The sequence below is a fragment of the Pseudomonas sp. GD03875 genome, from assembly GCF_029840585.1.
GTDB classification, from domain to species: Bacteria; Pseudomonadota; Gammaproteobacteria; order Pseudomonadales; family Pseudomonadaceae; genus Aquipseudomonas; species Aquipseudomonas paralcaligenes.
In genome coordinates this window covers 1-55563 of sequence record NZ_JAOCCV010000032.1, presented here as the reverse complement: position 1 = coordinate 55563, position 55563 = coordinate 1, and the positions used below count along the sequence as shown (strand labels likewise).

The window sequence follows — 55563 nt, the reverse complement described above, 5'->3', positions numbered from 1 at the left end:
TCGTCGCCGCGCTTGGCGAGGCGCTCCAGGCTGTGCTGCTGATAGGCAGTCTGCCCGAGGTCATGCACGGCGCCACGCAGGCGACCGAGCGGGCGGGTAATGGAGAGCGTCAGCAGCACGCTGATGGCGGTCAGCACCACCAGGGCGATGCCGAAGGCGCTGAACGGCCAGAACAGGCTAGCGCGGTGCCACTCCATCAGTTCGGGATGGGGGATGCGGTAGATGAACAGGTAGGTCTCGCCGTTCGGGCTGATGTATTCCTCGGTCAGGCGCCGCCAGGGCAGGCGCTTGTCGTTGCGCTGGCGTGCCTCGTAGGCGGCGGCGCGGGCCGGGAAGGTGCCGCTCACCAGGTTCTGGCCGTTGTCGTCCAGCACCTGGGTATCGATGTGGAAGCGCTTCTTGCGTTGCTCCAGGAAGCGCTGTGCGGCTTCGGCGCCCTGTTCCTCGAATTTCTGTGACCAGCGCTCGGCGAGATTGTCCAGCGCGGGGTGATGGGCCAGTACCCATGCGTCCTGGTTCAGGGCCCGGCTGAGCAGCAGGGACAAGCCCGACACCAGGGCGACGGCCAGCCAGAAGCTGGCGAAGATGCGCCAGAACATCGAACGCATGGGGACTCCTCGATAAAAGAAGAACCCGGCGGTTGGTCGGGTCCGTGGGCTGGTCGGATATTACTCGGCCTTCTTGGCTTTCTCCGCTTTCCAGGCCTCGAATTCCTGGCGCTCGGTCCGGCGCTTTTCCATCTCGGCCTTGTGCGCGTCGAAGGTCTTCTGCTGCTCGGGCGTCAGGATGGCGCGGATGGCCTTCTGATGTTCCAGGCGGCTGTTCTCCAGCTCCTTCTTCATGGCGTCCTGCTCGGCCTTGGGCAGCTTGTCCAGGTACTTGCGGGTGATCTCGCGCGGCGCATCGCGCTGTTCGCGCATCAGCTTGCCGATCTGCTGGCGCTGTTCGGCGCTGAGGTCGAGGTCCTTGAATGGACGCTTGCCGTGCTCGCGGTGTTCGCTGTGCATGCCTCTTTCACAGCCGCCGTGTTTGCCCGGAGCGCCGTCGGGCATGGCCAGGGCGATGGCCGGCAGGCTGGCAGCCAGCAGCAGGGCGGTAAGAGTCTTGCGCATGGGTATCTCCTTCTCTGGGCCGGTGGATTACCGGATGAGCTCAGTCTAGGGAGGGCAAGGTCAGGCGCGGTCAGCGGAGGGTAAAGGCTGGGTAAAGCCAGGGTTCAGGGGGCGTAGTAGTAGCCGCGGCTGCGCAGGGCCACGATGCGTGGGCGGCCGTCCGGGTGTGGGCCGAGCTTCTTGCGCAGGTTGCTGACGTGCATGTCCAGGCTGCGGTCGTACAGGGTCAGCTTGCGGCCCAGCGCCAGCCGGGCCAGGGTCTGCTTGTCCACCGGCTCGCCGGGTTGTTGCAGCAGGGCTTCGAGGATGCGGCCCTCGGACAGGGTCAGGCTGATCTCGTGCTCGCCGAGGCAGGCCACCCCGCGTTGCGGGCTGTAGCTGATGTCGCCCAGTTCCAGCCGCGACGGCGTGGCCACCGGCAGGCTGCGGCGCAGCACGGCGCGCAGGCGGGCGGTCAGTTCGCGGGGGTCGCAGGGCTTGGCCAGGTAGTCGTCGGCACCCAGCTCCAGCCCGAGGATGCGGTCCAGCGGTTCGCCGCGGGCCGAGAGCATCAGCACCGGCAGTTCGGCGTGGTCGCTGCGCAGTTGCTTGAGCAGTTCCAGGCCGCTGCCGTCGGGCAGCATCACGTCGAGGATCACCGCCGCCGGCGTCTGCTCGGCCAGCGCCACGCGGGCGCTGACGCCGTCGTGGCTGGCGCGCACGGCGAAGCCTTCCTGGTGCAGCCAGCTGGCCAGTAGCTCGCAGAGTTCGCGATCGTCGTCGATCAGCAGCAGGTCGGTCATGGCGGCGCTCACGTTCAGGCCCATTCGCTGCGGCGCCGGCCGCGTCCGGCGGCGCTCAGACGGCCGACGATGAAGGCGATCAGGGCGGTGCCGGCGCCGATGGCGAACCACAGCTGCTGCTCGCTGAGCAGGCGCGGTGGCTGTTCGGCTTGGGCCTGCTTGAGCTGCAGCTTGAGGCGCTGGTTGTCCTGGCGCAGGCGGCCGATCTGCGCGGTCTCGCGCTCGCCGGAGGCGGCCTGGGCTTCCACGAGCAGGCGCTGGCTCTCCGTCAGCTCCCGTTGCAGCGCGGCGATCTGTTCGGCGCCGTCGGCGGGTGTGGAAACTCCTGGCGCTGCCGGAAGTTGGGATTCTTCGGCATGCAGCGCGGGCGCCGCGCAGAGAACGACGAGCAGCAGATAGAACGTGCCTTGGCGCATGGGGAACTCCGGTTTCCGAAAGGTGCGAATGGACCCGCGTCGGCTCGTTGGATCAGGGCAGTACCCGCTTGAACGGCTTGACCACCACGCTGGCGTAGACGCCGGCTGCGCGGTAGGGGTCGGCGTCGGCCCAGCTCTGCGCCGCGCCCAGCGATTCGAACTCGGCGACGATCAGGCTGCCGGAGAAGCCGGCCGGGCCGGGATCGTTGCTGTCCACCGCCGGGTGGGGGCCGGCCAGCACCAGGCGGCCCTCGGCCTTCAGCTGCTCCAGGCGCGCCAGGTGGGCCGGACGGCTGGCCAGGCGTTTTTCCAGGGACTCGGGGGCATCGCTGGCAATGATGGCGTAGAGCATGTCAGTCCTTGCTTTGCTGCGGGGTTTCGTCGTGGATGTGGCGGGCCAGGTAGATGCCCTGGGCGATCAGGAAAATCACCGTCATGCCGAGGCTGCCGAAAACTTTGAAGTCGACCCAGATGTCATGAAAGGTGAAGGCCACGAACAGGTTGGCGCAGCCGCTGAAGACGAAGAAGGCGATCCAGGCGAGGTTGAGGCGGGTCCAGACCTGCTGCGGCAGGCTCACGGCGTGGCCCATGATGCGCTGGATCAGCACCTTGTCACCGATGAAGTGGCTGCCGGCGAAGCCGAGGGCGAACAGCCAGTTGACCACCGGCGCCTTCCACTTGAGGAAGGTCTCGCTGTGGAAGGCCAGGGTCAGGCTGCCGAACACCAGGCAGGCCAGCAGTGTCAGCCATTGGCTCTTCTCCAGTTTGCGCTGGAGGACGAACAGGGCGCTGTAGACCAGCAGGGAGCTGATGATCAGCACGGCGGTGGCGCTGAAGATGCCGCCCAGCTCGACGCTGTCGCCGGCCAGTTCGACGGTGCGGGGATCGAGCTTGTAGACGATGAAGAAGAGGATGAGCGGGATGAAATCGATGAATTGTTTCACGGCGGCAGCCAGAAGCGGGATGTGGCGGCATAATAACAAACAACCTCATTAACGAAAGACGCCGCATGAAGGTCGACCTGCACTGCCACAGCACCGCCTCGGACGGCGTACTCGCGCCGTCCGTGCTGGTCGAGCGCGCCCACGCCCGGGGCGTCGAGGTGCTGGCGCTGACCGACCACGACACCCTCGAGGGGCTGGCCGAGGCACGGCGCACGGCGGACGGGCTGGGCCTGCGCCTGATCAACGGTATCGAGCTGTCCTGCACCTGGGGCGGGGCGACCATCCATGTGCTCGGCTACGACTTCGCCGCCGATGCGCCGGCCCTGCGCCGGACCATCGAGGACCTGCACCAGGGCCGCTGGCTGCGCGCCGAGGAAATCTCCCACCGGCTGGCTGCCAAGGGCATGCCCGGCGCCCTCGAGGGTGCCCGCGAGGTGCAGCAGGGCCTGGGCGACAGCGGCAACGCGCCGGCTCGGCCGCACTTCGCCGAATTCCTGGTGCGTGCCGGCCATGTGCGCGACCACGCCGAGGCGTTCCGCAAGTGGCTGGGCTCGGGCAAGCTGGGCGACGTGAAGCAGCACTGGCCTAGCCTGGAGCAGACGGTGGGCACGCTCGCGGACTCGGGCGCCTGGATCAGCCTGGCGCACCCCTGGCAGTACGACTTCACCCGCAGCAAGCGGCGCCGCCTGGTGGCCGACTTCATCGCCGCCGGCGGCCACGCGCTGGAGGTGGTCAACGGTCTGCAGCCGGCCGAGCAGGTCGGCGGCCTGGCCATCCTGGCCCGCGAGTTCGGCATGCTGGCCTCCGTCGGCAGCGATTTCCACGCCCCTGGCGACTGGTCGGAGCTCGGCATGTACCGTCCGCTGCCGGAAGACCTGTCTCCTCTATGGGAGCGCTTCGATCATGCACGCGCTGTTACCGCCTGAGCAGGGAGAGTTCATGAGCCAGTTCTTCCAGGTCCACCCGGAAAACCCGCAACCGCGCCTGATCAAGCAGGCGGTGGAAATCCTCCGCGGCGGCGGGGTGATCGTGTACCCAACCGATTCCTCCTACGCCATCGGCTGCCTGATCGGCGACAAGGGCGCGGTGGAGCGCATCCGCCGCCTGCGCCAGCTGGACGACAAGCACAACTTCACCCTGGTGTGCAGCGACCTGTCGCAGATCGGCCTGTTCGCCAAGGTCGATACCGGCGCCTTCCGCATGCTCAAGGCCCACACGCCCGGGCCCTATACCTTCATCCTCAACGCTACCCGCGAGGTGCCGCGCATGCTGCTGCACCCCAAGCGCCGCACCATCGGCCTGCGGGTGCCGGCCCATCCCATCGCCCTGGCCCTGGCCGAACAGCTCGGCGAGCCGCTGATGAGCGTGAGCCTGATCCTGCCGGGCGAAGAGCTGCCGATGAGCGATCCCTACGAGATGCGCCAGATCCTCGAACACCAGGTCGACTTGGTGATCGACGGCGGCTACGGCGGCCTGGAAGCCTCCACCGTGGTCAACCTGGCCGATGGCGAGCCCGAGGTGTTCCGCGTCGGCTGTGGCGATCCGACGCCGTTCCAGAAGGATGAGGCGTGAGCGAGCAGGTCGACAGCCAGGCGAACGCCCAGCAGGAGCTGCCGTTCGCCCTCGTCTACGGCCAGGCCGTCACCGAGCTGCCGCTGGACCTGTACATCCCGCCGGACGCCCTGGAGGTCTTCCTCGAAGCCTTCGAAGGCCCGCTGGACCTGCTGCTGTACCTGATCCGCAAGCAGAACATCGACATCCTCGATATCCCGGTGGCCGAGATCACCAAGCAGTACATGGGCTATGTCGAGCTGATGAAGTCGGTGCGCCTGGAGCTGGCCGCCGAGTACCTGGTGATGGCCGCCATGCTGGCCGAGATCAAGTCGCGCATGCTCCTGCCGCGCTCGTCCGAGATCGAGGAAGAGGAAGACGACCCGCGCGCCGAGCTGATCCGCCGCCTGCAGGAATACGAGCGCTACAAGGCCGCCGCCGAGGGCCTGGACGAGTTGCCGCGGGTCGGTCGCGACATCAGCGTGCCGCGCCTCGACGCCCCCGAGGCACGGGCGCGCAAGCTGCTGCCGGACGTCAGCCTGGAAGAGGTGCTGCTGTCCATGGCCGAGGTGCTGCGCCGCGCCGACATGTTCGAGAGCCACCAGGTGACCCGCGAGGCCTTGTCCACCCGCGAGCGCATGAGCGAGGTGCTGGAGAAGCTCAAGGGCGCCGGTTTCGTGCCGTTCGTCGCGCTTTTCGCCGCGGAGGAGGGGCGCCTGGGCGTGGTGGTCACCTTCATGGCGGTGCTCGAACTGATCAAGGAACAACTGGTGGAACTGGTGCAGAATGAGCCCTTCGCACCCATCCACGTCCGCGCCCGAGCCGAATAGATGAACCTGAACGACCCCAAGGAACTCGCTTCCCTGCTGGAAGCCTGGCTGTTGGCCCAGGGCCGGCCGCTGTCGCTGGAGCGCCTGGGCGAGCTGTTCGAAGAGGGCGAGCGGCCGGAGCCCGCGCAGATCCGCGAGGCGCTGGACGTGCTGCGCAATTCCTGCGAGGGGCGGGCCTTCGAACTGAAGGAAGTGGCCTCCGGCTACCGCCTGCAGGTGCGCGAGAAGTTCGCCCCCTGGGTCGGCCGCCTGTGGGAGGAGCGCCCGCAGCGCTATTCCCGAGCGATGCTCGAGACCCTGGCGCTGATCGCCTACCGCCAGCCGATCACCCGCGGCGAGATCGAGGACATCCGTGGCGTGGCGGTCAACAGCCAGATCGTCAAGACCCTGCAGGAGCGCGACTGGATCCGCGTGGTCGGCTACCGCGACGTGCCGGGCAAGCCGGCCATGCTCGCCACCACCCGCGCCTTCCTCGACTACTTCAACCTGAAGAGCCTGGAAGAACTGCCGCCGCTGGCCGTCCTGCGCGAACTGGAACCCGAGCCTGTGCTGGCGCTGGATGACGACATGCCGGTGCCGGCTGCGCTGCAGGCCAGGGTGGATGCCGAGGGGGAAGAGCAGGAGGCGGCCGAGCCGCGCGAGGAAACCAGTTTCCGCAGCCTGCTGGTCGAACTGGACCAGATGGAACAGGGCCTGAAGATCGACTTCGACGACCTGCCGCGGACCGAGGAGCCGGAAGAGGATCAGGGCGAGACGCTGGATGCCGGCGACTCCCTGCATTGACCGGATTGAGACTTTCAATCCCGGCCCGACTTCGTTCCGTCCTATGCTGGCGACGCTTTTTCCCGACAGGTTGGCGCCATGAGCAAGAGTCCCTGCATCAAGGTCTGCGAGTTCGACGACGACATCTGCGTCGGCTGCGGCCGCAGCAAGCGCGAGATCAAGGCCTGGAAGAAGCTCGACAAGGCCGAGCGCTTCGCCCTGCTGGCCGAGGCCGACCTGCGCCTGCTGGCTTTCGAGGCCACCGGCCGGCGCAAGAGCCGCTGAGCGGGCTATAGTCAGTCGGCCGTGCGCGGTCGCGGCGTTCCGCGTATGATGCGCGGCCTTTTTCATCCTCAGTTACACCGGGAGGTGCCCAGATGAGTGAATCCGAATTCGAACCCCGTCCCAGCGGCGAGAAGCTGCAGAAGGTCCTGGCCCGCGCCGGCCTCGGCTCGCGCCGCGACATCGAGCAGTGGATCGCCGACGGCAGGGTCAAGGTCAACGGCGCCGTGGCGACCCTGGGCGCCCGGGTCGAGGCCCGTGACGCCATCAGCGTCGACGGCCAGCTGCTCAAGCGCGAAGACGCCCAGGTGACCCGCCGCGTGCTGATCTACAACAAGCCGGAAGGCGAGATCTGCACCCGCGACGATCCGGAAGGCCGGCCGACCGTGTTCGACCGCCTGCCTCGCCCGAAGGAGGGCCGCTGGATCAACATCGGCCGCCTCGACATCAACACCACCGGCCTGCTGCTGTTCACCACCGATGGCGAGCTGGCCAACCGCCTGATGCACCCCTCCTACGAAATGGACCGCGAATACGCCGTGCGCGTGCGTGGCGAGGTCACCGAGGAGATGATCGAGCAGCTCAAGGCCGGCGTGATGCTGGAAGACGGCCCGGCCAAGTTCACCGACATCCAGGAAGCGCCCGGCGGCGAAGGTTTCAACCACTGGTATCACTGCGTGGTGATGGAAGGTCGCAACCGTGAGGTGCGCCGCCTGTGGGAATCCCAGGGCGTGGTGGTCAGCCGCCTCAAGCGCGTGCGTTTCGGCCCGGTGTTCATGACCTCCGATCTGCCAATGGGGCGCTGGCGCGAAATGGGCCAGCGCGAGGTGGACATTCTCAGCGAGGAGGTCGGCCTCAAGCCGGTAGCCCTGCCGGCGATGAAGGAAAAGACGCGCGAGAAGCTCGATCGCCTGCAGCGCAAGGCGGCCAAGCCGCTGGGCCGCGGCGAGCGGACCAAGCGTGTGCTGCGTCCTTCCCATGAGGGCGCCGAGGCCGCCGGCCAGCCGCCGCGTCCCGCCCGTGCTCCGCGAGGCGAGGATCGCCCGCAGCGCGCTCCGCGCAAGCCGTCGGGCGAGCATGGCAGCCGTGGCACGCCGGTGGCCGAGCGTCCGTCCGAGGTGAACAAGAAGCGCGCGCCGCGTCCGGCCGTGGAACTGGCCGACCGGCCGGCCCGCAAGCCGCGCCCGGCCACGCCGAGCAAGCGTCCGCCAGCGGGCGACGGCCAGCGCCCGGGCTTTGGCCGCAAGCGCTAAGCGGCCGTAGGGTGCGCTGTGCGCACTGGGGCATGTGCGGGCTTGTTGGTGCGCATGGCGCACCCTACAGCAGCTCGCACTACGATGTGCATAGCCAACAAAAAGGGGCTCCGCGGAGCCCCTTTTTGTCGTCTGGCGTTTCTCAACCGGCCATGGACAGGCGGTTGCGGCCCTCGCGCTTGGATACGTACAGGGCGTTGTCGGCGCGGCGCTGCAGGCTTTCCGGGGACTCGCCCGCCAGCAGGGTGGCGCAACCCAGGCTGATGGAGATTTCCAGCGTGCGGCCTTCTTCGACGTATTGCAGGCCCATCACCGCCAGACGCAGGCGCTCGCCCACCAGTTGCGCCGCCTCGCGGCTGGTATTGGCCAGCAGCACCAGGAATTCCTCGCCGCCGTAGCGGAACACCATGTCGATGTTGCGCAGGCTGTTCTTCAGCGCGGCGGCCACGACCTTCAATACTTCGTCGCCGGTGGCATGGCCGAAGCGATCGTTGATGCTCTTGAAGTGGTCGATGTCCAGCATCAGCACGGATAGCGGCTGCATGCTGCGGCGGGCCAGGTCGACTTCGCGCTGCAGGGCCTGGTTCATGGCGATGCGGTTGCCGGTATCGGTCAGCGGGTCGCGCAGCGCGCTCTGCAGGGCCGCGCGATAGAGCAGGGCGTTGCGCAGGGGGAACAGCAGGCTGGCGAGCAGGGATTCCAGCTGGCCCAGTTCTTCGTCGCTGAAGCGCTGGTGACGGCGGAAGGTCAGCTCGCCCAGGTATTCACCCTGGTGGCTCAGGCGGTAGGCGGTCGAGTGGTTGGCGCGCTCGCCGAGTTCCAGGCGCAGGTCGCAGGCGGCCAGCTGGTAGCTCAGCGCGCTCAGCGGCACCAGGCGCTGCACCTGCTGGAAGAAGAGGCCGAGGATGCGATCGACTTCCAGCGAGGTCTGCAACTGCAGGCTGAGCTGCTGGCGCAGCTGGGCCAGGGTGACCGGCTTCAGCAGCGGCTGGTTGCGGCTGGCATAGCCCAGGCGTTGCAGCTTGGCGGCGTCGAAATCGATGGTGTTGGAAGGGATGGTGGAATTCATGCTGCTCGACCTCCGGCGCTTGAGCGCCTTGTTGGGAGAGCTAGAGCGAATTCTGTGCCACTTTAATAAAGTGCTTTTATTTCAAATGGTTATGATGTTTCTGGGCGGCTTTGCGGCAACCTTTCGCCGCTACCTTGACGCCGGTGCTGGCAATCTGATGCCGCTTCGCTGCCGACCGCCGGAAAACCGGCGGTGTGCGAGGTCACTGGGCGTCGAGTGCCTGGCCGTTGGTGCCCTTGCTGTCCGGGCCCAGCAGATACAGGTAGACCGGCATGATGTCTTCCGGCGCCGGGTTGTTCGCCGGGTTCTCGCCGGGATAGGCCTGGGCGCGCATGCTGGTGCGGGTGGCACCCGGGTTGACGCTGTTGGCGCGGACCTGGGTGATGCCTTCCACTTCGTCCGCCACGACCTGCATCAGGCCTTCGGTGGCGAACTTGGACACCGCATAGGCGCCCCAGTAGGCGCGACCCTTGCGGCCCACGCTGCTGGAGGTGAACACCACCGAGGCGTCGTCCGACAGCTTGAGCAGCGGCAGCAGGGTGCTGGTCAGCATGAACATGGCGTTGACGTTGACCTGCATGACGCGCATGAAGTTGTCGCCGGACAGCTGTTCCAGGGGCGTGCGCGGCCCGACGATGGCAGCGTTGTGCAGCAGGCCGTCGAGACGGCCGAACTCGTTCTCCACCGTGGCCGCCAGCTCGTCGTACTGGTGCGGCAGGGCGGTCTCCAGGTTGAAGGGGATCACCACCGGCTGCGGATGGCCGGCGGCCTCGATCTCGTCGTAGACCCGGTTGAGGTTTTCCTCGGTCTTGCCCAGCAGCAGCACCGTGGCGCCGTGGGCGGCGCAGGCCTTGGCGGCGGCCGCGCCGATGCCCCGGCCGGCGCCGGTGATCAGGATCACGCGTCCCTTGAGCAGGTCGGGACGGGCTTGGTAATCGAACATCTGAGGCTCCTTCGGAGAGCGGCAAGCTTCAAGTTGAAAAAACGAGAGACATCAGGCGGCGACTAGCAGCTGCACAGGGCGCGCTCGAGCACGGCGCGCAGCTCCAGCGGATGGTCCACCACCACGTCGGCGCCCCAGTGGCGCGGGTTGTCCTCGGGGTGGATGTAGCCGTAGGTGACGGCGGCGGTCCTGCAGCCGGCGGCGATGCCGGACTCGATGTCGCGCCGGTCGTCGCCGACGAAGAGGGTCTCGGCGGGGCTCACGCCGATCTTCTGGCAGGCCAGAAGGAGCATGTCCGGGGCCGGCTTGCTGCGCTCGACGTGGTCCGGGCAGACCAGCACGGCGCTGCGGTCGGCCAGTTCCAGCTGCTGCATGATCGGCTCGGCGAAGCACACCGGCTTGTTGGTGGCGACGCCCCAGACCAGTCGTGAGCGCTCGATGTCGGCGAGCAGCTCGGTCATGCCGTCGAACGGCTTGCTGTAGATGGCGCAGTGCTGCTGGTAGCGCTCGAGGAACTCCAGGCGCAGCGCCTCGAAGCCTTCGGCGCCGGGCGCGATGCCGAAGGTGGCGGCGACCATGGCGCGGGCGCCGCCGGACACCACGTCGCGGATCAGCTGGTCGTCCACCGGCTCCAGGCGGTGCGCGGCACGCATGCCCTGGCACACGGCGATGAAGTCCGGCGCGGTATCCAGCAGGGTACCGTCCATGTCGAAGAGAACCGCTCGCAGGGCCATGCGCCTCACTCCTCGCGCAGGGTCTGGATCATGTAGTTGACGTCGACGTCCGCTTCCAGCTTGTAGTGCTTGGTCAGCGGGTTGTAGGTCAGGCCGATGATGTCCCTGACCTGCAGGCCGGCGGCGCGGCTCCAGGCGCCCAGCTCGGAGGGGCGGATGAACTTCTTGAAGTCGTGGGTGCCGCGCGGCAGCAGGCGCAGCAGGTACTCGGCACCGACCACCGCGAACAGGTAGGCCTTGGGATTGCGGTTGATGGTGGAGAAGAACACCTGACCGCCTGGTTTGACCAGCTTGTGGCAGGCGCGGATCACCGAGGAGGGATCGGGCACGTGTTCGAGCATTTCCAGGCAGGTGACCACGTCGAACTGGCCGGGCATTTCCTCGGCCATTTCCTCGGCGGTGATCTGCCGGTATTCGACGTTCACCCCGGATTCGAGCTGGTGCAGCTGGGCCACGGCCAGCGGCGCCTCACCCATGTCGATGCCGGTGACGGTGGCGCCGCGCTGGGCCATGGCCTCGCTGAGGATGCCGCCGCCGCAGCCCACGTCCAGCACCTTCTTGCCGGTCAGGCCGACGCGCTCGTCGATCCAGTTGACCCGTAGCGGGTTGATGTCGTGCAGCGGCTTGAACTCGCTCTCGCGGTCCCACCAGCGGTGGGCGAGGGCCTCGAATTTGGCGATTTCGGCGTGGTCGACGTTGCTCATGGCATGACTCTCTTCAAAGCGAATTCTTGGCGGCGATGCGCTCGCCCCAGGCGCGGGCGTTGGCGATGATGCGCGACTCGTCCAGGCGGGTCAGGCGGCCGTCGTCCAGCAACTGCTTGCCGCCGACCCAGAGGTGCTTCACGCAGCCGCGGCTGCCGGCGTAGATCAGCTGCGAGACCGGGTCGTAGACCGGCTGCTGGGCCAGGCCGGACAGGTCGAAGGCGGCCAGGTCGGCCAGCTTGCCCGGCTCCAGCGAGCCGGTGCAGTCATCCAGGCCCAGGGCGCGGGCGCCGTTGAGGGTGGCCATGCGCAGGGCGGCGTGGGCGTTGAGGGCGGTGGCGCTACCGGCCACGGCCTTGGCCAGCAGGGCGGCGGTGCGGACCTCGCCGAGCAGGTCCAGGTCGTTGTTGCTGGCGGCGCCGTCGGTACCGATGGCGACGTTGACCCCGGCCTGCCAGAGCTTTTCCACCGGGCAGAAGCCGCTGGCCAGCTTGAGGTTGGATTCGGGGCAGTGGATCACGCTGCTGTTGCTTTCCACCAGCAGGGCCACGTCTTCGGCGCTGATCTGGGTCATGTGCACGGCCTGGAAGCGCGGGCCGAGCAGGCCGAGGCCGGCCAGCCGCTGCAGCGGGCGCACGCCGTGCAGTTCCAGGCTCTGCTGTACCTCGAAGGCGGTCTCGTGGACGTGCATGTGGATGCCGGCGTCCAGTTCCTCGGCCAGCATCAGCACCTGGCGTAGCTTGTCGTCGCTGACCGAGTAGGGCGCGTGGGGGCCGAAGGCCACCTTGATACGCGGGTGCTGCTTGAGGTCGTCGAACAGGCGCAGGCCCTTGCGCAGCGCCTCCTCGGCGTCGCGGGCACCGGGCGTGGGGAAGTCCAGCACGGGGATGGTCAGCTGGGCGCGGATGCCGCTCTTGTGCACCAGCTCGCTGGCCACTTCCGGGAAGAAGTACATGTCGGAGAAGCAGCTGACGCCGCCCTTGATCTGCTCGGCGATGGCCAGCTCGGTGCCGTCGCGGACGAACTCCTCGTCGACCCACTTGGCCTCGGCCGGCCAGATATGGTCCTGCAGCCAGCTCATCAGCGGCAGGTCGTCGGCCAGGCCGCGGAACAGGGTCATGGCGGCGTGGCCGTGGGCGTTGATCAGGCCGGGGGTGAGCAGGCAGTCGGGCAGTTCGCGGACTTCGCTGGCCGGGTGGCGCATGGCCTCCGCGCGCGGCGCGATCAGGGCGATGCGGCCGTCGCGGATGCCCAGGGCATGGTTCCTCAGCACGACGCCAGCGGGCTCGACGGGCACCAGCCAGGTAGGCAGGAGCAGCAGGTCGAGCGGCTGGCGCGGTTCGGGCATGGCGTGGTATCCAGGCTGAAGGAAACAGGGCGGCAGTATAACTGACCCATGTCGGCGGCGGCTCGCTATAATCCGCGGCTTTTCGTTTCACCGGGCGGGGATGTCATGCGCGACAAGCTGTTGGCGGCAGAGAAGGTAAAGGCCATCGAGTGGCGCGATGACACGCTGTTCCTGCTGGACCAGCGCCTGCTGCCGCGCGAGGAGGCCTGGCTGGCCTACGATTCGGCCGCCGGCGTGGCCGAGGCGATCCGCAGCATGGTGGTGCGCGGGGCTCCGGCCATCGGTATCGCCGCCGCCTTTGGCGTGGTCCTGGGCGCGCGGGCACGCCTGGCGGACGGCGGCGACTGGAAGCTTGCGCTGGAAGACGACTTCCGCGTGCTGGCCGAGTCCCGGCCGACCGCGGTCAACCTGTTCTGGGCCCTGGACCGCATGCGCGAGCGCCTGCAGCGCCTGAAGGCGGGCGAGGACGCCCGGGCGGCGCTGGCGGCCGAGGCGATCGGCATCTTCGACAGCGACCGCGAGGCCAACCTGACCATGGCCCAGCTCGGCATGGAGCTGATCCGCAAGCACCAGGACGGCCCGCAGAAACTGCTTACCCACTGCAATACCGGCGCCCTGGCCACCGGCGGCTTCGGCACCGCGCTGGGGGTGATCCGCGCCGCCCACCTGGGTGGGCTGGTCGAGCGGGTCTACGCCGACGAGACCCGGCCCTGGCTGCAGGGTTCGCGCCTGACCGCCTGGGAGTTGGCGGGCGAGGGGGTGCCGGTCAGTCTGAACGTGGACGCCGCCGCCGCCCACCTGATGAAGACCGAGAGCATCACCTGGGTCATCGTCGGCGCCGACCGCATCACCGCCAATGGCGACGTGGCCAACAAGATCGGCACCTATCAGCTGGCGGTCAACGCCATGCATCACGGCGTGCGCTTCATGGTGGTGGCGCCCAGCTCGACCATCGACATGAGCCTGGAGGATGGCGAGGACATTCTCATCGAGGAGCGCGATGGCCGCGAGCTGCTGGATGTCGGCGGGCAGCGCGTCGCCGCCGATGTGCATGCGGTGAACCCGGTGTTCGACGTTACGCCGGCCGACCTGATCGACGTGATCGTCACCGAAAAGGGCGTGGTCGAGCGGCCGGATGCGGCGAAAATGGCCCAGCTCATGTGCCGCAAGCGCCTGCATTGAGGCCATCGTCCGGGCGTCCGGCGGGGTAGGTCTGCACGGGTGACTGTGGTAAGCTCCGGCAGTTCTCGGGCGGCCCCGTGCGGGCCGCTCCAATACGACTTAACTCGTTGATTTGTCGTGAGTCGCCCCCGCTGTGGCGACAACGGCGGACTCCGGTCCGGCCCAGGAAGGGCGTGACGGGGTTTCACCTGAATAAGGAACCAGGCTTCTCATGGGCGAACTGGCCAAAGAAATCCTCCCGGTCAATATCGAAGACGAGCTGAAACAGTCCTATCTGGACTACGCCATGAGCGTGATCGTCGGGCGTGCTCTGCCGGATGCGCGCGACGGCCTGAAGCCGGTGCACCGGCGCGTGCTCTTCGCCATGAGCGAACTGGGCAACGACTGGAACAAGGCGTACAAGAAGTCCGCCCGTGTGGTCGGTGACGTGATCGGTAAGTACCACCCGCACGGCGACACGGCTGTCTACGACACCATCGTGCGCATGGCCCAGCCCTTCTCCCTGCGCTACATGCTGGTCGATGGCCAGGGCAACTTCGGTTCGGTGGACGGCGACAATGCCGCGGCCATGCGATACACCGAAGTGCGCATGGCCAAGCTGGCCCACGAGCTGCTGGCCGACCTGGACAAGGAAACCGTCGACTGGGTGCCCAACTACGACGGCACCGAACAGATCCCGGCGGTCATGCCGACCAAGATCCCCAACCTGCTGGTCAACGGCTCGTCCGGTATCGCCGTGGGCATGGCCACCAACATCCCGCCGCACAACCTCACCGAGGTGATCGACGGCTGCCTGGCGCTGATCGACAATCCCGAGCTGACCGTCGACGAGCTGATGCAGTACATCCCCGGCCCGGACTTCCCCACCGCCGGCATCATCAACGGTCGCGCGGGCATCATCGAGGCCTACCGCACCGGCCGTGGCCGCATCTACATGCGTGCCCGCGCGGTGATCGAGGACATGGAGAAGGGCGGCAACCGCCAGCAGATCATCGTCACCGAGCTGCCGTACCAGCTGAACAAGGCGCGTCTGATCGAGAAGATCGCCGAGCTGGTCAAAGAGAAGAAGATCGAAGGCATCACCGAGCTGCGCGACGAGTCCGACAAGGACGGCATGCGCGTGGTCATCGAGCTGCGCCGTGGCGAAGTCGGCGAGGTGGTGCTGAACAACCTCTACGCGCAGACCCAGATGCAGAGCGTGTTCGGCATCAACGTGGTGGCCCTGGTAGACGGCCAGCCGCGCATGCTGAACCTCAAGGACATGCTCGAGGTGTTCGTCCGCCACCGCCGCGAAGTGGTGACCCGGCGGACCGTCTACGAGCTGCGCAAGGCCCGCGAGCGCGGCCACATCCTCGAAGGCCAGGCCGTCGCCCTGTCCAACATCGACCCGGTGATCGAGCTGATCAAGAACTCGCCGACCCCGGCCGAGGCCAAGGAGCGCCTGATCGCTACCGCCTGGGCCTCCAGCGCGGTGGAAGCGATGGTCGAGCGCGCCGGCGCCGACTCCTGCCGTCCGGAAGACCTGGACCCGCAGTACGGCCTGCGCGACGGCAAGTACTACCTGTCGCCCGAGCAGGCCCAGGCCATTCTCGAGCTGCGCCTGCACCGCCTGACCGGCCTGGAGCACGAGAAGCTGCTGGCCGAGTACCAGGAAATCCTGGTCCAGATCGGCGAGCTGATCCGCATCCTGACCAGCCCCGAGCGCCTGATGGAAGTCATCCGCGAGGAGCTGGAGAAGGTCAAGGCCGAGTTTGGCGACGCCCGCCGCACCGAGATCATGGCCTCGCAGATGGACCTGACCATCGCCGACCTGATCACCGAGGAAGAGCGTGTCGTCACCATCTCCCACGGCGGCTACGCCAAGTCCCAGCCGCTGGCCGCCTACCAGGCCCAGCGCCGCGGCGGCAAGGGCAAGTCGGCCACCGGGGTGAAGGACGAGGACTACGTCGAGCACCTGCTGGTCGCCAACAGCCATGCCACCCTGCTGCTGTTCTCCAGCAAGGGCAAGGTCTACTGGCTGCGCACCTTCGAGATTCCGGAAGCCTCGCGCACCGCGCGCGGCCGTCCGCTGGTCAACCTGCTGCCGCTGGACGAGGGTGAGCGCATCACCGCCATGCTGCAGATCGACCTGGAAGCCCTGCAGCGCGAGGCCGGCGACGAGGAAGAACTCGACGAGGCCGAGGGCGCCGTGCTCGAAGGCGAGGTGGTTGAGCCGGAAGTCGAGGAAGTCGAAGGCGATACCCCGGAACTGGTGGCCGAGCCCACCGGCGCCTACATCTTCATGGCCACCGCCTTCGGCACCGTGAAGAAGACTCCGCTTGTGCAGTTCAGCAAGCCGCGCTCCAGCGGCCTGATCGCCCTGCGCCTGGACGAGGGAGACACCCTGATCGCCGCCGCCATCACCGACGGCGCCAAGGAAGTCATGCTGTTCTCCAGCGCCGGCAAGGTGATCCGCTTCGCCGAGAGCATGGTGCGCACCATGGGCCGTACCGCCCGCGGCGTGCGCGGCATGCGTCTGGGCAAGGAACAGCAGCTGATCTCCATGCTGATCCCCGAATCCGGCGCACAGATCCTCACCGCCTCGGAGCGTGGCTTCGGCAAGCGCACTGGTCTGGGCAAGTTCCCGCGTCGTGGTCGTGGCGGCCAGGGCGTGATCGCCATGGTGATCAACGAGCGCAACGGCAAGCTGGTCGGCGCCGTGCAGGTGCAGGGCGGCGAGGAGATCATGCTGATCTCCGACCAGGGCACCCTGGTGCGTACCCGCGTCGACGAAGTGTCGTTCTCCTCGCGCAACACCCAGGGCGTGACCCTGATCAAGCTGGCCAAGGACGAGACCCTGGTCGGCCTCGAGCGGGTGCAGGAACCGTCCGGCGGCGACGAGGATGAGCTGGAGGCGCTGGAAGGCGAGGCCGGCGAGCAGAACGAAGATGCGGTGACCGACGCCGAAGAGGGCGCGGATACCGGCAACAGCGAAGAGTGAGAGTCGAAGTGAGCAAACGAGCCCATAACTTCTGCGCCGGCCCGGCCGCGCTGCCCACCGCCGTTCTGCAGCGCGCCCAGGCCGAGATGCTCGACTGGCAGGGGCGCGGCCTCTCCGTGATGGAGATGAGCCACCGCAGCGACGAGTACGTGGCCATCGCCGAGAAGGCCGAGCAGGACCTGCGCGACCTGCTGAGCATTCCCAACGACTACAAGGTGCTGTTCCTGCAGGGCGGCGCCAGCCAGCAGTTCGCCGAAATTCCGCTGAACCTGCTGCCGGAAGATGGCACTGCCGACTACATCGAGACCGGTATCTGGTCGAAGAAGGCCATCGAGGAAGCGCGTCGCTACGGCAACATCAACGTCGCCGCCAGCGCCAAGGGCTACGACTACTTCGCCATTCCCGGGCAGAACGAGTGGCAGTTGTCGAAGGACGCCGCCTACGTGCACTACGCCAGCAACGAGACCATCGGCGGCCTGCAGTTCGACTGGATTCCCGAGGTGGGCGACACCCCGCTGGTGGTGGACATGTCCTCGGACATCCTCTCCCGCGAGATCGACGTGTCCAGGTTCGGCCTGATCTACGCCGGCGCGCAGAAGAACATCGGCCCGAGCGGCCTGGTCGTCGCCATCGTCCGCGAAGACCTGCTGGGCCGCGCCCGCAGCGTCTGCCCGACCATGCTCAACTACAAGATCGCCGCCGACAACGGCTCCATGTACAACACCCCGGCGACCTACTCCTGGTACCTCTCCGGCCTGGTCTTCGAGTGGCTGAAGGAGCAGGGCGGCGTCGCCGCGATGGAGCAGCGCAACAAGGCCAAGAAGGACCTGCTGTACAAGGCCATCGATGCCAGCGACTTCTACAGCAACCCGATCCAGCCGGGTGCCCGCTCCTGGATGAACGTGCCGTTCCGCCTGGCCGACGAGAAGCTGGACAAGGCCTTCCTCGCCGGCGCCGACGCCCGTGGCCTGCTCAACCTCAAGGGCCACCGCTCGGTGGGCGGCATGCGTGCCTCCATCTATAACGCCACCGGCCTGGATGCCGTGGAGGCCCTGGTGGCCTACATGGCCGAGTTCGAGAAGGAGCACGGCTGATGAGCGACGCCGATCAGCTCAAGGCGCTGCGGGTTCGCATCGACAGCCTCGACGAGAAGATTCTCGAGCTGATCAGCGAGCGCGCGCGCTGCGCCCAGGACGTGGCGCGGGTCAAGATGGCCTCCCTGCCGGAAGGCGAGAAGCCGGTGTTCTACCGCCCCGAGCGTGAGGCCTGGGTGCTCAAGCACATCATGGAGCTGAACAAGGGGCCGCTGGACAACGAGGAGATCGCGCGGCTGTTCCGCGAGATCATGTCCTCCTGCCTGGCCCTGGAGCAGCCGCTCAAGGTCGCCTACCTCGGCCCGGAAGGCACTTTCAGCCAGGCGGCGGCGATGAAGCATTTCGGCCACTCGGTGATCAGCGTGCCGATGGCCGCCATCGACGAAGTGTTCCGCGAAGTGGCCGCCGGGGCGGTCAACTTCGGCGTGGTGCCGGTGGAAAACTCCACCGAGGGTGCGATCAACCACACCCTGGACAGCTTCCTCGAGCACGACATGGTCATCTGTGGCGAGGTGGAGCTGCGCATCCACCACCACCTGCTGGTCGGCGAGACCACCAAGACCGACAAGATCACCCGCATCTATTCTCACGCCCAGTCCCTGGCCCAGTGCCGCAAGTGGCTGGATGCGCACTACCCGAACGTCGAGCGCGTGGCAGTTTCCAGTAACGCCGATGCGGCCAAGCGGGTGAAGAGCGAGTGGAACTCGGCGGCGATCGCCGGCGATATGGCGGCCAACCTCTACGGCCTGACCAAGCTGCAGGAAAAGATCGAGGATCGTCCGGACAACTCCACGCGCTTCCTCATCATCGGCAGCCAGGAAGTGCCGCCGACTGGCGACGACAAGACTTCGGTCATCGTCTCCATGCGCAACAAGCCGGGTGCTCTGCACGAGCTGCTGGTGCCGTTCCACACCAACGGCATCGACCTGACCCGCATCGAGACCCGCCCGTCGCGCAGCGGCAAGTGGACCTACGTGTTCTTCATCGACTTCGTCGGCCACCACAAAGACCCGCTGATCAAAGACGTGCTGGAAAAGATCAACGGCGAAGCCGTCGCCCTGAAGGTGCTGGGTTCCTACCCGAAAGCGGTTCTCTGAGCCGCGTGATTGTCTGAGGAGAGCTCAATGAGCTGCGACTTCCTCGCCCTGGCCGTGCCGGGCGTGCAGAAACTCTCGCCCTACGTGCCGGGCAAGCCGGTCGACGAACTGGCCCGCGAGCTGGATCTCGATCCTGCCGGCATCGTCAAGCTGGCCAGCAACGAGAATCCGCTGGGTCCGTCGCCCAAGGCGCTGGAGGCGATCCGCGTCGAACTGGCCGAGCTGACCCGCTATCCCGACGGTAACGGCTTCGAGCTGAAGCAGAAGCTGGCAGCCCGCTGTGGCGTCAGCCCGGCCCAGGTGACTCTGGGCAACGGCTCCAACGATATTCTCGACCTGGTCGCCCGCGCCTGGCTGGCGCCGGGCCTGAACGCGGTGTTCAGCCAGTACGCTTTCGCCGTGTATCCGATTGCCACCCAGGCGGTCGGTGCCCAGAGCAAGGTGGTGCCGGCCAGGGACCATGGTCATGACCTGGAGGCCATTCTGGCGGCCATCGACGCCAATACCCGCGTGGTGTTCGTCGCCAACCCGAACAACCCGACCGGCACTTGGTTCGGCCCGGACGCGCTGGAGCGCTTCCTCGCCCGCGTGCCGGAGAACGTGCTGGTGGTGTTGGACGAGGCCTATATCGAGTACGCCGAGGGCGACGAGCTGCCGGATGGCCTCGACTACCTGGCGCGCTACCCGAACCTCCTCGTTTCGCGCACCTTCTCCAAGGCCTACGGCCTGGCCTCGCTGCGGGTCGGCTATGCGCTTTCCTCGCCTCAGGTGGCGGACGTGCTCAACCGCGTGCGTGCGCCGTTCAACGTCAACAGCCTGGCCCTGACCGCGGCCTGCGCCGCGCTGGACGATGCCGACTACCTGGCCGCCAGCCGCCGCACCAACGATGCCGGCATGGCGCAGCTGGAGGCCGGCTTCCGCGGCCTGGGCCTGAGCTGGATTCCCAGCAAGGGCAACTTCATCGCCGTCGACTTCGCTCGCGACGCCGCGCCGATCAACCAGGCTCTGCTGCAGGCCGGGGTGATCGTGCGTCCGGTGGCCGGCTACGGCATGCCGACCTTCCTGCGCGTGTCCATCGGCACCGAACAGGAGAACGCCCGCTTCCTCGAAGCGCTGGAGCGGATTCTCCGTGGCTGACCTCATGCCGGCCGGCAGGCTCGGCCGCCTGGTGGTGGTGGGGCTCGGCCTGATCGGCGGCTCCTTCGCCAAGGGCATCCGCGAGAAACGGCTGTTCGACGAAGTGGTGGGCGTGGACCTGGACGCCAAGTCGCGCCGCCTGGCGGTGGAGTTGGGCGTGGTCGACCGCTGCGAGACCGAACTGGCCGCCGCCTGTCAGGGCGCTACGGTGATCCAGCTGGCGGTGCCTATCCTGGCCATGGAAAAGGTCCTGGCGCAGCTGGCGCGACTCGACCTGGGCGAAGCGGTGCTCACCGACGTGGGCAGCGCCAAGGGCAACGTGGTGCGCGCGGCGCGCCTGGCCTTCGATGGCAGGGTAGAGCGCTTCGTCCCGGGTCATCCCATCGCCGGCTCTGAGGAGAGCGGGGTGGAGGCCTCCAACGCCGAGCTGTTCCGCCGGCATAAGGTGATCCTCACTCCGCACGCAAGCACCGATGCCGCTGCGCTGGCGCTGGTCGACGGCCTGTGGCGCGTCCTGGGTGCCGATGTGGAGCACATGGAGGTGGAGCATCACGACCAGGTGCTGGCCGCTACCAGCCACCTGCCGCATCTGCTGGCCTTCACCCTGGTCGACTCGCTGGCCAAGCGCAGCGAGAACCTGGAGATTTTCCGCTACGCCGCCGGTGGCTTCCGCGACTTCACGCGGATCGCCGGCAGCGACCCGGTGATGTGGCACGACATCTTCCTCGCCAACCGCGAGGCTGTGCTGCGCACCCTCGACGCATTTCGCGACGACCTCGACGCTCTGCGCGGCGCGGTCGACGCTGGGGACGGGCATCAGTTGCTGGGCGTGTTCACCCGCGCCCGTCACGCCCGCGAGCATTTCAGCAAAATCCTGGCCCGCAGGGCCTATGTGGACGCCATGCACTCGAACGACCTGATCTACCTCGCCAATCCCGGTGGCTCCCTCTCCGGCCGCATCCGCGTGCCCGGCGACAAGTCCATCTCGCACCGCTCGATCATGCTCGGCTCGCTGGCCGAAGGCACCACCCAGGTGGAGGGCTTCCTCGAGGGCGAGGACGCCCTGGCCACCCTGCAGGCCTTCCGCGACATGGGCGTGGTGATCGAAGGCCCGCATCACGGCAAGGTGACCATCCACGGCGTCGGCCTGAACGGCCTCAAGCCGCCGCCCGGCCCGCTCTACCTGGGCAACTCCGGCACCTCCATGCGCCTGCTCTCCGGCCTGCTCGCCGCGCAGCCGTTCGACACCGTGCTGAGTGGCGACGCCTCGCTGTCCAAGCGTCCGATGAACCGCGTAGCCAAGCCGCTGCGCGAGATGGGCGCGGTGATCGAGACCGGTCCGGAAGGCCGTCCGCCACTGACCATCCGTGGCGGCCAGCGCCTGACCGGCATGAGCTACGACATGCCGATGGCCAGCGCCCAGGTCAAATCCTGCCTGCTGCTGGCCGGCCTGTACGCCGCTGGCGAAACCAGCGTGACCGAGCCGGCGCCGACCCGCGACCACACCGAGCGCATGCTGTGCGGCTTCGGCTATCCGGTGACGGTCGACGGCAACGTCGCCACTGTCGAGTCTGGCCACAAGCTCAGCGCTACCCATATCGAAGTGCCGGCGGACATTTCCTCGGCCGCCTTCTTCCTGGTCGCCGCGAGCATCGCCGAGGGCTCCGAGCTGGTGCTGGAGCACGTCGGCATCAACCCGACCCGTACCGGCGTGATCGACATCCTCAAGCTGATGGGCGCCGACCTGACCCTGGAAAACCAGCGCGAAGTCGGCGGCGAGCCGGTGGCGGACATCCGCGTGCGTGCCGCCAGGCTCAAGGGCATCGATATCCCCGAGGACCTGGTGCCGCTGGCTATCGACGAATTCCCGGTGCTGTTCGTCGCCGCCGCCTGCGCCGAAGGGCGCACCGTGCTGCGTGGCGCCGAGGAGCTGCGGGTCAAGGAGTCCGACCGCATCCAGGTGATGGCCGATGGGCTGATCGCCCTGGGTGTGAAGGCCGAGCCGACCCCGGACGGCATCATCATCGAGGGTGGTTCGATCGGTGGCGGCGAAGTGTGGAGCCATGGCGATCACCGCATCGCCATGTCCTTCAGCGTCGCTTCGTTGCGTGCCACGGCGCCGATCCGCATCCACGATTGCGCCAACGTCGCCACCTCCTTCCCCAACTTCCTCGGTCTGGCAGCACAGACCGGCATCCGCGTGGCGGAAGAGAGCAAGGCATGAACGCCGCCGTCATCACCATCGATGGGCCGAGCGGCTCGGGCAAGGGTACCATCGCCGGCCTGCTGGCCAACCAGCTGGGCTGGAAACTACTGGACTCCGGCGCCCTGTACCGCCTGCTGGCCTTCGCCGCCGGCAACCATGGTATCGACCTGACCAACGAGGAAGCGCTGAAGACCCTGGCCGCCCACCTGGACGTGCAGTTCGTCGGCAAGCGCATCATCCTCGAGGGCGAGGAGGTCACCGATGCCATCCGCAACGAGCAGATCGGCGCCGGCGCTTCCATGGTCGCGTCCCTGCCGGCGGTGCGCGAGGCACTGCTGCAGCGCCAGCGCGCCTTCCGCGAGGCGCCGGGCCTGGTGGCCGACGGTCGCGACATGGGCACCGTGGTGTTTCCGGACGCGCCGTTGAAGATCTACCTGACCGCCAGTGCCGAGGAGCGCGCGCGCCGCCGCTACCTGCAGTTGAAAGACAAGGTCGAAGGTGTTAGCCTGCCGAGTCTGCTAGACGAGATTCGTGCTCGCGACGAGCGCGACATGCAGCGCGCGGTGGCTCCGCTGAAGCCGGCGGTCGACGCCATCCAGCTGGATTCCACCGAGCTGACCATCGAGCAGGTAATGGAAAGAATTCTCAGCGAGGTCGCCAGTCGCGATCTTGCAGGGCAATGAGCCACGGCTGCCTTAAGTCGAAAGGCTCGCAAGGAGGCATGCGGGAGACCAGTCATAGTCCCGCAGGCCTCTTTTTACATGAACGAACCCACATTGTCTGGAGTGTGGTTTGGGCGAATCCCCGCCCTTGATCAACAGGAATCAACATGAGCGAAAGCTTTGCAGAACTTTTTGAAGAAAGCCTGAAGTCCCTCGACATGCAGCCGGGTGCCATCATCACCGGCATCGTGGTCGACATCGACGGTGACTGGGTTACCGTGCATGCCGGTCTGAAGTCCGAGGGCGTCATCCCGCTCGACCAGTTCTTCAACGAACAAGGCGAGCTGACCATCAAGGTCGGTGACGAAGTCCACGTTGCGCTGGACGCTGTGGAAGACGGCTTCGGTGAAACCAAGCTGTCCCGCGAGAAAGCCAAGCGTGCCGAGTCCTGGCTGGTTCTGGAAGCCGCTTTCAATGCTGAGGAAGTGGTCAAGGGCGTCATCAACGGCAAGGTCAAAGGCGGCTTCACCGTTGACGTCAACGGCATCCGCGCGTTCCTGCCGGGCTCCCTGGTCGATGTCCGTCCGGTGCGTGATACCACTCACCTGGAAGGCAAAGAGCTGGAGTTCAAGGTCATCAAGCTGGACCAGAAGCGCAACAACGTTGTCGTTTCCCGTCGCAGCGTGCTGGAAGCCGAGAACAGCGCCGAGCGCGAAGCTCTGCTGGAATCCCTGCAGGAAGGCCAGCAGGTCAAGGGTATCGTCAAGAACCTCACCGACTACGGTGCGTTCGTTGACCTGGGCGGCGTAGATGGTCTGCTGCACATCACCGACATGGCCTGGAAGCGCATCAAGCACCCGTCCGAGATCGTCAACGTCGGCGACGAGATCGACGTCAAGGTCCTGAAGTACGACCGCGAGCGCAACCGCGTCTCCCTGGGTCTGAAGCAGCTGGGCGAAGATCCGTGGGTCGCCATCAAGGCGCGCTACCCGGAAGGCACCCGTGTCACCGCCAAGGTCACCAATCTCACCGACTACGGCTGCTTCGCCGAGCTGGAAGAGGGCGTGGAAGGCCTGGTGCACGTGTCCGAGATGGATTGGACCAACAAGAACATCCACCCGTCCAAGGTCGTTCAGGTCGGCGACGAAGTGGAAGTTCAGGTTCTGGACATCGACGAAGAGCGTCGTCGTATCTCCCTGGGCATCAAGCAGTGCAAGTCGAACCCGTGGGAAGACTTCTCCGGCCAGTTCAACAAGGGCGACAAGATCTCTGGCACCATCAAGTCGATCACCGATTTCGGTATCTTCATCGGCCTGGACGGCGGCATCGACGGTCTGGTTCACCTGTCCGACATCTCCTGGAACGAAGTGGGCGAAGAAGCCGTACGTCGCTTCAAGAAGGGCGACGAGCTGGAAACCGTCATCCTGTCCGTTGATCCGGAGCGTGAGCGCATCTCCCTGGGCATCAAGCAGCTGGAAGACGATCCGTTCTCCAACTACGCCTCCCTGAACGAGAAAGGCACCATCGTGCGCGGTACCGTCAAGGAAGTGGACGCCAAGGGCGCCGTGATCAGCCTGGGCGGCGACATCGAAGGCATCCTGAAAGCCTCCGAAATCAGCCGTGACCGCGTTGAAGATGCGCGCAACGTGCTGAAAGAAGGCGACGAAGTCGAAGCCAAGATCATCAGCATCGACCGCAAGTCCCGCGTTATCAGCCTGTCCGTCAAGTCCAAAGACGTCGAAGACGAAAAGGATGCGATGAAAGAGCTGCGTAACAAGCAGGAAACCGAAACCACTGGTCCGACCACTATCGGTGATCTGATCCGTGCGCAGATGAACCAGAACTAAGTTCCGGTGCTTCTGGAAAAAGGGCGACTTCGGTCGCCCTTTTTCATTTCCGGGCGATTCGTATTTTTCCTCTTGACATTTGGGCTATCCAAACATTGGAAGGCGTGCTAAAACACCCTATCAGTTGATCTAGCCGCTTGAAAAAGAAGGGAAAACCATGACCAAGTCGGAGTTGATCGAGCGCATTGTCACTCACCAGGGACTGCTGTCCTCCAAGGATGTGGAGCTCGCGATCAAGACCATGCTGGAGCAGATGTCCCAGGCTCTGGCGACTGGCGACCGGATCGAGATTCGCGGCTTTGGCAGCTTTTCTCTGCACTATCGTGCTCCCCGGGTCGGAAGAAACCCGAAGACCGGCGAGTCGGTTCGACTGGATGGCAAGTACGTGCCGCACTTCAAACCTGGCAAAGAGCTGCGCGATCGCGTCAATGACGAGTAAGATCACGGTTTTTCCGTCGCCCTGGGAAGCTGAACATGCTCAGCGGAATTAAGCGCTTCATCGTCGTTTCGGGTTTGCTGCTCGTCGGCGCCCTGGTTCTGGTGTTCGTCCTGCAGAACAGCCAGCAGTCGCAATTCCAGTTCCTGCTCTGGGCGACCCCGGAGCTGCCGTTCTCCGTGGTGCTGGTCGCCGCCTTCCTGCTGGGTGTCCTCTCCAGCCTCTTTTTCAGCCTGATCCTCGCCTGGCGGATGGCTGGACGCTCGGCGCGCGCGAGGCGCGAAACACAAGTCGCTTCCTCCGTGGCGAAGAGCAACTAAACCTTTGCAGATGTTGTCGAACACTGCCTGCAATCTGGATCAACCCTCGATGAACTATCTGCCCATGAAACGGGTGCTTGTAACAGGAGCCACCGGTTTCGTCGGCGGTGCGTTGGTGCGCAGGCTCGGCGCGGAGCCTGGCATGGTGCCTGTCGCGGGTGTGCGTCGTGTACCCGCTCCAGCAGAAGCTTCTGTCGAATATCTGGCACTGGGTGATCTCGAGGATTGCCGGGTGAGCCCGCAGGACCTGCAAGGCTTCTCCGCAGTGGTGCATGCTGCCGCTCGCGTGCATGTGATGCACGATCATGCCGCCGATCCCTTGGCCGAGTTCCGCAGGGTCAATGTCCAGGGCACGCTGGCGCTGGCTACGGCGGCTGCGGCGGCGGGCGTGCGCCGTTTCGTGTTCCTCAGTTCGGTCAAGGTCAATGGCGAGGCGAGCCGGCCCGGAGAGCCCATCCGCGCCGATGACGCGCCTGTACCGCCGAGCGATCCCTATGGCCTCTCCAAGTACGAAGCCGAGCAGGGCCTGCGCAGGATCGCCGACGAGACCGGCATGGAACTGGTCATCGTTCGTCCCCCGCTGGTCTACGGGCCGGGTGTGCGTGCCAATTTCCTCAGCCTGATGCGCTGGTTGCGCCTCGGCATACCGCTGCCGCTTAGCGGCGTGGATAACCGCCGTAGTTTTGTCGCGCTGGATAATCTGGTCGATTTGCTGGTGTGCTGCGTCCGCCACCCAGCCGCGGCCAACCAGACGCTACTGGTCAGCGATGGTGACGATATCTCCACCTCCGAACTACTGCGTCGCCTGGGCGCCGCCATGGGCCGCCCGGCGCGCCTGTGGGGTTCCCGGCTGGTGAAGCGCCTGCTGATTGCGACGGGCAGGGATTCCCTGGTCCAGCGCCTGTACGGCTCGCTGCAACTGGATATAGACAAGACGCGAGAGCTTCTGGGCTGGACTCCGCCCGTGCGCAGCGAGCAGGCGCTACGGGAAACCGCTGAGCATTTCCTGCGGAGACGCGCATGCTGACGGTCGGCTGGCTGCTTGCGGCTGCGCTGTGCGTTGCCTGGGTGGGGACCTGGCTGGTGCGTGCGTATGCGCTTCATCACAGCATTATGGATGTTCCCAACCAGCGGAGTTCGCATGTGGTGCCCACGCCGCGCGGTGGCGGCGTGGCCATTGTCCTGAGCTTCATCGCGGCCCTGCCGGTGGTCGTCCAGGGCGGATGGCTCGAAGTTCACCACGCCGTCGCCCTCGGTGGCGCGGGAAGTCTCGTCGCTTTGGTCGGCTTTCTCGACGATCATCGACCCATTTCCGCCCGCTGGCGGCTTCTGGTGCATTTTGTGGCGGCGGCCTGGGGGCTATACTGGCTGGGCGGCATGCCGCCCCTGCAGTTCGGCGAAGTATCTATCCCGTGGGGTGTCTGGGGAGTTCCGGTCGGGCTTCTGTATCTGGTATGGATGCTCAATCTCTATAACTTCATGGATGGCATCGACGGTATCGCCGGGGTCGAGGCGGTTACCACCTGTGCCGCCGTGGTACTGATCTGCGGATTGACGGGGGATTGGCAGGCTGCGGTGCTTCCCGCTCTCCTGGCTGTTTCGGTGGGTGGCTTCCTCTACTGGAATCTTCCTCCGGCCAGGATCTTCATGGGGGACGCCGGCAGCGGTTTTCTCGGGTTGATCCTGGGGTTGCTGTCGTTGCAGATGGCCTGGGCCAACCCTGATCTGTTCTGGGCCTGGCTGATATTGCTGGCCGTGTTTCTGGTGGATGCCACCATCACCCTGTTGCGCCGTCTATGGCGGGGCGTGCGCGTATACGAAGCTCATCGGGAGCACGCCTATCAGCACGCCGCGCGTCGTTTGCGGGCACATGGGCCAGTGACCGCGGCGGTTGCCGCGATCAATCTGTTCTGGCTGCTGCCGCTGGCCTGCTGGGTGGTGCTGAAGGGTGATGCCTGGTTCGTTGTTCCGTTGGCCTATGGGCCATTGATCTGGTTGGTGTTGAAATACCGTGCGGGTTTGGCTGAGTAGTACCACTTTTTTATTTCGTTGCGAGGCATGGAGCCCATGAATTTGCGCGCATGGTTGTTGAAATGGCCGCGCCGATACAAACGACTTCTGCAGGTCAGCGTCGATGTGCTGATCTGTTGGGCCGCCCTGTGGCTGGCATTCTGGGTCAGGCTGGGGTCCGACAAGCTCGTCGATCCCTTCGATGACCATCTCTGGCTGTTCCTGGCCGCCCCCGCCATCGCGATTCCCATCTACATCCGCTCCGGCATGTACCGGGCCGTGTTGCGCTATCTGGGCAACGACGCACTGATCAGCATCTTCAAGGCGGTGACGATTTCGGCTCTGGTGCTGGCGCTGGTGGTCTACTGGAACCGGGATTCCCAGGCGCTGGTGCCACGCTCGCTGGTGTTCAACTACTGGTGGCTGAGCCTGCTGATGGCGGGGGGCGTGCGCCTGCTGATGCGCCAGTACTTCATGGGCAACTGGCTCGATGTCCGCGCCGCCATGAGCCTCATGGGCAAGGACGACGACCTGCCGCGCGTGGCGATCTACGGCGCCGGCACCGCCGGCAACCAGCTGGTCGCCGCGTTGCGCATGGGGCGGGCCATGCGCCCCGTGGCGTTCATCGACGATGACGACAGCATCGCCACCCGGGTCATCGCCGGGCTCAAGGTGTACAAGCCCAAGCACATCGACCAGATGATCAACGAGACCGCGGCCCAGGAAATCCTGCTGGCCATCCCTTCCGCGACCCGGGCGCGGCGGAAGGAAATCCTGCAGCATCTCGAGACCTTCCCCCTGCATATCCGCTCGGTGCCCGCGATCATGGACCTGGCCAGCGGCCGGGTGCGGGTCGACGACATCCAGGAAGTCGACATCGCCGACCTGCTGGGCCGCGATGCCGTGCCGCCCCAGGTGGAGCTGTTCGAGCGCTGCATCCGCGACAAGGTGGTGATGGTGACCGGCGCCGGTGGTTCCATCGGCTCGGAGCTGTGCCGGCAGCTGATCGGCAGCCGTCCGCGCACGGTCGTGCTGATCGACCACGCCGAGTTCAATCTCTACAGCATCCATGCCGAACTGGAGGACTATCTCCAGCGCGAATCCCTGCCCATCCGGCTGGTGCCCATCCTAGGCTCCGTTCGCTCGCAGTCGCACATGCTGGACGTGATGCGGGCGTGGCGAGTCGATACCGTCTACCACGCGGCGGCCTACAAGCATGTGCCCATGGTCGAGCACAATATCGCCGAAGGGGTGCGCAACAACGTGCTGGGCACCCTGAGCACGGCCCAAGCGGCGCTGAAGGCCGGTGTCGAGCACTTCGTGCTGATCTCCACGGACAAGGCGGTGCGGCCGACCAATGTGATGGGCGGTACCAAGCGCCTCGCTGAGATGATCCTGCAGGCGCTGAGCCGGGAATCGGCGCCCGTGCTGTTCAGCGATCCGAGCGGGCTGCACCAGGTCAACAAGACCCGTTTCACCATGGTGCGCTTCGGCAACGTGCTGGGCTCCTCGGGCTCGGTGATTCCCCTGTTCCGCGAGCAGATCAAGCGGGGCGGGCCGGTCACCGTCACCCACCCGTCGATCACCCGCTACTTCATGACCATCTCCGAGGCGGCCCAGCTGGTGATCCAGGCGGGTGCGATGGGGCAGGGCGGCGATGTGTTCGTGCTGGACATGGGCCAGCCGGTGCGGATTCTCGACCTCGCCGAGAAGATGATCCACCTTTCCGGCCTGAGCATCCGTTCGGAGCGCAGCCCCCTCGGCGACATCTCCATCGAGTTCACCGGACTGCGGCCCGGCGAGAAGCTCTATGAGGAGCTGCTGATCGGCGACAATGTGACACCGACCGAGCACCCCATGATCATGCGCGCCAGCGAAGAGCGCCTGTCCTGGGAGCGCATGAAGGCGGTACTGGAGAACATGCTCGGCGCCCTTGAGCGTGATGACTACGACAAGGTCCGCCAGTTGCTGAGAGAGACCGTCAGCGGTTATGCGCCGGAAGGTGACATAGTCGACTGGATTCATGTGCAGCGTTACACGGATCTGTAACTTCTAGGGTTTGACAGCCCGTGGGTGGTAACTAGCCTTGCGATTGGCGCGACCGGATTTGCGCCAATCAACCAAAGGAGTTCCACCATGTTGAAGAAGTGTCTCGCTGCACTGATCTACCCCTCGCTGCTCGCTTTCTCCCTCAATGCCTCTGCCGCCGCCGAAGCCACTGCCGTTCCCGGCAAGACGGCGCATCAGGTCGTGATCGCCCAGGTCAATCTCAATACCGCCGACGTTGCCACGCTCGAATCCGAGCTGGTGGGCATCGGCCAGACCAAGGCCCAGGCCATCATCGATCATCGCGACGCCAACGGTCCGTTCGCGTCGGTGGACGAGCTGCTGGAGGTCAAGGGCATCGGCCCGGCGACCCTGGAGAAGAACCGCGACAAGCTGAGCGTCAACTGACCAAGAAGGGGTGGCGGCCGAGCAGTTTGCTCGAGCCTCCGAGTGCCAGAGCCAGAACCAAGTATGGCAACGGTGTGCCGAAGCCCGGCGCCTGTTCGCATTGGCCGCCCGCAAACCGATTGAAGCCGGTCCCCGACCGGCTTTTTTCATGTCCGCAGACGCTACAATCACACGCTCTTCCACCTTCAGCGGACGCTTCGTATGCAACCAGTACGACCCACTCTGGGATTCGCCGGCATCGGCCTGATGGGGCTGCGCATGGCGCATCGCCTGCTGCAGGCCGGCTATCCCCTCAACGTCTGGAACCGCTCGGCCGACAAATGCGCGCCGCTGCTACAGGCTGGCGCGCATGATGTGGCGACGCCGGCGGAGCTGGGCGCGGGATCGGACATCGTCATGCTCTGCCTGGCCGACACCGCGGCGGTACGCCAGGTGGTCTTCGGCGAGGGCGGTATCGTTGAGCAGGCCAGGCCGGGGCAACTGCTGGTGGATTTTTCCAGCCTGGACCCCGCGGCGACCCGTGAGATGGCCGAGGAGCTGGAAAAACACACCGGCATGCGCTGGGTCGATGCCCCGGTATCCGGCGGCGTCCAAGGCGCAGAGGCGGGCTCGCTGGCGATCATGGCGGGCGGTCGCGGCGAGGACGTGGATTCCCTGCGGCCGATCCTGGCGCATCTGGGCCAGCGTGTGACCCACATGGGCGGCGTTGGCTCGGGCCAGGTCACCAAGGTCTGCAACCAGATGCTGGTCGCCTGCAACGCGTTGGTGATCGCCGAGGCCGTTTCCCTGGCGGAACGCGCCGGCGTCGATACCCATCTCCTGGCCGACGCCCTGGCCGGCGGTTTCGCCGACTCCAGGCCGCTGCAGATACTTGCCCCGCAGATGGCCGAGAGCCGTTTCGAACCCATCAAGTGGCACGTACGCACCTTGCTCAAGGACCTGGATACCGCCGTCAGGCTGGCCCACGAGCAGGGCAGGGCCACGCCCATGAGCGGCCTGGCCGCCCAGCTGATGCGGCTGCACGGCAGTCAGGGCCATCTCGAACATGACCCAGCGACCCTGATCCAGCTGTTCCGCGAGGAGCGGCCATGAAGATCGCCGCGAACCTTTCCCTGCTGTTCGGCGAACTGCCGCTGTTGCAACGTCCGCAGGCAGCCTCGGCGGCGGGGTTCGACGGGGTGGAGATCCAGTTCCCCTACGAGGTGCCCGCGCCAATGCTGCGCGAGGCGCTGGAGCGCAGTTCGATGCCGCTGGTGCTGATCAACCTGCCGGCTGGCGACCTGATGGCCGGGGGCGCTGGGTTGGCGGCCGTGCCCGAGCGGCAGGCGCAGTTTGACGCCGCCTTGCGCGAGGCGTTGGACTACGCGGCGGTGGTCCGCCCGCAGTGCGTCAACGTGCTGCCCGGACGGCTGGCCGAAGGCGTTTCCCGCGAGCGGGCGCTGGCTACCCTGGAGGCCAACCTGCGCGAGGCGGCGGAGTGGTTCCAGGCACTGGGCATCCGGGTGCTGTGCGAGGCGATCAATCCGCTGGACATGCCCGGCTTCCTGATCAATACGGCCGAGCAACTGGACGAGCTGCTGCGCAGGGTGGATCACCCCAACTGCCAGGCACAGCTCGACCTCTACCACATGGCCCGCCAGGGCCTGGATGTCGCCGCCTGCATCGAGCGTCTGGCGGGCAGGACCGGGCACGTCCAGTTCGCCGATTGCCCGGGACGCGGCGCGCCGGGCACGGGCGAACAGGCGTTTGCACCGTTGCTGGAGGCCCTGGAGGCAACCGGCTACCAGGGCTGGCTGGGCGCGGAGTACCGTCCGGGCGGCGACACCTCGGCCAGCCTGGCGTGGCTGGCCGGCTGGCGCGGGTGAGCCGCCTGCCTCAGTCCCTGGGATAGTCGTTGAGCGAGATGACCCGGGTCTTGCCGACGCGGTGGCGGTAGATTTCGCGCAGGTACCTGATGGCCTTCTTCACGCTGTCCCGGGACAGGCGGATGTCGTTGATCGAGACGAACTTGTCCTGGTCGTGAATCAGCTCGCGGTACTTCTTCTCGTACATCGGCTTGATCGCGTACCAGTTGGTGTCGAGGATCTTCGCCGGGTTCTCGTATTCGTTGAGCATGGCGTCGATGCGCGCCTCGTCGAAGTCCTCGGAGACGATGAAGTCGAGCATGGCGTTGTCCAGGCTCTCGTCGTAGCGGTACTGGTCGCGGGCGAAGCAGCGCTTGATGAAGGCGACGATCAGGGTCAGGAAGTCGTCCGACAGGCACGGGCTCTTGACGATCAGGGTGGTCAGCGACAGGTTGGCCGAGGCGCCGATCACCAGGGCGTAGCGCTTCAGGGTGGTGTTGGGGAACAGGCTGTTCAGATGGGTCTTGAGCCGGTTGAGGTCCATGTAGGACAGCTTGTAGTCCTTCGGCAGGGAGACGATGGACACCACCGACGAGCAGTTCTTGAAGAAGTGCAGGTCGCTCAGGGCGCTGGCGTCGAAGTTGGACTTCTTGTACTGCTCCAGGGCCGCGCGGTAGCGCTTGGCCTCGATCGGCAGCAGGCTGATACCCTCGATGGCCTGGGTGGTCTTGTTGAAGTGCGGCAGGTCGATGGAGCGGAAGAACAGGTCGTCGATGTTGAGCCTGGGCTGCTCCTTCTCGAACACCTTGAACTTGTCGGTGGGGGCGGGCGGCGCCTGCTCGGCCACCACGGACTCGGCGTAGGCCACGGCCACCGGGCCGGCCAGGCTCATGAACAGGTCGTTGGCGTCGAGGCGGATGGTCTCACCGATGTCGATGCCGGCGCGGCGGAAGTAGTTCTGGTCATAGTCGGTGGTCACCGCCTGGGCGGTGAGGATGTTGAAGATCTGCTGCGAGATGTACTGGTTGGCGTGGCGCTCCATGGCGTTCACGTCGATGTTCTGCACGTTGCCGCCGTCGCTCTCCTCGGCGTAGCGCATGATGTCGTTGGAGATCAGCATCATGGCGTTCCACGGGCGGATGCGGCGCATCACGCTCTCTTCGCCGGTCTCCTCGCTGTCGAAGTTGTAGGAGAAGTCCCACTCCTCGGCGAGGTACTTGCACAGCAGGCGCCCGGCGTTGATGTGCAGGGCTTCCGACATTTCGATGCGCTGGTCGGAGATGTTCGGCAGGATGCAGATGCCGCTGGTGAAGATCGGTTCGAAGACGAAGGAGTGGCCGCGGTTGTCCTCGCTGCTGCTCTCCTGCTTGGTCTCGAAGGTCTTGCTCATGTAGGCGAACTGCTGGGCCAGGCCGAACTCCGAGGCCATGCCCGAGCCGGTGCCGCCGCCGGCGCTGAAGATGTAGAAGTACAGCCGCGACTGGTTGGCCTTGATGCCGCAGGAGTCGATCAGGTAGCTGTGGATGAACTTCCAGTCGGCGTTGGAGAAGCGCTGGGTGTCCTTGTTGAGGATGATCTTGGCCAGGTACTGGCCGAGGATCGGCGCGTTGCCGGCGCCGCCGGCGTGGACCTCGGACAGGTCCATGATCTTCATCTTGCTGTAGTCGTCGAGGAAGCCGCCGTTCTCGGCCTTGCGCGAGAAGCGGATGCGACCCTCGATGTCCTTGTCCAGGTCGCCCAGCATCACCAGCGGCTCGATCAGGAACACCGGCTTGGCGCCACGGGCCGAGGACAGCCGCAGGTTGCTGCGCAGCCAGCCGGCCGGTCGCTGCTCGGCGCCGTTCTGCGCGCTGAATTCGTTGAGGTAGAAACGCCGCGCGTTGTACACCAGCGATGCGACGTCCAGGGCGATGTTGGAGCCGCAGCGGCCGAGGCCGATCAGGCATACCGAGGGGAAGTGCTGGGCGTGCCGGGCGTCCAGGCCGTCGTCGCCGAGCAGCTTGGGGAAGACCCGCTCGCGCAGGCCGTCGAGGTTCTCGAGGATGCGGTCGATGTCGCGCTCGGTGAAGTACATGTACTGCTCGCCGACCTGCAGGGCCTGCAACGGAGGCGCCGGCAGGGGCTCGGCCTCGGACGAGGCGAGGGTGCGCGGTTCGGAAACGGTGGAATCGCTGTCTTTAGTTGTTTTCATCGTCGACATTCCATGCTGTTGGCGGCAGCTTTCTTATTAGTGAGTCTTTATCAGGAAATGCTTGGTTACATGCACTAGCACTATATACAGCGATCCGCCTTTGTTCGAGGCGGATAGGCACTCTTCTTCGGGCTTAATGCCGCGCCGGGCCTGGGCTGGCGACGGTTCAATGGCGAAATGCCATTTAGGTGCTTCGAGGTAGCCGCCAGGGTCGGTTTTCCGTCATTCGTTTGGTGACGAGACGGCTCTTTTCCGACCCTGATTCATCGATGGGGCGAAGAGATTTTATTTGCCCATGTGGTCAGATTTAATCGCCCGAAGATTGCCGGGGCGGGCGGCGGATAGTAGGGTGGCTGCCCCGGCCGAACCGGCCGCCATGTGTTTGGATGTACCGTGAAACCCGTATCCAGGGCCTTTCTGATGCTGGCGCTGGTGCTGGCGGCGATCAACCTGCGCCCCGGCATCACGTCCTTCGCCCCGCTGATCGAGCGTATCGCCGAGGAACTCGCGCTGAGCCGCGGCCTGATCAGCCTGACCACCGCCCTGCCGGTGCTGTGCATGGGCCTGCTGGCCCCGCTGGCGCCGCGCCTGGCCGTGCGCTTCGGCCTGGAGCGCACCATCACCTGCTGCCTGGGGCTGATCATGCTGGCCCTGCTGCTGCGTTTCGGTGGCCACTTCAGCCCGCTGCTGATCGGCAGCGCCGTGCTGCTCGGCGCGGGCATCGCCGTAGCCGGGCCGCTGCTGTCGGGCTTCATCAAGCGGCACTTCCGCGACCACGTTGGCCAGGTGGTCGGCTGGTATTCCTTCAGCATGGCGATCGGCGGTGCCGGCGGCGCGGTGCTGACGGTGCCGCTGACCCAGGGCCTGGGCGACGACTGGAGCCTGGGGTTGGCGGCGTGGTTCCTGCCCGCGCTGCTCGCCGGGCTGCTCTGGCTGCGCCTGCCGAACCGCGCCGAGGACGCGGTGGCCGGCGATGGCCAGGGGCTGCCCTGGCGCGAGCCGCGGGCGTGGCTGGTGACCGGCTTCTTCGCCATCCAGGCCGGCTTCTTCTACACCATGGCCACCTGGCTGGTGGCGCGCTACCACGAGGCGGGCCTTAGCCTGCTCTACAGCAACGGCCTGTTCAGCCTGTTCATGCTGGTCGGCCTGCCCAGTTCGTGGCTGATGCCGTGGCTGGCCCAGCGCTTCGATATCCGCCAGCCGTTGCTGGTGGCCTGCGGCGTGACCCTGACCCTGTGCCTGAGCATGATCACCTTCCAGCCGACCCTGCTGCCGGAGGTGTGGGCGGTGCTGATGGGCTTCGCCCTCAGCGGCTCCTTCGCCTTGTCGCTGGTGCTGCCGCTGTACGAGGTGCACACGCCGCTGGCGGTCAGCCGCTGGACGGCGATGATGCTCTGCGCCGGCTACTGCATGGCCTGCCTGGCGCCGATCCTCGCCGGCCTGGGCCGCGACCTGGCGGGCAACTACCAGGCGCCCTTCATGGTGCTGGCCGGCCTGGGCGTGCTGATGACGCTGATCGCCTGGGCCCTGCGCACGCCACGCCCGGCACGCTGAACAAGGCTTCGGTAGGGTGCGCCATGCGCACCGAGAAGCGGCGGCGCCGGCCCAGTGAGGTGCGCGCGGCGCACCCTGCGTGCGCTGCCGCAGGTTTTCGTTGCGGAGGGGGACTGGTTCCTTTGCAGCGACCATGCCCTGTGTTAGAAGGCAGCCTGCACTTTCTGGAGTACCCGCGTGGAGTCCGAATCCATCGTCTATGGCTGCATCCGCGACTGGCCGTCCGGCGACCGCGAGCAGCGCCAGCTGCGCCGCGCGACCAACCGCCGGGTGCTGGAGCAGTTGCCCCGGGACGAGGCCTGGCCGTTCCTCGGCAGCGAGATGTTCTCCTTCTGCGGGAGCCAGGGCGAGGGCCTGTACCAGACCCAGGTGATCCACTTCGGCGCCAGCTACCAGGCCATCGAGTACGAGTGGAGCCTGTGGGTCAAGGAGTTCGAGGCGCTGCTCAAGCGCCTGTACTGGGCCAGCGCCGTGGTGCACCTGGAAACCGAGCTGAACGGCGTGCACACCTTCCGCTGGGAGTCAGAGAGCGGCTTCCACAGCCCGCAGGAAGATGATCTGCGGGTACGCTGCGTATGGGAGCGCGAGGGCAGCCTGCGCGGATAATCTGTCGGCTTCGGGGAGAGGCGATGCTCAACTACGTCTGGTTCTTTCTGGCCGCACTGTTCGAGATCGGCGGCTGCTATGCGTTCTGGATGTGGCTCCGCCTGGGCAAGAGCGCATGGTGGATCACCCTCGGCCTGCTCAGCCTGACGGTGTTCGCGTTGCTGCTGACGCGGGTCGAGGCGGCTTATGCCGGGCGGGCCTACGCCGCCTATGGCGGTGTGTACATCGTGGCGTCGTTGCTCTGGCTGGGGGTGATCGAGCGCACCCGGCCGATGCTCTCGGACTGGGCGGGCGCGCTACTGTGCCTGATCGGCGCGGGCATCATCCTGTTCGGTCCGCGCTTCGCCAGTCATTGATTCTCCAGCCACTCCTTCGGCACTTCCTCGCGCAGCGCCAGCTGGCACTGCTGACTGTCCGGGTCGAATACGATCACTGCCCGGCCCTTTTCCAGGGCGTGTCGCGCCCGCTCGATGCGGGTTTGCAGCGGCGTGTCGTCGCCGTTGTCGGTGCCCTCGCGGGTGACGAAGTCTTCCAGCAGGCGGGTGAGGGTGTCGGCTTCGAGCATCTGGTGGGGGATCAGCATGGCGGCTCCTGGTCGGCGGCGAGCAATCCTATTCGGTTGCGTGCGCCTGCGCGAGCAGGTAGCGGTCGAGCGTGGCGTAGAGCTGCTGGCAGTCCAGCGGCTTGCCGAGGAAGTCGTCCATCCCCGCGGCCAGGCCACGGGCGCGGTGTTCTTCGAGAATGTGCGCGGTGAGCGCGATGACGGGGACGGCCGGCAGGCCCTGGTCGGCCTCCAGGGCGCGGATCTGCCGGGTGGCCTCGAAGCCGTCCAGCTCGGGCATCTCGCAGTCCATCAGCACCAGCTGGATGGCGCCGGGGGCGCGGCGGTACTCGTCCACGGCGCTCCGTCCGTTGTTGACCATGCGCACCGAGTAGCCGCGCTTGTGCAGGAAGCCCTGCACTACCATCTGGTTGACCCGGTTGTCCTCGGCCACCAGGATGCAGGGCGCCGTGCCGGCGCGTTTGTCCAGCGCCGGCGGCGGCGAGGCGTTCTCCCGCCGCCGCTCGCTGTAGAGCTCCGCGAGGATGGCGCGCAGGCCGGTGACCGACAGCGGCAGGGCCAGGTGCAGCAGGCGCAGGCCATGGCTTTCCGGCAACTGCTGGTGGGGTTCCGGCGGACTTAGCAGCAGCACCCGCTGGCCCCGTTCGAGATTGGGCCGCAGGCTCTCCAGCCAGTGAGTGCTGGCGCCCGGCCAGGGCGCCATGAACACCAGCAGGGGCGGGGCTGAGAAGTCCTCGAGGTAGCCCTGCAGGCGCTCCGGGTCCTGGCAGCGCTGGGTGCGCATGCCCCAGCGGCCCAGCAGGTGGCTCAGGCAGTCGAGGCCCTGGCTGTCCATGGAGCAGATCAGCGCCGTGCGGCTTTCCAGCAGGGTGGTCAGTTCGTCCCGGGGGACGCTGGCGTCGGGCAGCGGGATGTCGAAGGCGAAACGCGAACCCTGGCCGGGCGTGCTCTGCACCTCGATGCGCCCGCCCATCATTTCCACCAGTTCCTTGCTGATGGCGAGCCCCAGGCCGCTGCCGCCGTAGCGGCGGGTGGTGCTCGAGTCGCCCTGGGCGAACGACTTGAACAGCTGGGTCAGGGAGTCGTCGCGGATGCCGATCCCGCTGTCGCTCACGGCGAATACCAGGTGCAGCCGGCCCTGGCTGTCGCCGCGGCGGCTGACGGTCAGCGCCACGTGGCCTTCCTGGGTGAACTTGAGGGCGTTGCCGAGCAGGTTCATCAGCACCTGCTTGAGCCGGGTCGGGTCGCCGTGCATCCGGCGCGGCACGCCGCCCTGGAGGCTGACGTAGAGGCGCAGCCGCTTCTCCAGCGCCTGGGCGGTGAACAGCGCCAGGGTCTCGGAGACCAGTTGTTCCAGGTCGAAGTCGATGTCTTCCAGATTCAGCTTGCCGGACTCGATGCGCGCGTAGTCGAGGATGTCGTTGATCACCGCCATCAGCGAGCTGCCGGAGCTGGCGATGGTGTCCACGTAGAAGCGCTGGCCGCGGTCCAGGGAGGTTTCGCGCAGCAGCTGCAACATGCCCAGCACGCCGTTCAGCGGCGTGCGGATCTCGTGGCTCATCTTGGCCAGGAAGCGGCTCTTGGCCTGGTTCTCGTACTCGGCCTGCTCGGCGGCCTGGCGCGAGTGGAAGCCTTCCTCCTTGAGCAGGTTGATGCGGTCGGCCAGGCCGATGGAGAGGCTGAGCAGCTCGATGGCCACGCCGATCTTGACCACCGCCGAGCCGTAGATGCCGAAGAAGTCGATGCCCAGCGAGCCGCCGGTGACCAGCATGAAGGCGATCAGCAGGACGCTCCAGGCCAGCACGTAGTAGGAGCCGTGGCGCACGCCGCTGCGCCAGGTGTAGACGCCGGTGAGCAGGAGGATCAGCGATACGCCGAGCACCGCCACGCTGGCCAGGATGTTCCAGGCGGCCAGGCCGATCAGCGGCACCGAGGCCAGGCAGCCGAACACGGCCAGCATCAGCAGGCGCAGGGCCTGGTCCAGCCGGGGGAAGTGCTGCGGGACGTGGAGGAAGTGGCGGCTGAACTGGATCGCGGTGAGGCAGTGGACGAACATCAGCACGTAGATGCTGACCGACTGCATGCCCACGCTGGTGGGCAGCAGCTTGAACAGCATGCCGTCGAACGCGGCGGCGAACAGGCCGACGTTGACGTTGTAGACCAGGTACCAGAAGTAGGCCCGCTCGCGCAGCGAGATGAACAGGAACAGGTTGTAGATGAACATGGCGAACAGCACGCCGTAGAAGGCGCCGTTGATGCCCATCAGGTTTTCCTGGGCCGCCGCGCTGGCGCCGTAGGTGCTGAAGAACAGCGGGACGAAGATCGTGCTGGTGCTCTGCACCCGCAGCAGGAGGGTGTTGCTGCCGTGCGGCAGCTCGACGGGGAACCAGAAGTGGCGCACCTGCACCGGGCGCTGGGAGAAGGCGAAGCTGTCGCCGCTCTGCTGGTGGTGGAGGCGGCCGTCGCCGTCCTGCAGGTAGACGTCGATGCGGTCGAGCAGGGCGTAATTGACTTCCAGGTAGCCGGCGAGCGGATGCGGCCGGCTGTTGACCATGCGCACCTTGAACCACCAGACCGAGTCGTTCTTGCCCATGTTGGCGTGATCGCCCTGGACCCGCTCGAAGGCGCTGTCCGGCAGGCGCTGCACGGTCTCGGCGTCGAGCAGCCCCTGCGGGTCGCGGTGGTAGCCCATGAAGGGGGTCAGCGACAGGCGCAGCTCGTCACGGTCCAGTGGCGCGGGGGAAAGCGCCCACAGCGGCCCGCTCAGGCAGAGCAGCAGCACAGCCAGACACACGCGAGGCATCCGCCAACCTCATGCTTCTTATTGGTATTGCCAGCACTTTGCCTAGTTGCCGGCCAGGCTTCAAGAGAGGGTTGCAGAGCCTGGAGCGGCCCTGCGAAGAAGCTTAGTCGGAAGCGTCGCCGCGTGCCCCGAGGACGCTTTCCACGGTCGGCACCTGGGTGTCGCTGGCCATCTGCGCGTCGTGCTCGATCTGATGGCTGAAGCGTTCCAGGGAGTGCTCGCGGGCCGGCTGGGCGTCGCTGGCGAACACCGGCGGGCTGAGCAGGTAGGCGCCGATCAGGCGGGAGAGGGCGGCCAGGCTGTCGATATGGGTGCGCTCGTAGCCGTGGGTGGCGTCGCAGCCGAAGGCCAGCAGGGCGACGCGGATATCGTGGCCGGCGGTCACCGCCGACTGGGCGTCGCTGTGGTAGTAGCGGAACAGGTCGCGGCGCACCGGGATGTCGCCCTCGCCGGCCAGGCGCAGCAGGTGGCGGGACAGGTGGTAGTCGTAGGGGCCGCCCGAGTCCTGCAGGGCGACGCTGACCGCGTGCTCGCTGGACTGCTGGCCGGGCGCCACCGGGGCGATGTCGATGCCGACGAACTCGCTGACGTCCCAGGGCAGCGCCGCCGCCGCGCCGGAGCCGACCTCCTCGGTGATGGTGAACAGCGGGTGGCAGTCGATCTGCGGTTCCAGCCCGCTTTCGACGACCGCCTTGAGCGCGGCCAGCAGCGCCGCCACGCCGGCCTTGTCGTCCAAGTGGCGGGCACTGATGTGGCCGCTCTCGGTGAACTCCGGCAGCGGGTCGAAGGCGACGAAGTCGCCCACCGACACCCCCAGAGCCTCGCATTCGGCGCGGCTGTAGCAGGGCGCGTCGAGGCGCAGCTCGATGTGCTCCCAGCTCACCGGCAGGCTGTCGACCTGGGTGTTGAAGGCGTGCCCTGAGGCCATCAGCGGCAGCACGCTGCCGCGCAGCACGCCGTTGTCGGTGAACAGGCTGACCCGGCTGCCCTCGGCGAAGCGGCTGGACCAGCAGCCCACCGGGGCCAGGGCCGGGCGGCCGCTGTCCTTGATCTCGCGGACGATGGCGCCGATGGTGTCCAGGTGCGCCGACACCGCCCGGTCCGGGCTCGACTGGCGGCCCTTGAGGGTGGCGCGGATGGTACCGCGGCGGGTCAGCTCGAAGGGAATGCCGAGTTCTTCCAGGCGCTCGGCCACGTAGCGCACCACGGTATCGGTGAAGCCAGTGGGGCTGGGGATGGCCAGCAGTTCCAGCAGTACCTGGCGCAGGTAGGCGAGGTCGGGTTCGGGCAGTTGATGCATAGGCAGAAGCCTCCTCATGGAACCTGAATAGCGTCTCAGGGGTGTTGGCGGCTGAGGGGGAACAGCAGATCGACGAAGCGCTCGGCGGTCGGCTGCGGCTCATGGTTGGCCAGCCCGACGCGCTCGTTGGCTTCGATGATCACGTAGTCCTCGGCGTCCGCCGCCTTGACCAGCAGGTCCAGGCCCACCACCGGGATTTCCAGCGCGCGCGCCGCCTGGGTGGCCGCCTTGCGCAGGGTCGGGTGGAGGCGGGCGGTGACGTCTTCCAGGGTGCCGCCGGTGTGCAGGTTGGCGGTCTTGCGTACCACCAGGCGGGTGCCGCTGGGCAGCACGCTGGAGTAGTCGTAGCCGGCGTCGTGCAGGGTGCGCTGGGTTTCCGCATCCAGCGGGATGCGGCTCTCGCCGCCGGTGGCCGCCTGGCGCCGGCGGCTCTGCGCCTCAATCAGCGCGCCGATGGTGTGCACGCCGTCGCCGATCACCTCAGCCGGGTGGCGGATGGCCGCGGCCACCACCTGGAAGCCGATCACCACGATGCGCAGGTCGTGGCCCTCGTGGTAGCTCTCCAGCAACACGCGCTGGTCGAAGCGGCGGGCATGCTCGATGGCCTGCCGCACCGCGCTCTCGGTGCGCAGGTCGACGGCCACGCCCTGGCCCTGTTCGCCGTTCACCGGCTTGACCACCACGCGGCCGTGCTCGGCCAGGAACGCGGCGTTCTCCTCGGCGCTGCCGGCCAGGCGCTGCTGCGGCTGCTTCAGGCCGGCGCGGGCGAGGGCGCGGTGGGTGAGGTGCTTGTCCTGGCAGAGGGTCATGCTGACCGCGCTGGTCAGGTCCGACAGCGACTCCCGGCAGCGTACTCGGCGGCCGCCCTGGCTGAGGGTGAACAGGCCGCTCTCGGCGTCGTCCACCCGCACTTCGATGCCGCGCCGGCGGGCCTCGTCGACGATGATGCGGGCGTAGGGGTTCAGCTCCGCCTCCGGCCCCGGGCCGAGGAACAGGGACTGGTTGATGCCGTTGCGGCGCTTGACCGCGAAGGTCGGCAGCTCGCGGAAGCCAAGCTTGGCGTAGAGCGACTTGGCGCCCAGGTTGTCGTGCAGCACGGACAGGTCGAGGTGGTTCAACCCGCGGCCCATGAAGTGCTCGACCAGGTGCCGCACCAGGGCTTCGCCCACGCCTGGGCGCTGGCAGCTGGCCCCCACGGCCAGACACCAGAGGCTGCTGCCGTTCTCGGGGTCGGCGAAGGTCTTGCAATGGTCCAGCCCCATCACGGCGCCGATCACCCGGCCATCGGCGTCATCCGCGGCCAGCCAGTAGCTGGGGCCGCCCTCGTCGCGCGGGGTGAGGTGGTCGGCGTCGACCGGCAGCATGCCGCGTTGCAGGTAGAGGCCGTTGACCGCCTCCCAGTCCTGCTCGCTCTGCACCCGGCGGATCTGGAAGCCGCGGAAGCTGGCGCGGGCCGGGCGGTAGTCGGTGAACCGCAGGCGCAGGGTGTCGGACGGGTCGAGGAACAGTTGCTGCGGCGCCTGGGCCAGCACCTGGTGGGGCGCGGCCACGTAGAGCGCGATGTCGCGTTCGCCGGGGCGCTCCTCGAGCAGATCGGCGGCCAGGGTCTCCGCGTCCGGGTAGGTGTGGCCGATCAGCAGGCGGCCCCAGCCGCAGTGCACGCTTTGCGGCGAGGTCTGCTCGATGCCGTCCTTCGCCAGGTGCGCCTGCAGGCGCTGGTAGGAGGGCGGCTGGCCGCGTTGCAGGCGTTGGTTGTAGGCAGATGCACGCATGGGGGAACTCCTTGTTCGAACTACAGGCCCTGTTCGCTGAGCCACAGATTGAGGGTGGCCAGCTGCCAGAGCTTGGAGCCGCGCAGTGGGGTGAGCTGGCCAGCGGGGTCGCTGAGCAGGCGGTCGAGCATGGCTGGCTCGAACAGGCCCCGGTCCTGGCTCGGATCGAGCAGCAGTTCCTGGACCCAGCCCAGGGTCGCGCCCTGCAGGTGTTTCAGGCCGGGCACCGGGAAGTAGCCCTTGGGCCGGTCGATTACCTCATGCGGGATGACCCGGCGCCCCGCTTCCTTGAGCACATGCTTGCCGCCGTCCGGCAGCTTGAAGCGCGCCGGGATGCGCGCCGACAGTTCCACCAGGCGGTAGTCGAGGAACGGCGTCCGCGCCTCCAGGCCCCAGGCCATGGTCATGTTGTCGACCCGCTTCACCGGGTCGTCGACCAGCATCACCGTGGCGTCCAGGCGCAGGGCCTTGTCCACCGCCGCGTCGGCGCCGGGCATGGCGAAGTGGTCGCGGAGGAACTCGCCGGCCCAGTCCGCGCCGTGCCAGGCGGGGCGCAGGGTGGCCAGGGTCTCGTCGCGGGGGCGGTCGAAGAAGGCGGCGCGGTAGGCGGCCACCGGGTCCTCGGCGCCGTCCACCAGCGGATACCAGTGGTAGCCGGCGAACAGCTCGTCGGCACCCTGGCCGCACTGCACTACGGTGCAGTGGCGGGACACCTCACGGCCGAGCAGGTAGAAGGCGATGCAGTCGTGGCTGACCATCGGCTCGCTCATGGCGCGGAAGGCGGCCGGCAGCTCGGCCAGGATCTCCGCCTCGGCGATGCGCAGCTGGTGGTGGCGGGTGCCGTAGTGGCGGGCGATCAGGTCGGAGTAGTGGAACTCGTCGCCGCGTTCGCCGCCGGCATCCTCGAAACCGATGGAGAAGGTCGCCAGGTCCTTGACCCCGGCCTCGTGCAGCAGGCCGACCAGCAGGCTGGAGTCGAGCCCGCCGGAGAGCAGCACGCCGACGTCCAGCGCCGCGCGCTGGCGCACCTGCACGGCCTGGCGCAGGCCGTCGAGGACGCGCTCGGTCCAGTCCTCCAGTTGCAGCCCGGCCTCGTCGGCGCGCGGGCCGAAGTCGAGCTGCCACCAGCGGCGCTGCTCGCGGCGGCCGTCGCGCTCGATGCGCAGCCAGGTGGCCGGCGGCAGTTTCTTCACCCCGGCCAGCAGGGTGTGCGGCGCCGGCACCACGGCGTGGAAGTTGAGGTAGTGGTCGATGGCGACCGGGTCCAGCGCGCCGTCGATGTCGCCGCCCTGCAGTAGGGCCGGCAGGGTGGAGGCGAAGCGCAGGCGGGTGCCGTCGTCGCTCAGGTAGAGCGGCTTGACGCCCAGGCGGTCGCGGGCCAGGAACAGGCGCTCGCTGTCGCGCTCCCAGATGGCGAAGGCGAACATGCCGTTGAGTTTGGGCAACAGCGCTTCGCCCCAGGCGTGATAGCCCTTGAGCAGCACCTCGGTGTCGCCGTCGGAGTGGAACTGATAGCCCAGGGCGCGCAGCTCGTCGCGCAGTTCCGGGTAGTTGTAGATGGCGCCGTTGAACACCATCGCCAGGCCGAGCTGCTGGTCGACCATCGGCTGGCCGGAGGCCGGCGCCAGGTCCATGACCTTCAGTCGGCGATGGCCCAGGCCCAGCGGACCGCTGCTATGGAAGCCGCAGGCGTCGGGGCCGCGAGGAGCCAGGTGATGGGTGATTCGGGCGAGAGCGGCCAGGTCGGCCGGTTGGTGGTCGAAACGTAACTCTCCAGCTATTCCGCACATGATTCCTTACCGGTTTTGCCGTTGGGGATACCACCCGTCTTTATGCAGGCAGTAAGGGTCGGACCGGTATCTTTGCGGATCGTTTAGACCGATTGGTTATATGCGGAACTTTCGTTTTCCGGCCGTGCGGCTGGTTCAGGACCGGCCGCAGGCGCGGTTGGCGGGCACGGCGATGTCCATCAGGCGCGGGTTCGGCAGGCGCAGACCGGCCATCAGCGCCACGTAGGCCTCGGCGTCCGCTACCTGCAGGCGCGGGTTGTGGGCGCGCTCCTCGGCGATGCTCGAACGCGTCCAGCCGCGATAGTCGTGGCCGGGGCACACCTCGGTGTCGTCCGCCAGGGCCAGCAGGCGCTGCAGGCTGGTCCACTGGGCGCGGGCGTCGCCGTTCTGGAAATCGGTACGGCCGGTGCCGCGGATCAGCAGGGTGTCGCCGGTGAACACCCGCGCCGGCCGGCCATCGGCGGCGGGCAGCAGGAAGCAGTAGGAGTCGGCGGTGTGCCCGGGCGTGTGCCAGGCGATCAGTTCGCGCCCGCCGAAGCGCAGGCGCTCGCCGTCGGCGAAGGTGAAGCTGGCGCAGGCGCTGCCGCTCTCGGCGCCGAATCCGCTGCGGCAGCCGGTGGCCTCGCGCAGGTCGCCGAGGGCGGTGATGTGGTCGGCGTGGGTATGGGTGTCGAGGGCCAGCACCAGTCGCAGGCCGAGTTCGTCCAGCAGGCGCAGGTAGGCGTCGAGCTGTTCCTTCACCGGGTCGATCAGCACGGCTTCGCCGGCGTCGGCGAGCAGGTAGGTGTAGGTCGAGCTTTCACTATCGAAGAGTTGGCGCAGCAGCATGATGCAGTCTCCTCAGAGCAGTTTCTGGACGGCCACCGACAGGCTGGTGACTACCAGCAGTCCGGCGAACAGGCGTTGCAGGGTTGGTCCGCCGAGGCGCTGGGCCAGGCGGTTGCCGGCCAGCACGCCGAGCGCGCCGCCGCACGCCAGGGCGCCGAGCAGCAGCGCCGGGGGCTGGGCTCGGCTCAGGTAGAGCAGGAAGCCGCCACCGGACACCAGCGCGACCACCGCCAGCGATGTGGCGGTGGCGGACAGTACCGACAGCGGCGTGAACCAGAGCAGCGCCGGCACCACCAGGAAGCCGCCGCCGACACCCATCAGCCCCGACAGCACGCCGACGCCGAGGCCGATGGCGAGCAGTGGCAGGCGCCGCAGCGGGCCCTCGCCGGAGCGCGGCCGTTCGGCGCCGCGCCACAGGCGCCAGGCCGACCACAGCACCAGCGCACAGAAGCCGGCGATCAGCAGGCCTTCCGCCACCCAGCGGCCGAGCCACTGGCCCAGCGCGTTGCCGGGCAGGCCGCTGGCGGCGAGCAGCAGCACCGGCGGCCAGGCCACCAGGCCCTGGCGCAGGCGCAGGCGCGGCACGCTGCCGACCAGGGCGGTGAGCGCCACCGCGCCGAGGCTGACGCCGACCGCGTCGCGCAGCGGCAGGTGCAGGCTGAGCAGCAGCGGCAGGGCCACCAGCGAGCCGCCGGCGCCGGTCAGCCCGAGCAGCAGGCCGAGCAGCGTGCCGATGGCCAGCGCTTCCAGAGGCATCAGCGGTTCCAGGGCATGCGCGCGAGCAGCAGGGCCAGGCCGCAGGTTCCGCTGAGGCCGGCGAAGGTCAGGCCGGCGCCGACAAAGCCGCTCAGCAGGTACCAGCCGGGATGCAGCCAGGTGCCGAGGATCACCCCGAGCAGCACCAGGCTGCCGGCGGCGAGCTGCACCTGGCGCTGCAGCTCCAGGCCGCCGCCGCTGCCTTCGCTGGGCAGGCCGCAGGCCAGGCAGGCCTCGGTGCCGCCCTCGACCACCTGCACGCCCGGCAGCAGGGCGCTCAGCCGCTCGGCGGCCTGGCGCGCGCGCTGGCCCTTCTGGCAGATCAGGTACAGCTCGTCGCCGGCGCCCAGGCCTTCGCCGCGCAGGCGGTTGGCCAGGCGCCCCGGGTCGAGACTGTCGAGCGGTTCGTTGCGTGCCCCGGCGATGTGCCCGGCGCGGTATTCCGCCGGGCTGCGCACGTCGACCAGGAAGCAGGTGCGCCCCTGGCGGTGCAGCTCGGCGAAGCGCGGGGCGTCGATCAGGCGGATGTCTTCGTTCATGTCAGGTACTCCCCAGGGGTATGTGTCAGGTGTACTTGGTGAAGATCGCGCGCACCCGCGCCAGGGTCTCGGCGTCGTCGCGCTCGGGGTCGAGCACGGTTTCCTCGAGCAGGCAGGCGAGCATCTCCTGGTAGGCCTTGTCGAGCGCCTTGCGGGCCGCCGAGAACTGCTGGGCGATGGCTTCGCAGGGCTCGCCGCGGCGGATCATGGCCTGGATGCCGCGTACCTGCCCCTCGACCCGGGCCAGGCGCTTGAGCATGGCGTCCTGGCGTTCCGGCGTCGGGCCGCTCATCGCACCACCTCCGCGGCCGGGCGGCGCAGGCTGAAGGCGCCGCGCAGCTCGCCGGCGACGAAGCCGCGTGCCTGGTCACCCGGGTAGGCGCTGTCGAGCAAGGCCACCACTTCCGGCGCCAGCGCCTTGCCGTGGCAGGCCAGGCAGGGCTCGGCGGTGGCGATCGCTTGCATGTAGCGGAATTCGCCGTCCACCGTCTGCGCCCGGCTCATCCGTGCCAGGGGCTCGCCCTGCCTGGCGCGGTGGGCGAAGTCCTCCAGCACTTCGCGCTCCCAGGCGTCCGGCGCGTTGGCCGGGTTGCGCACGCGCAGGGCGGTGCGGCCCACCGTCCACGGCATGCGGCCGTTCTCGGCGGCGATGCGCGGGGCCTGCAATTGACAGGTGCGGATGGCCTCCTGCGGCCCGCCCTGGCGCATGGCCGCCTGCACGGTGTTCAACAGCTGCTGGCGGAACGGCGGAATCAGCGCGGCGGCCTCGTGGGCCTGCAGCATGTCGTCGAGGGGCGGTTCGGCGTGGGCCAGCAGCGGCAGCAGGGCCAGCCAGGGCGTGATGCGCATGTCGTGTACTCCTGGGGGTATCTGTATACCCTGGGGAGTATAGGGAGCGACTCGTTGAATTGTCAGCTGCGACGGGTTGCCGCGTGGTGGGGTGTGAGCGGCAGTAGCCCGGATGTAATCCGGGCATCGGACGACGATGAACCGCCCCGGATTGCGTCCGAACTACGGCGCTCCTAGCGCCCGCGCACCAGCCGGCGCAGGGCGAAGCGGCTGGGGTGGCAGGCCTCGGCCACGGCGCGGGGCAGCGGCAGTGGCTCGCCGTCGAGCCAGGCGGCCAGCAGCTCGCCGGACAGCGGTGCGCTGATCAGCCCGCGCGAGCCGTGGCCGCTGTTGACGTAGAGGCCGTCCAGCCAGGGGCAGGGCGTTTCCGGCACCTGGCGGGCGTCCTTGGCGAGTACCGCGTAGGTTTCGGCGAAGGCTTGCGCATCGGCCAGCGGGCCGACGATGGGCAGGTAGTCCGGGCTGGTACAGCGGAACGCGGCGCGGCCTTCGAGCAGCGCCGGGTCGAGCCGGTCGGCGTGCAGGCGCTCGGCCAGGTCGGTGGAGATTTCCCGCAGCAGGTCGAGGTTGCCGGTGTGCTCGGCGGCGGTGGGCGCGGTGTCCTGGCTGTGGAAGTCGAAGCTGGCGCCCAACGTATGTTCGCCGCCGCGCGCCGGTGCCACGTAGCCCTCGGCGCACAGCACGCAGCCGAGCGCTGCGCTGGCGGCGGTCTGCGGCAGCCGGCTGATCTGCCCGCGGATGCGTTTCAGCGGCAGCTCGACGAAGCGCTGCACCTCGGCGGCGCCGGCCAGCACCACCACCGGCGCCTCGGCCAACACCCGTTCGCCGTCCAGGGCCTGCCACTGTCCGTCGACCCGGCGCAGCCCGAGCGCCTCGCTGTGGGTGAGCAGGCGGATGGCGGGATGGTCGGCGAGCAGGCGGCACAGGGCCGGCGGGTGCACCCAGCCGGCCTCGGGGTAGAACAGGCCGCCGGCCGGCAGGCCGACGCCGGCGATAGCTTCGGCTTGCGCGCGGTCCACCGCCCGCAGCAGGTCGTCGGGGAAGGCGCCGGCCAGCCCGGCCTGGCGTTCGGCTTCCTTGGCGTCGAAGGCCAGCTGCAGCACGCCGCAGGCCGACCAGTCCTCTGGCTGCAGGCGCTGCAACAGACGGCGGGTGTGGCCGAAGCCGGCGACCACCAGTTGCGACAGCGCGGTGCCGTGGGCAGAGAGCTTGAGGTAGAGCACGCCCTGGGGATTGCCGGAGGCTTCCTGGGCGACTTCGCCGTGGCGCTCCAGCAGGGTCACCTGCCAGCCGCGCGTGGCCAGGCTGGCGGCCGTGGCGCAACCGGCGATGCCGGCGCCGATCACCAGGGCCTGGCGTAAGGTCGGCGGGGCGGGGCGGGCGTACCAGGGCTTGGCCTCGTCCCGCAGCGGGCCCTGGTAGCGGCCGCTGAGCATCTCGCGCTTGCGCCCGTAGCCGGGCACCCGTTGCATGGCGAAGCCGGCGGCGATCAGGCCGCGCCGCACGAAGCCGGCGCTGGTGAAGGTGGCGAGGCTGGCGTCGGCGGCGGACAGGCGTGCGAGCTGGGCGAACAGTTCGTCCGTCCACATCTGCGGGTTCTTCGCTGGGGCGAAGCCGTCGAGGAACCAGGCGTCGACCCTGGCATCCAGCTGCGGCAGTTGTTCCAGCACGTCGCCGACCAGCAGGGTCAGCACCACCCGGCCGCCGGCCAGCAGCAGGCGCTGGAAGCCGGGGTGGATCGCCACGTACTGCTCCAGCAGCTGGCCGGACCAGGGCGCCAGTTCCGGCCACAGGGCCAGGGCGCGGGCCAGGTCGTCCGGCGCCAGCGGGTACTTTTCGACGCTGACGAAATGCAGCCGGGCGCCGGCCGGCGCCAACTGGTCGAACAACTGCCAGGCGCAGAGGAAGTTCATGCCCGTGCCGAAGCCGGTCTCGCCGATCACCAGGCGCCCGTCGGCCGGCAGCGCGGCAAAGCGCGCGGGCAGGTCGTTGCAGGCGAGGAACACGTGGCGGGTCTCGCCCAGCCCGTCGTCGCGGGAGAAGTACACGTCGCCGAACTGGCGCGACAGCGGCTGGCCTTGTTCGTCCCAGTCGAGCTGGGCGTTGGGAGAGTCGGACATCGGGGCACCCGGGAAAGAGGTGCGGCATTGTAGCGGCATGCCCAAATCCGTGGTCATCCGCTAGGCTGGGCAGATCGACGCACGGAGGTGAGCATGTTCGAATCCGCCGAACTGGGGCACAAGATCGACGAGGACGATTACAAGAAGGAGGTGCCCGCGCTGCGCGAGGCGCTGCTGGAGGCGCAGTTCGAGCTGCAGCAGCAGAAACGCTTCCCGGTGATCATCCTGATCAACGGCATCGAGGGCGCGGGCAAGGGCGAGACGGTCAAGCTGCTCAACGAGTGGATGGACCCGCGCCTGATCCAGGTCAGCACCTTCGACGTGCAGACCGACGAGGAGCTGGCGCGGCCGCCGGCCTGGCGCTTCTGGCGCCAGCTGCCGCCCAAGGGGCGGATCGGCATCTTCTTCGGCAACTGGTACAGCCAGATGATCCAGGGCCGGGTGCATGGCCACTTCAAGGACGCGGTGCTGGACCAGGCCATCGACGGCGCCCTGGCGCTGGAGCAGATGCTCTGCGACGAGGGCGCGCTGATCTTCAAGTTCTGGTTCCACCTGTCCAAGAAGCAGATGAAGAAGCGCCTCGAGGAGCTGCACGGCGATCCGCAGCGCGCCTGGCAGATCAGCCCGCTGGACTGGCAGCAGTCGAAGACCTACGACAAGTTCGTGCGCCACGGCGAACGGGTGCTGCGCCGCAGCAGCCGCGATTTCGCGCCCTGGTACGTGGTGGAGGGCGGCGACGAGCACTACCGCAACCTGACGGTGGGGCGGATTCTCCTCGATGGCCTGCAATCAGCGCTGAAGAATGAGGTGCGGGTCGTCTCCCATCCGCACCTGGCGCCGATGGTGGCCAACCTGGACCACCGTGGCCTGCTGGACAGCCTGGACCTGTCCCAGCAACTGGACAAGAACGCCTACAAGGAGATGCTCGAGGCCGAGCAGGCGCGCCTGGCCGTGCTGATGCGCGACAAGCGCATGCGTCGCCATGCCCTGGTGGCGGTGTTCGAGGGCAACGACGCGGCCGGCAAGGGCGGCGCCATCCGTCGCGTGGCGGCGGCGCTGGACCCCCGCCAGTACCGCATCGTGCCCATCGCTGCGCCCACCGAGGAGGAGCGTGCCCAGCCGTACCTCTGGCGCTTCTGGCGGCACATCCCGGCGCGCGGCAAGTTCACCGTGTTCGACCGGTCCTGGTACGGGCGGGTGCTGGTGGAGCGGGTCGAGGGCTTCTGCGGGCCCGCCGACTGGCTGCGCGCCTATGGCGAGATCAACGACTTCGAGGAGCAGCTGACCAACGCCGGCGTGGTGCTGGTGAAGTTCTGGCTGGCCATCGACGAGGAGGAGCAGTTCCGCCGCTTCAAGGAGCGCGAGCAGATCGCCTTCAAGCGCTTCAAGATCACCGACGAGGACTGGCGCAACCGCGAGAAGTGGGGCGAGTACCGCGACGCGGTGGGCGACATGGTCGACCGCACCAGCACCTCGATCGCGCCCTGGACACTGGTGGAGGCCAACGACAAGCGCTTCGCCCGGGTCAAGGTGTTGCGCACGATCAACGACGCCCTGGAGCGGGCGTTCGCCAGGGAATAGAACTGCGGGTGGGTCAGCCGACGCGGGTTTCGAGGATGTCGTCGGCCTGTTTCATCCGCTGCACGTAGGAGTCGATGCCGTGCTCGGCATCGATGCGGGTGAAGAAGGGGCCTTCCAGAGTGCCTTCGCGGGTGGCGAAGAAGTACTGACCGTTGACTGCGCTGATCCGCTCGCTCCGGTAGTGGGTACCGGGCGCGGGGTCTATCCGACGTTGTCCGTACATGGCGAGACCTCCTGTAGGCAGGGTGTGCTGTTTTCAGTGTAGGTGGCAGCTTCCGGGCGAGCGGAGCGCGCGACAAGTGGTCATTTTCTAGCCACTCGCGAGCACGCTGCGGCACAGTTGCTTCCTGTCCGCGAGGTCAACTGTGGCTGTGAGGCAGCGGCGCGGAGGCCTACAATGGCCGACCTTCCGCCCCCTTCCTTCGAGGCCGTCATGCACGTTTCCTCGGGCCGCTGGCTCCACGGCTTGCTGCTCGCCCTCACCACCTCGGTGCTCTGGGGCATTCTGCCGATCAAGCTCAAGGAAGTGCTGCAGGTGATGGACCCGGTCACCGTCACCTGGTATCGCCTGCTGGTGTCCGGCGCGCTGCTGCTGGTCTGGCTGTCGGCCAAGCGGCGCCTGCCGCGCTTCGCCCCGCTCGGCCGGCGCGGCCATGGCCTGCTGGCGCTGGCCATCCTCGGCCTGACCGGCAACTACGTGCTTTACCTGATCGGCCTGAACATGCTCAGCCCCGGCACCACCCAGCTGGTGATCCAGATGGCGCCGATCCTGTTTCTGGTGGCCAGCCTCGTCGTCTTCCGCGAATCCTTCAGCCTTGCCCAGGGCATCGGCATGGCCGTCCTGCTGGTCGGCTTCGGCCTGTTCTTCAACCAGCGCCTGGACGAGCTGCTGAGCTCGCTGACCGCCTACACCACCGGGGTGCTGGTGATCCTCCTGGCCTCGTTCGTCTGGGTGTTCTACGGCCTGGCGCAGAAGCAGCTGCTGACCCAGTGGAGTTCGCCGCAGATCATGATGGTGATCTACCTGGCCTGCGCGCTGCTGCTGACGCCCTGGGCCCATCCGCTGCAGGTGCTCCAGCTGAGCCCGCTGCAGGGCTGGCTGCTGCTGGCCTGCTGCCTGAACACCCTGGTGGCCTACGGTGCCTTCGCCGAGGCGCTGGCGCACTGGGAGGCCTCGCGGGTCAGCGCGACCCTGTCGATCACGCCGCTGGTGACCTTTGTCGCCGTGGCCCTGGCCGCCCTGTGGTGGCCGGACCATGTGCAGCCGGAACAGATCAACCTGCTCGGCTACGGCGGCGCGCTGCTGGTGGTGCTGGGCTCGGCGCTGACCGCGCTGGGCCCCTCGCTGCTGGCCGGCTGGCGCGCACGCCAGGCGCGCCTCGCCGCGCTCAGGCCCTGACGCCCAGGCGCTCGGCCTTGCGCAGCCAGCCCTGGCGCTGCTCCTCGGAAGAGGGGCGCACCGGGGCGAACTCGGCCAGGCGGCGGGTCCGGATGCCGCAGAAGCCGAGGATGGTGCGCACCATCTGCCGGTGCGCCGGCGCGCCGTAGATCCAGCGGAAGTACCAGGGCGGCGTGTCCAGGGTCACCAGCAGGTCGGCGGTGCGCCCGGTCAGCAGCTTGTCCCACAGCTGCGAGCGGTTGCGGTACTTGAAGGCGAAGCCGGGCAGGAAGGTGCGGTCGAAGAAGCCCTTGAGCAGCGCCGGCACACCGCCCCACCAGACCGGGTAGACGAACACCAGGTGCTCGGCCCAGTGGATCTGCCGCTGGGCCTCCAGCAGGTCCGGCTCCAGCGCCTGGTTCTGCCCGTAGCCCTCGCGCAGGATGGGGTCGAACTGCAGCTCGCCGAGCCTGAGCTGGTGCACGATGTGGCCCTCGCCACGGGCACCCTGGGTGTAGGCCTCGGCGAGGGCCTGGCACAGGCTGTCGTGCTTGGGCGTGCCGAGGATCAGCAGGATGCGCTTGCCGTCGCCTTCCAGCGGGGTGGCGCCGCTCTTCGCTTCTTCAGCCATGTTGTCCGGACTCCAGCATGTTCTCCGGGCGCACCCAGGCATCGAACTGCTCGTTGCTCAGGTAGCCCAGCCGGAGGGCCGCCTCGCGCAGGCTGAGGCCCTCGGCGTAGGCCTTCTTGGCGATCTCCGCGGCCTTGTCGTAGCCGATGTGCGGGTTCAGCGCGGTGACCAGCATCAGGCCGCGCTCCAGGTGCTCGGCCATCTGCCGGGCGTCCGGCTCCATCCCGGCCACGCAGTGGCGGGCGAAGTTGCGGCAGCCATCGGCCAGCAGCCGCGTCGACTGCAGCAGGTTGTGGATGATCACCGGCTTGAACACGTTGAGCTGCAGGTGGCCCTGGCTGGCGGCGAAGGCGATGGTGGCGTCGTTGCCCAGCACCTGGCAGGCGAGCATGGACAGCGCCTCGCACTGGGTCGGGTTGACCTTGCCGGGCATGATTGAGCTGCCCGGCTCGTTGGCGGGCAGCTTCACCTCGGCGAAGCCGGCGCGCGGGCCGGAGCCGAGCAGGCGCAGGTCGTTGGCGATCTTCATCAGCGCCACCGCCAGGGTCTTCAGCGCGCCGGACAGGGCGGTCAGCGGCTCGTGGCCGGCGAGGGCGGCGAACTTGTTGGGCGCCGAGACGAAGGGCAGGCCGGCGAGGGCGGCCAGCTCGGCGGCGATGGCTTCGGCGAAGCCCTTCGGCGCGTTCAGGCCGGTGCCGACGGCGGTGCCGCCCTGGGCCAGTTCGCAGACCGCCGGCAGGGTGGCGCGGATGGCCTTGTCGGCGTAGTCGAGCTGGGCGACGAAGGCCGACAGCTCCTGGCCGAAGGTTACCGGGGTGGCGTCCATCAGGTGGGTGCGGCCGGTCTTCACCAGTTGCATGTGGCGCTGCGACTGCTCGGCCAGCGCGCCGGCCAGATCGGCGAGGGCGGGCAGCAGTTCCTGCTGCACGGCCTGCGCGGCGGCGATGTGCATGGCGGTGGGGAAGCTGTCGTTGGAACTCTGGGCGCGGTTGACGTGGTCGTTCGGGTGCACCGGGTTCTTGCCGCCACGGCCTTGACCGGCCAGCTCGTTGGCGCGGCCGGCGATCACTTCGTTGACGTTCATGTTGGTCTGGGTGCCGCTGCCGGTCTGCCAGACCACCAGCGGAAACTGGTCGTCGTGCTCGCCGGCCAGCACCTCGTCGGCGGCCTGCTCGATCAGGCGGGCAATATCCGGCGGCAGTTCGCCGATGCGGTTGTTGACCCGCGCGGCGGCCTTCTTGACCAGTGCCAGGGCATGCACCACGGCCAGCGGCATGCGCTGCTCGCCGATGGCGAAGTTGATCAGCGAGCGCTGGGTCTGGGCGCCCCAGTAGGCGTCGTCGGGCACGTCGATGGCCCCGATGCTGTCGGTTTCGATACGGCTCATACACTGTCTCCGGAAGGTTTCCGGCAGTTTAGGCCGTGCGCGGCAGGGTGGGTTCCCCGGTGCGCTTGAGCGGCGCCGACGGTGCGCGCAGAATGGGCCCCCGTTTTTGCCGAGGAAACCGTCATGCCCCGCCTGCGCGTCCTTCTTTCCTGCCTGCTGCTGGCCGCCAGCGGACCGCTGCTGGCCGAGCCGCAGGCCAGCCACGTGGCCGAGGCCAAGCGTTTCATCGAAATGAGCCGCGCCGACAGGCTCGCCGTGCCGGCCCACATGCAGGTGCGCCAGATGTTCGCCCAGCGCTTCGCCCAGGCCGGCGGCGGCGAGGCGAACAAGGCCGTGCTGGAGCGCTACCAGGCCCAGGCCGATGCCGCCATCGAGCGCGCGGTGGGGCCGCAGAAGCTGGAGGCGGAGCTGGTCAGCCTGTACACCGACGCCTTCACCGAGGCCGAGCTGAAGGAACTGCTGGCCTTCTACCAGACCCCGGTCGGTCGCAAGGTGCTGGAACAGATGCCCCAGCTGATGGCCCACGCCGCCCAGTTGACCCAGGAGCGCCTGCAGAAGGCGGTGCCGGAAGTGGACAAGCTGCTCGGCCAGATGACCGCCGAACTGCAGCCCGCCAAGCAGTGAAGGAGCCGGACATGAGCATGCGCGACGCCATTCACCAGGCCCTGACCGGCCTGCAGCCCGAACACCTGGACGTGCTGGACGAGAGCCACATGCACAGCCGTGGGCAGGAGACCCACTACAAGGCGGTGATCGTCAGCGAGGCCTTCGCCGGCCTCAACTCGGTCAAGCGCCACCAGAAGGTCTACGCCACCCTCGGCGAGCTGATGGGCCGCTTCCACGCCCTGGCCCTGCACACCTACACCCCCGAGGAGTGGGCGCAGCAGGGCATGGCGCCGGACTCGCCGACCTGCCGC

General features: G+C 67.5%; 55 protein-coding genes (1 of these 55 only partly in view). 29 read left to right on the top strand and 26 right to left on the bottom strand.

All coding sequences use genetic code 11. The annotated features are described in order from the left end of the window. The 6 genes from N5D30_RS21575 to N5D30_RS21550 form a co-directional block, all read right to left on the bottom strand. A protein-coding gene (locus tag N5D30_RS21575) for a HAMP domain-containing sensor histidine kinase (RefSeq protein WP_279910653.1) crosses the window boundary here: on the bottom strand, nt 1-608 show its 5' end (the start). It extends 718 nt beyond the left edge of the window; the window shows 608 of its 1326 coding nt (coding positions 1-608); the start codon lies at nt 606-608; its stop codon lies beyond the left edge, outside the window. Between the two features lie 60 nt (nt 609-668). Further along, complete coding sequence (locus N5D30_RS21570; protein WP_279910652.1) at nt 669-1112, bottom strand: Spy/CpxP family protein refolding chaperone; 444 nt, start codon at nt 1110-1112, stop codon at nt 669-671. A 104-nt stretch (nt 1113-1216) separates the two neighbouring features. Continuing rightward, nucleotides 1217-1894: a response regulator transcription factor gene (locus N5D30_RS21565; protein WP_279910660.1), complete on the bottom strand. Its 678-nt coding sequence runs from the start codon at nt 1892-1894 to the stop codon at nt 1217-1219. Nucleotides 1895-1908: 14 nt separating this feature from the next. Continuing rightward, nucleotides 1909-2310: a translation initiation factor 2 gene (locus N5D30_RS21560; RefSeq protein ID WP_279910651.1), complete on the bottom strand. Its 402-nt coding sequence runs from the start codon at nt 2308-2310 to the stop codon at nt 1909-1911. A gap of 52 nt (nt 2311-2362) precedes the next feature. Further along, nucleotides 2363-2662, bottom strand: coding sequence for a YciI family protein (locus tag N5D30_RS21555; protein ID WP_220812819.1), 300 nt, complete (start codon nt 2660-2662; stop codon nt 2363-2365). A 1-nt stretch (nt 2663) separates the two neighbouring features. Continuing rightward, nucleotides 2664-3254, bottom strand: coding sequence for a septation protein A (locus N5D30_RS21550; RefSeq protein WP_279910650.1), 591 nt, complete (start codon nt 3252-3254; stop codon nt 2664-2666). A 65-nt stretch (nt 3255-3319) separates the two neighbouring features. On the opposite strand from N5D30_RS21550, the gene N5D30_RS21545 reads away from it, so the two are divergent. From N5D30_RS21545 to rluB, 6 genes are all read left to right on the top strand, one after another. Continuing rightward, a complete protein-coding gene (locus N5D30_RS21545) occupies nt 3320-4180 on the top strand; it encodes a PHP domain-containing protein (protein ID WP_279910649.1) in 861 nt (286 codons plus the stop codon). 13 nt (nt 4181-4193) lie between these two features. After that, the gene (locus N5D30_RS21540; protein WP_220812822.1) at nt 4194-4826 is read left to right on the top strand and encodes an L-threonylcarbamoyladenylate synthase; all 633 of its coding nucleotides are present in this window, start codon (nt 4194-4196) and stop codon (nt 4824-4826) included. A 110-nt stretch (nt 4827-4936) separates the two neighbouring features. Then, nucleotides 4937-5635 (top strand): ScpA family protein, encoded by a 699-nt coding sequence (locus tag N5D30_RS21535; RefSeq protein ID WP_220812877.1) that lies wholly within the window; start codon nt 4937-4939, stop codon nt 5633-5635. Continuing rightward, nucleotides 5636-6418, top strand: coding sequence for an SMC-Scp complex subunit ScpB (gene scpB / locus N5D30_RS21530; protein ID WP_279910648.1), 783 nt, complete (start codon nt 5636-5638; stop codon nt 6416-6418). A gap of 78 nt (nt 6419-6496) precedes the next feature. Then, the gene (locus N5D30_RS21525; RefSeq protein ID WP_220812824.1) at nt 6497-6682 is read left to right on the top strand and encodes a DUF1289 domain-containing protein; all 186 of its coding nucleotides are present in this window, start codon (nt 6497-6499) and stop codon (nt 6680-6682) included. A 92-nt stretch (nt 6683-6774) separates the two neighbouring features. Then, the gene (rluB, locus tag N5D30_RS21520; protein ID WP_279905603.1) at nt 6775-7932 is read left to right on the top strand and encodes a 23S rRNA pseudouridine(2605) synthase RluB; all 1158 of its coding nucleotides are present in this window, start codon (nt 6775-6777) and stop codon (nt 7930-7932) included. A 142-nt stretch (nt 7933-8074) separates the two neighbouring features. Here the strand turns inward: rluB and N5D30_RS21515 are convergent, their stop codons facing one another. From N5D30_RS21515 to N5D30_RS21495, 5 genes are all read right to left on the bottom strand, one after another. Further along, nucleotides 8075-9001, bottom strand: a complete 927-nt coding sequence (locus tag N5D30_RS21515; RefSeq protein ID WP_220812826.1) for a GGDEF domain-containing protein — start codon at nt 8999-9001, stop codon at nt 8075-8077. 202 nt (nt 9002-9203) lie between these two features. Beyond that, a complete protein-coding gene (locus N5D30_RS21510) occupies nt 9204-9944 on the bottom strand; it encodes a YciK family oxidoreductase (protein ID WP_279910647.1) in 741 nt (246 codons plus the stop codon). Nucleotides 9945-10006: 62 nt separating this feature from the next. Continuing rightward, nucleotides 10007-10678 carry an N-acetylmuramic acid 6-phosphate phosphatase MupP gene (gene mupP / locus N5D30_RS21505; RefSeq protein ID WP_279910646.1) on the bottom strand — a complete coding sequence of 224 codons (672 nt, stop codon included), beginning with the start codon at nt 10676-10678 and terminating at the stop codon, nt 10007-10009. A gap of 5 nt (nt 10679-10683) precedes the next feature. Then, nucleotides 10684-11382: a bifunctional 2-polyprenyl-6-hydroxyphenol methylase/3-demethylubiquinol 3-O-methyltransferase UbiG gene (ubiG, locus tag N5D30_RS21500; protein ID WP_279910644.1), complete on the bottom strand. Its 699-nt coding sequence runs from the start codon at nt 11380-11382 to the stop codon at nt 10684-10686. Nucleotides 11383-11395: 13 nt separating this feature from the next. Beyond that, on the bottom strand, nt 11396-12730 hold the full coding sequence (locus N5D30_RS21495; RefSeq protein WP_279910642.1) for a TRZ/ATZ family hydrolase: 1335 nt from the start codon (nt 12728-12730) through the stop codon (nt 11396-11398). Between the two features lie 105 nt (nt 12731-12835). Between N5D30_RS21495 and mtnA the strand changes: the two genes are divergently transcribed. The 16 genes from mtnA (at nt 12836) to N5D30_RS21415 (ending at nt 32020) form a co-directional block, all read left to right on the top strand. Next, nucleotides 12836-13912 (top strand): S-methyl-5-thioribose-1-phosphate isomerase, encoded by a 1077-nt coding sequence (gene mtnA / locus N5D30_RS21490; protein ID WP_279910641.1) that lies wholly within the window; start codon nt 12836-12838, stop codon nt 13910-13912. A gap of 211 nt (nt 13913-14123) precedes the next feature. Continuing rightward, entirely contained in the window at nt 14124-16892 is a 2769-nt protein-coding gene (gene gyrA, locus N5D30_RS21485) for a DNA gyrase subunit A (protein ID WP_279910640.1), read from the top strand. Nucleotides 16893-16900: 8 nt separating this feature from the next. After that, on the top strand, nt 16901-17986 hold the full coding sequence (gene serC, locus N5D30_RS21480; RefSeq protein WP_279910639.1) for a 3-phosphoserine/phosphohydroxythreonine transaminase: 1086 nt from the start codon (nt 16901-16903) through the stop codon (nt 17984-17986). Next, the gene (gene pheA / locus N5D30_RS21475; RefSeq protein WP_279910637.1) at nt 17986-19083 is read left to right on the top strand and encodes a prephenate dehydratase; all 1098 of its coding nucleotides are present in this window, start codon (nt 17986-17988) and stop codon (nt 19081-19083) included. Before serC ends, pheA begins: the two co-directional genes overlap by 1 nt. A gap of 27 nt (nt 19084-19110) precedes the next feature. Then, nucleotides 19111-20220: a histidinol-phosphate transaminase gene (gene hisC / locus N5D30_RS21470; RefSeq protein ID WP_279910636.1), complete on the top strand. Its 1110-nt coding sequence runs from the start codon at nt 19111-19113 to the stop codon at nt 20218-20220. Nucleotides 20221-20224: 4 nt separating this feature from the next. Then, complete coding sequence (locus N5D30_RS21465; protein ID WP_279910659.1) at nt 20225-22444, top strand: bifunctional prephenate dehydrogenase/3-phosphoshikimate 1-carboxyvinyltransferase; 2220 nt, start codon at nt 20225-20227, stop codon at nt 22442-22444. Continuing rightward, nucleotides 22441-23109: a (d)CMP kinase gene (cmk, locus tag N5D30_RS21460; RefSeq protein ID WP_279910635.1), complete on the top strand. Its 669-nt coding sequence runs from the start codon at nt 22441-22443 to the stop codon at nt 23107-23109. Before N5D30_RS21465 ends, cmk begins: the two co-directional genes overlap by 4 nt. A gap of 146 nt (nt 23110-23255) precedes the next feature. Then, nucleotides 23256-24935 carry a 30S ribosomal protein S1 gene (rpsA, locus tag N5D30_RS21455; protein WP_220812838.1) on the top strand — a complete coding sequence of 560 codons (1680 nt, stop codon included), beginning with the start codon at nt 23256-23258 and terminating at the stop codon, nt 24933-24935. Nucleotides 24936-25092: 157 nt separating this feature from the next. Then, nucleotides 25093-25374 (top strand): integration host factor subunit beta, encoded by a 282-nt coding sequence (gene ihfB, locus N5D30_RS21450; RefSeq protein ID WP_220812839.1) that lies wholly within the window; start codon nt 25093-25095, stop codon nt 25372-25374. Between the two features lie 35 nt (nt 25375-25409). Further along, nucleotides 25410-25691, top strand: a complete 282-nt coding sequence (locus N5D30_RS21445) for a LapA family protein (protein WP_279903877.1) — start codon at nt 25410-25412, stop codon at nt 25689-25691. 49 nt (nt 25692-25740) lie between these two features. Next, entirely contained in the window at nt 25741-26718 is a 978-nt protein-coding gene (locus tag N5D30_RS21440) for an NAD-dependent epimerase/dehydratase family protein (RefSeq protein ID WP_279910634.1), read from the top strand. Then, nucleotides 26712-27722 (top strand): glycosyltransferase family 4 protein, encoded by a 1011-nt coding sequence (locus tag N5D30_RS21435; RefSeq protein ID WP_279910633.1) that lies wholly within the window; start codon nt 26712-26714, stop codon nt 27720-27722. Before N5D30_RS21440 ends, N5D30_RS21435 begins: the two co-directional genes overlap by 7 nt. A gap of 36 nt (nt 27723-27758) precedes the next feature. After that, a complete protein-coding gene (locus N5D30_RS21430) occupies nt 27759-29750 on the top strand; it encodes a nucleoside-diphosphate sugar epimerase/dehydratase (protein WP_279903872.1) in 1992 nt (663 codons plus the stop codon). Nucleotides 29751-29837: 87 nt separating this feature from the next. After that, the gene (locus N5D30_RS21425) at nt 29838-30155 is read left to right on the top strand and encodes a ComEA family DNA-binding protein (protein ID WP_279910632.1); all 318 of its coding nucleotides are present in this window, start codon (nt 29838-29840) and stop codon (nt 30153-30155) included. A 201-nt stretch (nt 30156-30356) separates the two neighbouring features. Continuing rightward, nucleotides 30357-31247 (top strand): NAD(P)-dependent oxidoreductase, encoded by an 891-nt coding sequence (locus N5D30_RS21420; protein WP_279910631.1) that lies wholly within the window; start codon nt 30357-30359, stop codon nt 31245-31247. Further along, nucleotides 31244-32020, top strand: a complete 777-nt coding sequence (locus N5D30_RS21415) for a TIM barrel protein (RefSeq protein WP_279910630.1) — start codon at nt 31244-31246, stop codon at nt 32018-32020. The genes N5D30_RS21420 and N5D30_RS21415 overlap by 4 nt, the downstream gene beginning before the upstream one ends. 10 nt (nt 32021-32030) lie before the next feature. Here N5D30_RS21415 and N5D30_RS21410 read toward each other — a convergent pair whose 3' ends face one another. Beyond that, nucleotides 32031-34190, bottom strand: a complete 2160-nt coding sequence (locus tag N5D30_RS21410) for a hypothetical protein (RefSeq protein WP_279910628.1) — start codon at nt 34188-34190, stop codon at nt 32031-32033. Between the two features lie 393 nt (nt 34191-34583). On the opposite strand from N5D30_RS21410, the gene N5D30_RS21405 reads away from it, so the two are divergent. From N5D30_RS21405 to N5D30_RS21395, 3 genes are all read left to right on the top strand, one after another. Next, a complete protein-coding gene (locus N5D30_RS21405; RefSeq protein ID WP_220812848.1) occupies nt 34584-35744 on the top strand; it encodes an MFS transporter in 1161 nt (386 codons plus the stop codon). A 177-nt stretch (nt 35745-35921) separates the two neighbouring features. Further along, the gene (locus N5D30_RS21400; protein ID WP_220812849.1) at nt 35922-36350 is read left to right on the top strand and encodes a hypothetical protein; all 429 of its coding nucleotides are present in this window, start codon (nt 35922-35924) and stop codon (nt 36348-36350) included. 23 nt (nt 36351-36373) lie between these two features. After that, a complete protein-coding gene (locus N5D30_RS21395) occupies nt 36374-36706 on the top strand; it encodes a YnfA family protein (protein ID WP_279910627.1) in 333 nt (110 codons plus the stop codon). Here N5D30_RS21395 and N5D30_RS21390 read toward each other — a convergent pair. From N5D30_RS21390 to mnmC, 11 genes are all read right to left on the bottom strand, one after another. After that, a complete protein-coding gene (locus N5D30_RS21390) occupies nt 36700-36933 on the bottom strand; it encodes a YheU family protein (protein ID WP_279910626.1) in 234 nt (77 codons plus the stop codon). The two genes, N5D30_RS21395 and N5D30_RS21390, sit on opposite strands and share 7 nt — an antisense overlap. Before the next feature lie 28 nt (nt 36934-36961). Further along, on the bottom strand, nt 36962-39715 hold the full coding sequence (locus N5D30_RS21385) for a hybrid sensor histidine kinase/response regulator (protein ID WP_279910625.1): 2754 nt from the start codon (nt 39713-39715) through the stop codon (nt 36962-36964). 103 nt (nt 39716-39818) lie between these two features. Continuing rightward, nucleotides 39819-41015: an osmoprotectant NAGGN system M42 family peptidase gene (locus N5D30_RS21380; protein WP_220812853.1), complete on the bottom strand. Its 1197-nt coding sequence runs from the start codon at nt 41013-41015 to the stop codon at nt 39819-39821. Nucleotides 41016-41050: 35 nt separating this feature from the next. After that, nucleotides 41051-42787 carry an N-acetylglutaminylglutamine synthetase gene (gene ngg, locus N5D30_RS21375; protein WP_279910624.1) on the bottom strand — a complete coding sequence of 579 codons (1737 nt, stop codon included), beginning with the start codon at nt 42785-42787 and terminating at the stop codon, nt 41051-41053. 20 nt (nt 42788-42807) lie between these two features. After that, nucleotides 42808-44577 (bottom strand): N-acetylglutaminylglutamine amidotransferase, encoded by a 1770-nt coding sequence (locus N5D30_RS21370; protein WP_279910622.1) that lies wholly within the window; start codon nt 44575-44577, stop codon nt 42808-42810. Nucleotides 44578-44712: 135 nt separating this feature from the next. Beyond that, nucleotides 44713-45405, bottom strand: coding sequence for an MBL fold metallo-hydrolase (locus tag N5D30_RS21365; protein WP_279910620.1), 693 nt, complete (start codon nt 45403-45405; stop codon nt 44713-44715). A 12-nt stretch (nt 45406-45417) separates the two neighbouring features. Continuing rightward, nucleotides 45418-46161, bottom strand: a complete 744-nt coding sequence (locus N5D30_RS21360; protein ID WP_279910618.1) for a sulfite exporter TauE/SafE family protein — start codon at nt 46159-46161, stop codon at nt 45418-45420. Then, nucleotides 46161-46700, bottom strand: coding sequence for a rhodanese-like domain-containing protein (locus N5D30_RS21355; protein WP_279910616.1), 540 nt, complete (start codon nt 46698-46700; stop codon nt 46161-46163). Before N5D30_RS21355 ends, N5D30_RS21360 begins: the two co-directional genes overlap by 1 nt. A 25-nt stretch (nt 46701-46725) precedes the next feature. Next, complete coding sequence (locus N5D30_RS21350; RefSeq protein ID WP_220812859.1) at nt 46726-46992, bottom strand: metal-sensing transcriptional repressor; 267 nt, start codon at nt 46990-46992, stop codon at nt 46726-46728. Further along, the gene (locus N5D30_RS21345) at nt 46989-47483 is read right to left on the bottom strand and encodes a DUF3365 domain-containing protein (protein WP_279910658.1); all 495 of its coding nucleotides are present in this window, start codon (nt 47481-47483) and stop codon (nt 46989-46991) included. Before N5D30_RS21345 ends, N5D30_RS21350 begins: the two co-directional genes overlap by 4 nt. A gap of 239 nt (nt 47484-47722) precedes the next feature. Further along, nucleotides 47723-49669: a bifunctional tRNA (5-methylaminomethyl-2-thiouridine)(34)-methyltransferase MnmD/FAD-dependent 5-carboxymethylaminomethyl-2-thiouridine(34) oxidoreductase MnmC gene (gene mnmC / locus N5D30_RS21340; protein ID WP_279910614.1), complete on the bottom strand. Its 1947-nt coding sequence runs from the start codon at nt 49667-49669 to the stop codon at nt 47723-47725. Nucleotides 49670-49762: 93 nt separating this feature from the next. Here mnmC and pap point away from each other — a divergent pair, with 93 nt between their 5' ends. Further along, on the top strand, nt 49763-51250 hold the full coding sequence (pap, locus tag N5D30_RS21335) for a polyphosphate:AMP phosphotransferase (protein ID WP_279910612.1): 1488 nt from the start codon (nt 49763-49765) through the stop codon (nt 51248-51250). Nucleotides 51251-51263: 13 nt separating this feature from the next. Here the strand turns inward: pap and N5D30_RS21330 are convergent, their stop codons facing one another. After that, nucleotides 51264-51473 carry a DUF6316 family protein gene (locus N5D30_RS21330; protein WP_220812863.1) on the bottom strand — a complete coding sequence of 70 codons (210 nt, stop codon included), beginning with the start codon at nt 51471-51473 and terminating at the stop codon, nt 51264-51266. 210 nt (nt 51474-51683) lie between these two features. Here N5D30_RS21330 and N5D30_RS21325 point away from each other — a divergent pair, with 210 nt between their 5' ends. Further along, nucleotides 51684-52649, top strand: coding sequence for a DMT family transporter (locus tag N5D30_RS21325; RefSeq protein ID WP_220812864.1), 966 nt, complete (start codon nt 51684-51686; stop codon nt 52647-52649). Here the strand turns inward: N5D30_RS21325 and N5D30_RS21320 are convergent. Further along, nucleotides 52639-53259 (bottom strand): NAD(P)H-dependent oxidoreductase, encoded by a 621-nt coding sequence (locus tag N5D30_RS21320; protein WP_220812865.1) that lies wholly within the window; start codon nt 53257-53259, stop codon nt 52639-52641. The two genes, N5D30_RS21325 and N5D30_RS21320, sit on opposite strands and share 11 nt — an antisense overlap. Then, nucleotides 53252-54646 (bottom strand): class II fumarate hydratase, encoded by a 1395-nt coding sequence (locus N5D30_RS21315; protein ID WP_279910609.1) that lies wholly within the window; start codon nt 54644-54646, stop codon nt 53252-53254. Before N5D30_RS21315 ends, N5D30_RS21320 begins: the two co-directional genes overlap by 8 nt. Before the next feature lie 123 nt (nt 54647-54769). On the opposite strand from N5D30_RS21315, the gene N5D30_RS21310 reads away from it, so the two are divergent. Beyond that, the gene (locus tag N5D30_RS21310) at nt 54770-55270 is read left to right on the top strand and encodes a DUF2059 domain-containing protein (protein WP_279910608.1); all 501 of its coding nucleotides are present in this window, start codon (nt 54770-54772) and stop codon (nt 55268-55270) included. Between the two features lie 11 nt (nt 55271-55281). After that, a partial coding sequence (locus N5D30_RS21305; RefSeq protein WP_279910607.1) for a BolA family transcriptional regulator occupies nt 55282-55563 on the top strand: 282 nt, incomplete at its 3' end.

Coding starts and splice junctions, on each gene's coding strand:
- N5D30_RS21410 (WP_279910628.1), bottom strand. CDS start 34,190: ATGAAAACAACTAAAGACAGCGATTCCACCGTTTCCGAACCGCGCACC.
- pap (WP_279910612.1), top strand. CDS start 49,763: ATGTTCGAATCCGCCGAACTGGGGCACAAGATCGACGAGGACGATTAC.
- hisC (WP_279910636.1), top strand. CDS start 19,111: ATGAGCTGCGACTTCCTCGCCCTGGCCGTGCCGGGCGTGCAGAAACTC.
- N5D30_RS21395 (WP_279910627.1), top strand. CDS start 36,374: ATGCTCAACTACGTCTGGTTCTTTCTGGCCGCACTGTTCGAGATCGGC.
- N5D30_RS21440 (WP_279910634.1), top strand. CDS start 25,741: ATGAACTATCTGCCCATGAAACGGGTGCTTGTAACAGGAGCCACCGGT.
- N5D30_RS21360 (WP_279910618.1), bottom strand. CDS start 46,161: ATGCCTCTGGAAGCGCTGGCCATCGGCACGCTGCTCGGCCTGCTGCTC.
- N5D30_RS21430 (WP_279903872.1), top strand. CDS start 27,759: ATGAATTTGCGCGCATGGTTGTTGAAATGGCCGCGCCGATACAAACGA.
- N5D30_RS21465 (WP_279910659.1), top strand. CDS start 20,225: ATGCCGGCCGGCAGGCTCGGCCGCCTGGTGGTGGTGGGGCTCGGCCTG.
- N5D30_RS21345 (WP_279910658.1), bottom strand. CDS start 47,483: ATGCTGCAGGCCCACGAGGCCGCCGCGCTGATTCCGCCGTTCCGCCAG.
- N5D30_RS21555 (WP_220812819.1), bottom strand. CDS start 2,662: ATGCTCTACGCCATCATTGCCAGCGATGCCCCCGAGTCCCTGGAAAAA.
- scpB (WP_279910648.1), top strand. CDS start 5,636: ATGAACCTGAACGACCCCAAGGAACTCGCTTCCCTGCTGGAAGCCTGG.
- N5D30_RS21370 (WP_279910622.1), bottom strand. CDS start 44,577: ATGTGCGGAATAGCTGGAGAGTTACGTTTCGACCACCAACCGGCCGAC.
- N5D30_RS21445 (WP_279903877.1), top strand. CDS start 25,410: ATGCTCAGCGGAATTAAGCGCTTCATCGTCGTTTCGGGTTTGCTGCTC.
- N5D30_RS21380 (WP_220812853.1), bottom strand. CDS start 41,015: ATGCATCAACTGCCCGAACCCGACCTCGCCTACCTGCGCCAGGTACTG.
- mnmC (WP_279910614.1), bottom strand. CDS start 49,669: ATGTCCGACTCTCCCAACGCCCAGCTCGACTGGGACGAACAAGGCCAG.
- N5D30_RS21355 (WP_279910616.1), bottom strand. CDS start 46,700: ATGAACGAAGACATCCGCCTGATCGACGCCCCGCGCTTCGCCGAGCTG.
- N5D30_RS21315 (WP_279910609.1), bottom strand. CDS start 54,646: ATGAGCCGTATCGAAACCGACAGCATCGGGGCCATCGACGTGCCCGAC.
- gyrA (WP_279910640.1), top strand. CDS start 14,124: ATGGGCGAACTGGCCAAAGAAATCCTCCCGGTCAATATCGAAGACGAG.
- N5D30_RS21325 (WP_220812864.1), top strand. CDS start 51,684: ATGCACGTTTCCTCGGGCCGCTGGCTCCACGGCTTGCTGCTCGCCCTC.
- N5D30_RS21515 (WP_220812826.1), bottom strand. CDS start 9,001: ATGAATTCCACCATCCCTTCCAACACCATCGATTTCGACGCCGCCAAG.
- N5D30_RS21320 (WP_220812865.1), bottom strand. CDS start 53,259: ATGGCTGAAGAAGCGAAGAGCGGCGCCACCCCGCTGGAAGGCGACGGC.
- mupP (WP_279910646.1), bottom strand. CDS start 10,678: ATGGCCCTGCGAGCGGTTCTCTTCGACATGGACGGTACCCTGCTGGAT.
- N5D30_RS21435 (WP_279910633.1), top strand. CDS start 26,712: ATGCTGACGGTCGGCTGGCTGCTTGCGGCTGCGCTGTGCGTTGCCTGG.
- N5D30_RS21365 (WP_279910620.1), bottom strand. CDS start 45,405: ATGCTGCTGCGCCAACTCTTCGATAGTGAAAGCTCGACCTACACCTAC.
- N5D30_RS21330 (WP_220812863.1), bottom strand. CDS start 51,473: ATGTACGGACAACGTCGGATAGACCCCGCGCCCGGTACCCACTACCGG.
- ihfB (WP_220812839.1), top strand. CDS start 25,093: ATGACCAAGTCGGAGTTGATCGAGCGCATTGTCACTCACCAGGGACTG.
- N5D30_RS21495 (WP_279910642.1), bottom strand. CDS start 12,730: ATGCCCGAACCGCGCCAGCCGCTCGACCTGCTGCTCCTGCCTACCTGG.
- pheA (WP_279910637.1), top strand. CDS start 17,986: ATGAGCGACGCCGATCAGCTCAAGGCGCTGCGGGTTCGCATCGACAGC.
- N5D30_RS21540 (WP_220812822.1), top strand. CDS start 4,194: ATGAGCCAGTTCTTCCAGGTCCACCCGGAAAACCCGCAACCGCGCCTG.
- N5D30_RS21415 (WP_279910630.1), top strand. CDS start 31,244: ATGAAGATCGCCGCGAACCTTTCCCTGCTGTTCGGCGAACTGCCGCTG.
- N5D30_RS21350 (WP_220812859.1), bottom strand. CDS start 46,992: ATGAGCGGCCCGACGCCGGAACGCCAGGACGCCATGCTCAAGCGCCTG.
- ubiG (WP_279910644.1), bottom strand. CDS start 11,382: ATGAGCAACGTCGACCACGCCGAAATCGCCAAATTCGAGGCCCTCGCC.
- N5D30_RS21385 (WP_279910625.1), bottom strand. CDS start 39,715: ATGCCTCGCGTGTGTCTGGCTGTGCTGCTGCTCTGCCTGAGCGGGCCG.
- N5D30_RS21525 (WP_220812824.1), top strand. CDS start 6,497: ATGAGCAAGAGTCCCTGCATCAAGGTCTGCGAGTTCGACGACGACATC.
- N5D30_RS21420 (WP_279910631.1), top strand. CDS start 30,357: ATGCAACCAGTACGACCCACTCTGGGATTCGCCGGCATCGGCCTGATG.
- N5D30_RS21565 (WP_279910660.1), bottom strand. CDS start 1,894: ATGACCGACCTGCTGCTGATCGACGACGATCGCGAACTCTGCGAGCTA.
- N5D30_RS21510 (WP_279910647.1), bottom strand. CDS start 9,944: ATGTTCGATTACCAAGCCCGTCCCGACCTGCTCAAGGGACGCGTGATC.
- N5D30_RS21390 (WP_279910626.1), bottom strand. CDS start 36,933: ATGCTGATCCCCCACCAGATGCTCGAAGCCGACACCCTCACCCGCCTG.
- N5D30_RS21545 (WP_279910649.1), top strand. CDS start 3,320: ATGAAGGTCGACCTGCACTGCCACAGCACCGCCTCGGACGGCGTACTC.
- N5D30_RS21425 (WP_279910632.1), top strand. CDS start 29,838: ATGTTGAAGAAGTGTCTCGCTGCACTGATCTACCCCTCGCTGCTCGCT.
- cmk (WP_279910635.1), top strand. CDS start 22,441: ATGAACGCCGCCGTCATCACCATCGATGGGCCGAGCGGCTCGGGCAAG.
- rluB (WP_279905603.1), top strand. CDS start 6,775: ATGAGTGAATCCGAATTCGAACCCCGTCCCAGCGGCGAGAAGCTGCAG.
- mtnA (WP_279910641.1), top strand. CDS start 12,836: ATGCGCGACAAGCTGTTGGCGGCAGAGAAGGTAAAGGCCATCGAGTGG.
- N5D30_RS21570 (WP_279910652.1), bottom strand. CDS start 1,112: ATGCGCAAGACTCTTACCGCCCTGCTGCTGGCTGCCAGCCTGCCGGCC.
- N5D30_RS21310 (WP_279910608.1), top strand. CDS start 54,770: ATGCCCCGCCTGCGCGTCCTTCTTTCCTGCCTGCTGCTGGCCGCCAGC.
- ngg (WP_279910624.1), bottom strand. CDS start 42,787: ATGCGTGCATCTGCCTACAACCAACGCCTGCAACGCGGCCAGCCGCCC.
- N5D30_RS21560 (WP_279910651.1), bottom strand. CDS start 2,310: ATGCGCCAAGGCACGTTCTATCTGCTGCTCGTCGTTCTCTGCGCGGCG.
- rpsA (WP_220812838.1), top strand. CDS start 23,256: ATGAGCGAAAGCTTTGCAGAACTTTTTGAAGAAAGCCTGAAGTCCCTC.